We start from the raw sequence: 56665 nt of genomic DNA, 5'->3' as shown, positions 1-56665 counted from the left end.
CGTACGGCTCCCGGGCAGCGGACTGGTGGCCTTCGCCTCCTTCGCCTTCGACCCGCTGGACCCCGCGACCTCGGTCGTGGTCGTCCCCCAGGTGGTCGTCGGCCACAGCGGCGGGCGCACCTGGGTCACCGCCGTCGGCGACGGCAGCCTCCCCGCGCTCCCGGCGACCCTCGAGCCGGCAGCGCCCGCGGCGCGTCCGGTGGGCGTGACCTTCGCGGACGGGACCCGCTCCGGAGCGGAGTGGGCGGCCACGGTGGCGGAGGCAGTACGTCGCATCGGCGCGGGCGAGGTCGACAAGGTGGTCCTCGCCCGCGACCTCGTGGCGAGCGCCGACGAACCGTTCGACCCGCGCTGGCCCCTCCAGCGCCTCGCCGCACGCCACGACGCGGCGTGGACCTTCGCGGTCGACGGCCTCATCGGGGCGACGCCGGAGCTGCTCGTGCGGCTGCGCCGGGGGCTGGTCACCTCTCGGGTGCTCGCCGGCACGATCCGACGTACGGGCGACGACGCGCGTGACCTGGCCCTGGCGGCATCGCTCGCCCGGTCGAGCAAGGACCTGGAGGAGCACGAGTACGCCGTCCGCTCGGTCGCGGACGCGCTGACGCCCCACTGCACCTCAACGAACGTGCCCGAGGCCCCCTTCGTCCTGCACCTGCCGAACGTGATGCACCTCGCGACCGACGTGACCGGCGTCGTGACCGAGAACACCTCCGTCCTCGACCTCGTCGAGGCGCTGCACCCCACGGCCGCGGTCTGCGGGACGCCCACCGCGGCAGCCATGGCGGTGATCCGGGCCATCGAGGGGATGCCACGGGGTCGCTACGCCGGGCCGGTCGGCTGGTTCGGCGCCGACGGTGACGGTGAGCTGGGCATCGCGCTGCGGTGCGGGCTCGTGGAGGGCTCCTCGATGCGGCTGTACGCCGGGTGCGGCATCGTCGCCGGGTCCGACCCGGAGGCCGAGCTGGCCGAGGCGCAGGCCAAGTTCGTCGCGATGCGCGACGCGCTCGGCTGAGCCGCCGCCCACCGTTTCCCGCTTCACCCCTCCCCTCCTTCCCCCCACTTGTGGCGGGCTCTACGTCACTCCGGAGCCGGTGAATGACGTGTATCCCGCCACAAGTGACGGCGGGCAGAGCGAGGTGGGGGCTGCGGTCAGCGCGTGACGCGGGTCTCCACCACGTGCACGCCCGCTCGCGGGTCGCGCACGACCGCTCTCAGCGCATCGAGGTCGGCCACGCGCGTGTACGCCGTCCCGGACGCGGCACACAGCGCGGCGAGGTCGGCCCCGGTCGGCGTGGCGAAGACGCGCTCGAAGGCGCCGGAATGCTCGGGACGTCCGGGCTCCAGTCCGGCGAAGATGCCGCCCCCGTCGTTGTTGACCACCACGATCGTGAGGCTCGGCAAGGGTTCTTCGGGCCCGACCATGAGCCCGTTGCTGTCGTGCAGGAAGGCCAGGTCGCCCACCACGGCGTACGCCGGCCCGCCGCCCCCGCGCTGCCAGGCGAGTGCGGCGCCCACCGCGGTCGACACGGTCCCGTCGATGCCGGCCGCGCCCCGGTTGGCGAGGACGGTCACGCCGTCGCGCGGAGGGGCGTACTGCAGGTCCCGGATCGCCAGGGAGGACCCGGCCACGAGCAGGGCGTCGGGCGGCAGGGCCTCGTAGAGGGCCGAGACGACGGCCCGGCCGGACCACGAGCTCAGGTCGGTGCTCGCCACCAGCTCGGCGTCGGCCGCCCGCCACCGCTCGAGGAACGTGGTGTCCGGGGGCTCGTGGCCGAGCTTGTAGGGAAGGGCGCCGAGGACGCTCACCGCGCGGCCGGTCGCGTCCGCCCACATCGGCTCGCGCCCGACGACCGCGACCATGACGCCAGGGTCGCGAAGCAGCGCCAGCACCCCGCGCGTGAGCGTCGGACGCCCGAGGACGTACACGGCTCGCGGTCGAAGGTCCGGACGGCCGAGCAGGAGGTGCCCCAGCCGGATCGCGTTGGGCCCGCGGCGGGCGTTGCCGCTCGGCTCCGACAGGATCGGCCAGCCGAAGGTCTCCGCCGTCACGACAGCGGCGTCGGCCACCCAGTGCGCGACGTCACCGACGACCAGCAACGTGGCGGCTCCCGAGGAGTGCTGGCCGCCCGCCGGGACCGGGGGCGCGAACTCGACGCCCGTCCACGGGCCGGGCCATTCCCTGCCCGCCAGCGCCTCGGGCCACGGCTCACCGCCCTCCTCGGGGACGAGGGGTTCGCGGAAGGCGAGGTTGAGGTGCACCGGGCCGGGATGACCGCGATGGCCCATGGCGGTCACGAGCGCCCGGCAGACCAGGCTTCGCCAGTACGCGTTCTGCCCCGCCCGCCGCTCGGGGGCTCCGACCTCGTGGAAGAGCCGGACCGCGTCACCGAAAAGCTTGATCTGGTCGACCGTCTGGTTGGCGCCGACTCCGCGCAGCTCAGGCGGGCGGTCGGCGGTGAGCGCGAGGACCGGGACCCCCGCGTGGGAAGCCTCCAGGATCGCCGGGTGGAGGTTGGCCGCGGCCGTGCCCGAGGTGGTGACGACCGGGACGCAGATCCCGCGGGACGCCTTGGCCAGCCCCAGGGCGAGGAAGCCGGCCGACCGCTCGTCGACGCGTACGTGGAGGCGCAGCCGCCCGTCCGCGTCGGCCGCGTGCAGCGCGAGCGCGAGCGGCGCGGAGCGCGAGCCCGGCGAGAGAACGGCTTCGCGCACCCCGCCTCGGACGAGCTCGTCGACGAGGACCGTCGCGAGGGCGGTCGAGGGGTTCACAACAGCTCCCGCACGGCCGCGATCCTGCCCGACCAGCGGCGCCGCGTCTCGGGATCCGCCGCGGAGGCGTCGACCAGCTCCGTGGAAGGCATGGGACGGCGTACCGCCAGCTCCCCAGCGACGGGGAGTAGCGGGTCGTCGACCACGTCGTGGTCGAGCAGCTGCACGGTGGCGAGCCCGCACGCGTACGGCAGCTCGGGCAGCGAAGCGGCCAGCGCCACACCCGCGGCGATACCCACCGACGTCTCCAGGGCGGACGAGACGACCACCGGGAGTCCGATCCGTTCCGCGATCTCGAGACAGGCCCGCACGCCGCCGAGCGGCTGCACCTTGAGCACGGCGACGTCGGCCGCGTCCCTCTCGACCACGCGGTACGGGTCCTCTGCTCGCCGGATGGATTCGTCCGCGGCGACGGGGACGTGGACCCGGCGGCGCACCTCGGCGAGCTCGTCGACAGTGGCGCAGGGCTGCTCGACGTACTCCAGCCCGTTCGCGGCGCGGTCGTAGCGCGGCAGCCGAGCGACAGCGGTGTCGACGTCCCACCGGCCGTTGACGTCGATCCGGATTCGGCCCGTCGGTCCCAGTGCCGCGCGCACGGCCTCGAGCCTGGCGAGATCGTCCGACTCGCTCTGTCCATGCTCGGCGACCTTGACCTTCGCGGTGGCGCAGCCACCGGAAGCCAGGACGACCTCCGTAGCCATCTCCGGACCCACGGCCGGGACGGTCACGTTGACCGCGACCCTGGTGCGTACCGGATCGGGCCAGCCCTGCTCTGCCGCCTCCAGCGTCGCCCGCAGCCAGGGCACGCACGCGGGTACGTCGTAGTCGAGGAAGGGCGAGAACTCTCCCCAGCCCGCCGCACCGAGGATGAGCATCCCCTCGCGACGCGTGACGCCGCGAAAGCGCGTACGCATGGGGATCGACCAGACGCGCGGCACGGCGCCTATCCTCGCGGACGTGCCCGAGCCCCGCGTCAGCGAGACCTTCGACCCCTCCGTTTGGCGTCCCGTCGAGGGCTTCGACGACCTCACCGACGTGACCTACCACCGCCACCACGTCGACGGCGCCGACCGGGGCACCGTCCGGGTCGCGTTCGACCGGCCCGAGGTGCGCAACGCGTTCCGTCCGCACACCGTCGACGAGCTCTACCGCGTCCTCGACCACGCCCGGACGACCTCCACCGTCGGGTGCGTGCTCCTCACCGGCAACGGGCCCTCGCCCAAGGACGGCGGCTGGGCCTTCTGCTCGGGCGGCGACCAGCGCATCCGCGGGCGCGACGGCTACCGGTACGCGGCGGGCGAGGACGCCGGGAGCGTCGACCCCGCTCGCGCCGGGCGCCTGCACATCCTCGAGGTGCAGCGCCTCATCCGCACCATGCCGAAGGTCGTCGTCGCCGTCGTCCCCGGCTGGGCGGCCGGCGGAGGCCACAGCCTGCACGTCGTGTGCGACCTCACGATCGCCTCCCGCCAGCACGCGCGCTTCCGGCAGACCGACGCTGACGTCGGCTCCTTCGACGGAGGGTATGGATCGGCGTACCTCGCGCGCATGGTCGGCCAGAAGCGCGCCCGAGAGATCTTCTTCCTCGGGCGCACCTATGACGCCGAGCAGATGCACGCCATGGGCGCGGTGAACATCGTGGCCGACCACGCCGACCTCGAGACCGTCGCCCTGCAGGTCGCCGACGAGGTCAACGGCAAGTCGCCGACGGCCCAGCGGATGCTGAAGTTCGCCTTCAACCTCGTCGACGACGGCCTCATGGGTCAGCAGGTCTTCGCCGGCGAGGCCACTCGGCTGGCCTACGCCACGGACGAGGCCGTCGAGGGCCGCGACGCGTTCCTGGAGCGGCGCGCGCCTGACTGGTCGCCGTACCCCTGGGCCTACTGAGCATCCAGCGCCGCGCGTGCGGCGGCGCGTGCGCCCGTGGTCGGCGCCGCGGCGAGGACCCGCTGCCGCACCAGGCCCGGCGATGGTGCGACGACTCGGCCGAAGGCGGCGGAGCCGTCATTCTCAGCGACGGCGTAGAAGGCATCGTGGGCCGCGAGATAGGAGATGTACGTCGCCCTCGCTGACGCGATCCCGTGGTGCCAGCGCCGCGCGGGGACGGCGCGACAGGAGGCGAGCGCCTCGCTGACGGCGGGCCGCACCGATCGCGCGCTCGAGGACACCAGGTCGAGCATGCCCTGGCGGACCCGGTCGGAGTTCACGGAGAACAATGCCGGCGCGACGTAGTCGCGTATCGCCGACAGCCGGGTCTCGGCGTCGGAGACGGCCGCCTGGCCCTGCCGGACGCACGCGACGAGCGAGGCGTACTCCTGCCGCTCGAGGTGGGCGTTGACGACGGGTACCGCCAGCCCGAGGAGGCCCACCACGACCAGGGCCCCCGCCAGCACGCGCTCGCGGCGCCGCGGGGGTCGCCCGTGGGGGGCCTCGACCACGTCGAGGGTCTGCAGCTCGTCCGCCATCTCCCTGCCACCGCTCACAGGTCTCGCGGACGTCCCCGGGCGCGCTGGTCCGGGGGGATGTCGTAGAGCGTCTTGAGACCTAGTGCGGTGCACACGGCGGCGCCGCCCAGGCCGACGACCAGCATCGTGAACGACAGCACCGTGTAGAAGCCCTGCACGGCGGAGATGAGCAGCGCGAGAAGGCCCAGGACCAGGAACGCGACGAGCCTGATGCCCCACCGCCGCACCTGCTTGGGGGTGGCCCTGGGCCGCCCCGTCACATCGGGTCTGTCCGGCACCTCATCCCTTCACCGAGCCCGCGGTCAGGCCGCGGATGAAGAAGCGCTGCATCGACATGAACACGATGATCGGGATGATCATCGAGAGCATGCCGCCGGCCGTCACGAGCTGCCAGCCTGCTCCCTGCTGTCCCAGCAGGTTGGCCACGGCGATGGTCACCGGCTGGTTGTCGCCGGGGCCGATGAAGACCAGCGCGACCAGCAGGTCGTTCCACGTCCAGAGGAACTGGAAGATGGCGAAGGCCGCCAGCGCGGGGACCGACATCGGGAGGATGAGCCGCCAGAACGTCGTGAAGTGCGAGGCACCGTCGACCTTGGCCGACTCGATGACCTCCTTGGGCAGCGTGGCCATGTAGTTGCGCAGGATGAAGATGGCCAGGGACATGCCGAACCCGATGTGGGCCAGCCACGCGGCCGGGAAGTGCCCGGCGAGGTGCAGCGTGCTGTAGAGCTTCAGGATCGGGACGAACGCCACGTAGTTCGGGACCACGAGCATGCTGACGATGATGATGAAGAGCACGTCGCGGCCCGGGAACCTCATGAAGGTGAACGCGTAGGCCGCGAACGCCGCGATGAGGATCGGGATGAACGTCGCCGGCAGCGCGATGGCCGCGCTGTTCAACAGACCCTGGCCGATGTTGGCCTGGTGGATCGCGTCGGAGTAGTTCTGCGTCGTCAGGTCGGTGAGGTACTTGGCCGGGTGGATGAACACCTGCCACCAGCCGGAGTCGTTGATGTCCTCGGTCGGCCGGAAGGAGGTGACGATGATGCCGATGGCGGGCACGATCCACAGGAAGCAGATGAGGATGATCGAGCCCTTGACGAACCACCCGGCCCTCCCGGCGCCGCCCTCGGCGGCGCCGGACTTCTTGCGCCTGACCTTGGGTGCGGCCTCTACCGGCGGGGCGACCGTCGCGGTCATCGTGCAGCCTCCTGAGCCCTGAACTGACGCACCTGGTAGATCATGAGCGGGATGACGGCGACCATCAGCATGACGACGATCGCTGCCGCGTAGCCGTTGTTCAGATCGGTGAACAGCTCGTTGAAGAATTCGAGCCCGATCACGTTGGTGTTGTAGTTGCCGTTGGTCATGACGTAGACGACGTCGAAGACCTTCATGACCGTGATGACCACGGTCACCAGCACCGTGATGATCGTCGGCATGATCTGCGGGATCACGACCCGCCCGAAGATCTGGCGCTCGTTGGCCCCGTCGATGCGGGCGGCCTCGAGCGTGTCGACCGGGACCGCCTTGATCGCCGCCGAGAGCAGGACCATCGAGAAGCCGACCTGCAGCCACAGCATCATGACCATGAGCAGCAGGCTGTTGAAGTGCAGCGTCTGCACTGACAGCCAGGCGACAGGCTTGTTGCCGAGCGCGGTCCAGAGCGCGTTCTGGATGCCGATCTGCACCTGCCCCGGAGCTTCGTAGGCGTAGACGAAGGCCCAGACGGTCGAGGCACCCACGGCACTGATCGCCATGGGCAGGAAGATGATGGTCTTGGAGAGCTTCTCCGAGTTGGGGCTCAGCCGGTCAGCGAGGACCGCCACGATCAGCCCGAGGATGATGCTCATCGCCGGGACGATGATGATCCACAGCAGCGTGTTGAGCAGCGCCTGCTGGAAGTCGTGGGACGTGAGCAGCTGCGAGTAGTTCTTGAACCCGATGAACTTCGTGCTGTCGGCGTTCTTGAAGCTCAGGAAGATGGTGCGGATCGCGGGGTAGATGAGGTAGACGGTGATCGCCAGGAACGCCGGGAGGATGTAGGCGTACGGCTTGGTCCGGTCCTCCCACACGCCCGGTAGCAGCTCGACGACCTTGTTGAGCACCCAGTAGAGGGCCAGCGCGGCCGCGAGGCCGAGCATGACGGTGACGACCGCCTGCCCGGCCTTGGCACCCGTGCCGGCTGCGAGGAGCGTGAAGAGCACTGGCCTCGGCCTTCCTTCATGGGTTCGGGTACTGACGGCAACGATGTGTGGGCCGGGTGCGTGGCCCGCAGGTCGCGGGCCACGCACCCGTTGTGCTCACGTCAGCTGGATGCCGGCCAGCTGGCGTCGATGGCTTTCAGAGCGCTCGTCAGGCTGGTCTGCCCGGCCGTCCAGGACGTCATCTGCTTCCAGAACGTCCCGGCGCCGACGGCACCTGGCATCGAGTCGGAGGCGTCGAAGCCGAAGCCGTTGGCGGCGTAGGCGATCTTGGCCACGACCTGCGTGAACGCGGACTTGTAGGCGGACAGCGGGAAGTCCTTGTGCGGGGAGAGGAAGCTCGACCCGTTGCCGGCGGCGACGGTGCCGAGGTCGGTCTCCGCAAGGAGCTTCATGACTGCCTCAGCGGCAGGGCTGTCCTTGTAGATGGAGGCGGTGTCGCCGCCACCCTCGATCGGGTTGTTGCCACCGGCCGTGACGGGCGGGAAGCCGAACACGCCCACGTACTTCAGCGGGTTGTTCTGCTGGTCCTTGGTCGGGAAGAAGGCCGTGATGAAGCTCCCCTGCATGAACAGGTAGCAGCCAGGGCTCTGGTTGAACATCGGGTTGTCGGCGGTCTGGAAGTTGGTGCTCGCGATGGCCTTCTGGCCGCCGTTGACGTTGCCCTGGGTGAACAGGAGCTTCGACACCTCGTTGGCAGCATTGGTGATCTGCGGCGAGTTGAACTTGACCTTGTGCGTGATCCAGTCGTTGTAGGTCTGGATGCCGTCCTGCTTGAGGACGAGCTCCTCGATCCAGTCCGTCATCGGCCAGCCAGTGGCCGCCCCGGACCCGATACCGGCGCACCAGGGGGTGTGTCCATCGGACTTGATCTTGTTAGTCAGGGTCTCGAGTTCGGCGAGCGTCGTCGGGACCGTGTAGCCCTTGGCGGTGAACGCCGCCTTCGGATAGAAGACCAGGCCCTTGACGTTGGCGCTGATGAGGACGCCGTAGAGCTTGCCGTTGAACGTGGCGGTGTCGAGCACTCCGGGGATCATGCTCTGCTGGAGGGCGTTGACGTCGACGATGTTGTTCAGCGGCGTCGCGTACTTGAGCAGCGACTCCAGGACACCCGGCTGTGGGACGGTGGCGATGTCGGGCAGGGCGCCGGCGGCCGCCTTCGTCGGCAGGATCTGGTTGATGTTGCTGACCTGCGTCCACTTGACGTTGATCCCGAGCGCCTTGGCCTTCGGGGCGAGCTCGGCAGCAAGACCCTCGTAGACCGGCTTGTCCATCGAGGTCCAGATGTTGATGGTCTTGCCACCGAAGTTCTGCGTCGAGGAGCCCGTGGAGCTCGCCGGGGTGCTGCCACCGCCGGTACTCGCGGCAGCGCTGCTGCCGCCACCTCCCGAGCTTGAGCTGGAGCAGGCGGCTGCCAGCAGCGCCACGGCGCCTGCGGCTACGACCGCCTTGTAGAGGGTGGGACCTCGCATGTGCGACTCCTGTTCCACTGTGTCCGTGGCCCGAGCCTTGGGGTCGTACCTGCCCTGACGGGCGCCCGGGGGGTCACGGTACTAACACGAATAAGTTGACCGTCGTCCCTGGGCGGACCGGTGTCAAGGACCTGTTACCAGCCTGTTACCCCCTCTGTCCGTCGGGGATCCCTCGGTTACCAACGTGCAACCTAAGTCCTCCCGGGCCGACTCGCATCCGTTTCGAGAAGTTGCACCGATCAGGCGGAGCGCAGCCGCGACGAGGGGGCGGCGACGGACTCTCTCAGGACCAGGGGACAAGGCACGTACGTCCTCGCGGGCAGCTCCTCCAGGGCGCCCGCGAAGATCTGCTCGGCGGCCCATCGGCCCATGGCGTGATAGGGCAGGCGCACCGTCGACAGACCCGGGTGGATGTCCGACGACAGGCCGTGCTGGTCGTCGTAGCCCATGAGGGAGATGTCCTCGGGCACCCGCAGACCGGCTTCGAGGATCGCGACGAGCGCACCGACGGCCATCCGGTCGTTGCCGCACATCACCGCCGTCGGCCGGGGTTTCCTCGCCAGGAGCTGGCGGGTGAGCTCGTAGCCGGAGTCGACCTTGTAGTTGCCAGCGAGGGTCGTCTGGCGCGCCGGGTCGAGTCCCGCCGCCACGATTGCCTGGCGGAAGCCGCGCAGCCTCGCCCTCGTGGCCCACGCGGCGTTCACGCCGGTCAGGTAGGCGATGTCACGGTGGCCGTGGTCGAGCAGGACCTGGGTCACGTCACGCCCGCCGCGCACCTCGTCGGGCAGGACGGCGGGCTTCGACGAGCGGCTCGCGAAGCAGTTGACGAGGACCGTAGGCACAGAGCGCACGCTGTCAGGCAGCTCGACCCGCTTGGTCCCCGCGACGGCGAGGATGAGCGCATCGACCTGTCTGTCGAGCAGGTCGTTGATGGACGCCCAGACGAACCTCGCGTCACGTGAGGTGTTCATGATGAGCAGCAGGCTGCCGTGGCGGATCGCCGCCTCGTGCGCCCCGACGATCGTCGAGCCGGCGAAGGCGCCGAAGTCGACGTCCTGGGTGATGAACCCGATGGTGGCGGTCCGCCCTGTGCGCAGGCCTTGCGCCGTCCGGTTCGGGCGGTAGTCGAGCTGGGCAACGGCGTTGAGGACGCGCTGGCGAGTCTCCGCGCTGATCGACTGGCCGCTCGTCTCGTTCAGCACGAAGGACACCGTCGCGGACGAGACTCCAGCGAGGCGTGCGACGTCTGCCTGGGTCGCACGCCGTGCGCCCGCCCGCCGTTGGGCCCTGGGCATGCACGAAGATTAGCCCGCCCACACCATGGGGTGGCGGCCCGGCGATGCACGAATCCGGGCCTTGGGCGCGAGATTCCCGGGCGGCACTCGGCTCGGGTGGGTGAGGGGGGAGCGTGCACCCGCTGGTCGTCGACGTCCCGGCCGGACCTGAGGTGCTCGATGCCCTCGCCCCGGCCCTGCGCGCCGCGCTCGACGCGAGCGCACCCCCGGTCCTTCCGGTGCCGCCCCCGCCCGACCCGAGACGCGATCAGGTGCTCGAGGCGCTGCGCCCCGACCGGCCCGTCGAGGTGGACGGGGTGGCGGTCGTGCTGGCGACCGGCGGCTCGACGGGCCCGCCGAAGGGCGTGCTGCTCAGCGCCGTCGCGATGGGGGCCGCCGCGCTTCGCCAGGACGAGCGCATCGGCGGTCCGGGGCTCTGGGTGCTGGCACTGCCGGCCTGGCACGCGGGAGGCCTGCAGGTCGTGGTACGTGCGCTCCGGGGGGGCGTACCCGTCCACCCGATGGACCTCACGAGACCCTTCGGCGCCCAGGACTTCACCGAGACGACGACTCTCGCCCGCCGACGCGCGGACGCCCTTGGGCTGCCGCTCCTGGTGTCCCTCGTCCCCACCCAGGTCACCCGCCTCGTCGATGCCGGCCGCGGCGAGGTCCTGGCGGCCTACGACGGGGTGCTCGTCGGCGCGGCGGCCGCGCCGGCGGGACTCCTGGACGGGCTGCGCTCGAGCGGGGTGCAGGTCCTCGAGTCCTACGGCATGTCGGAGACGTGCGGCGGGTACGCCTACGACGGCGTCCCCATCCGCGACGTCGACGTCACGCTGGCCGGCGGGCGGGTGTCCATCGCCGGCCCGACCCTGTTCAGCGGGTACCGGCTCCGACCCGACCTCACCGAGCAGGTGCTCGTCGGGGGCCGGCTGCTCACCCCGGACCTGGGGCGATGGGAGGACGGGCGGCTCCGGCTGCTGGGACGCGCGGACGACGTCATCCTCACTGGCGGGGAGAAGGTGGCCGCGCCGCTCGTGGCCGCGACCTTGCTCGACGCACCGGGGGTCACCGCGGCTGCCGTCGTCGGCGTGCCCGACCGTGAGTGGGGGGAGTCGGTCGTGGCCTTCGTCGTCCCGGCCGACCCTGATGCGCCGCCCGCGGTGGAGGACCTGCGGGGGTTCGTCCGCGACCGGCTCGGCCCGGTCGCCACGCCGCGGCGGGTGCACCCGGTCGCCGAGCTCCCGGTGCTGGCGTCCGGGAAGCTCGACCGCGCCGGGCTGGCCGCCCTCGACGCGTCTTACCCCGGACCTGTCTAAGACGCCACTAGCGTCGAGGTCCGTCATGGATGAGCTGCTCAACCCGTTCCGGCCCGGGGCCGGCGCCCCCCCGCCCGAGCTGGTCGGACGGGACCGGCTCATCGACGCCTTCGGCGTGACGCTGCGCCGGGCGATGGCCGGGCGGCCCGGGAAGAGCCTGCTGCTGGTCGGTCTTCGCGGCGTCGGCAAGACGGTCCTGCTCAACCGGTTCGCGGAGATCGCCGAGGACGAGGGCGCCTCGGTCGGCCACATCGAGGCCGGCGACTCCGCCGACTTCTCCGCCCAGCTGGCCCAGCGGCTGCGCCGCATCCTGCTGCGCTTCGACCGGCACAAGCCGAGCGCCGCCGTGCTGCGCGGGCTTCGCGCGCTCAAGGGGTTCTCCGTGCACCTGCCGGATGGCTCGGCGATCTCGCTGGACGTCGACGCGCTGCGCGGGGTCGCTGACTCGGGAGTGCTGGCCGACGACGTGGTGGACCTCTTCGAGGCGGTCGGAGACGCCGCGCGCGAGGTGGACCTGTCGGTGCTGATCGTCATCGACGAGATGCAGGCGCTGAGCCAGGAGCAGGTGGCCGCGCTGGTGAGCGCGGTGCACCGGAGCGTGCAGCGCTCGCTGCCGCTCGTGCTGGTGGGGGCGGGGCTTCCCCAGCTCCCCGCGCTGCTGGCCGCGAGCCGCTCCTACGCGGAGCGCGCGTTCGACGTCACCGAGATCGGGCGGCTGTCGGACGCCGACGCGGCCGCGGCCATCGCGGTCCCGGCGCTTCGTCAGGGCCTGGCGTTCACCGACGACGCGATCGCCCGCGTGGTGGAGCGGACCTCCGGCTACCCGTACTTCCTGCAGGAGTGGGGCTACCACCTGTGGAACGCGGCCCGCCGTTCCCCGGTCACGCTCGCGGATGTGACCGCTGTCGAGACGGAGGTGGTGGCGGACCTGGACCGCAGCTTCTTCCGGGTGCGCTACGAGCGGCTCACCGAACGCGAACGCGCGTACGCGCTCGCCATGGCGGGCCTCGGTCCGGGGGCGCACCGCTCCGGGGAGGTCGCAGCGGCGCTCGGGATCTCCGTGGAGACCGCGGCTCCGCGCCGCGCGGCGCTCATCGCCAAGGGGCTCGTCCACAGCCCGGCGCGGGGGCTGACCGCCTTCACCGTGCCCATGTTCGACTCCTACCTGCGGCGGCGCATCACGGCCGGTGACGAGGGGCAGGACGGCTGATGGCGACCGCCGCGCAATGGATCGAGGGCGCCCGCCCGCGCACGCTGCCCGCCGCGGTGTCCCCGGTCCTCGCGGGGACGGGCGCCGCGGCGCTTCTCGACTCGGTCCGCCCCGGACGGGCCGTGCTGGCCCTGGTGGTGGCCCTCGCCCTGCAGGTCGGCGTGAACTTCGCCAACGACTACAGCGACGGGGTCCGCGGGACCGACGACGTCCGGGTGGGCCCGCTGCGCCTCGTCGGGTCCGGCGCGGCCGCTCCCGGGGCGGTGCGCCGGGCCGCGCTGGGCAGCTTCGCGGTCGCGGGCCTGGCCGGGCTGGTCCTCGCTGCCATGACCAGCTGGTGGCTGGTCGGCGTCGGCCTGGCCGCGATCCTCGCCGCCTGGGGTTACACGGGCGGGCCCCGCCCCTACGGCTACGCCGGGCTCGGCGAGGCCTTCGTCTTCGTGTTCTTCGGGCTGGTCGCGGTCTGCGGCACCACCTACGTCCAGGTCCTGCGGGTGACCGGCGCCTCCGTGCTCTGTGGCATCGGCGTCGGGCTGCTCGCCTGCGCGATCCTGCTCGCCAACAACCTGCGCGACGTCCCGACCGACGAGGCGGCGGGCAAGCGCACGCTCGCCGTGCGCCTGGGGGACCCGCGCACCCGGGTGGTGTACGCCGCCGCGGTCGGGCTGCCGTTCCTGGGCCCCGTGGTCCTCGCGCTGGCCGGCGCCCCCTGGGCGCTGCTGGCCCTGGGCGCGCTCCCCCTGGCCGTGGGTGCGGTACGACCCGTGCTGCGCGGCGCAGCCGGACGCGACCTCATCCCCGTGCTCCAGGCGACCGGGCGGACCGAGCTGGCCTATGCGCTGGGCCTGCTGGTGGGGCTCGCCCTCAGCGGCTGACCCCCGGCTGCGGACCACCCTCGGCGGGCGGGCGCTGGGTTCGCATCGCCTCGTCAGCCGCATCCTCCGCGGCCTCCGCCTCGGCCATCCGCTCGCGGATGCGCCGGGCACGCGCATCGACGGTCTCGGCGAGCGCGCCCCGCTGCCGGCGCAGGATCACGTAGGACACCAGACCCGAGACGACGAAGGCGAGCACGAGGAGGACGGGGCCGCGCAGCCCGACCAGCCAGAGCAGCCCGGCCACGACGGCGACCAGGCCGAGGCGCGCGAGGGTGTAGGTCCAGAACTGGCGCATCAGACCCCTGCGTAGGAGTGCAGACCGGTGATGAACAGGTTCACCCCGAACAGGTTGAAGGTCATCGCCGCGAAGCCGGCGAGGGAGATGAAGGCCGCGCCCCGGCCCCTCCAGCCGGCCGTCGCGCGGGCGTGCAGGTAAGCGGCGTAGATCACCCACGTGATGAAGGCCCAGGTCTCCTTGGGGTCCCAGCCCCAGTAGCGGCCCCAGGCGTTCTCCGCCCAGATGGCTCCGGCGATGATCGCGAAGGTCCACAGCGGGAAGGTGAACGCGATGACGCGGTAGCTGAGGGTGTCCAGGGCTCGCGACGGCGGGAGCAGGCGGGCCAGTCGGCCGCCGGGTGCGACCCGCTCCGCCCGCTCCTGGACCAGGTAGACCGCAGAGATCACGCCGGCGAAGCAGAAGGCGCCACTCGACACGATCGCCGCCGTCACGTGGATGACCAGCCACGAGGAGTGCAGCGCGGGGAGCAGCGCCTCGGCATCGACGTACAGCACCGTGACCCCGAGGCCGAGCGCGAGCAGGACGAGCGGGATGACGAAGATGCCCAGCAGCTGGCGGCGCCGGTCGGTGAGCGCGAAGCCCAGGAACGCGGTCCCGATGACGAAGCAGCCGACGAGAGAGAACTCGTACATGTTGCCCCACGGGGGGCGGCCGGCTGCGAGACCGCGCGTGATGATGGCGGCGAGCAGCAGGGCGTCGGCGAGGACGCTGAGCGAGGTCCCGATGCCCGCCGCCTTGCGCCAGGAAGCACCCTCGGTCGGGGCGCTGATGGCGCGGGCCTCGCCGCCCCGTGCCACCTGGCCGACGATCAGCGGCTCGTCGCCGGCCACGGCGACCGGCGTGGCCACCAGCGCCGGCCGGTGGGCGACCTCGGCCACGTCCTCCTGCTCGGCCGGGGCCGGCGCGCGGACGGCCTGCGCGGCGGCGACCGCGTAGGCACCCATGGCCAGCGTGTACATGCCGATGGACCCGTAGACCAGCTCGAGGCTGACCCGGGCGAGGCCCTCGTCGATCGCCACGCTCATCCCTCCGGGGGGTCCGGCGGCGCGCCCAGCAGGCGGGCCAGCTCGTCCACGTCGCGTTCCACGCCGCCGTTCTCGGTTCGCGACAACCCGGCGACGGCCACCACGGTACGCCCGTCGGTTCCGCTCGACGCGCGGACCCAGACCCGGCGACGGCGTACCAGCAGGGACAGCAGCAGCCCGACGATGGCCGCGATCGCCGCCACGAGCGCGAGGCCCTTCCCCGGGTCGTGGGACACCTGCAGGTTGACCCACTGGTCGACTCCGTCGAAGGTGATCGTCCCCGCGCCGTCCGGGAGCGTCCAGCTCGAGCCGACGCGAAGCGACGACCGCCCGACCAAGGTCATCCTCGAGGTGTCCAGCCGGTACACCGACTGGGGCACGTCGAGCCCGAGGTCGCCGGTCCAGCCGCCGAGGTTCACCGCGGGAGACACCGCGGCGGGGAAGGCGGACACCAGCCGGCCGTCCGAGGCGGTCGCGGCTGTCGGGAAGAAGTCGACGACGAAGCCGAGCTGGGTCGGCCTGGCCCCGGACACCTTGAGCACCCCGGTCGACGCCAGGTTCACCGGGTCCTGGGGCAAGGTGACGATCGGGCCGGACCAGACGACGTCGCCGCGCCCGTCGCGCACCGTGAACCGGGGTGCGTACCCGTGGCCGACGAGGAAGATCTTCGTCCCGGCGACGTGCAAGGGGCTGTTGACCCGGATGGTCGCGGTGCGCGGCTGCGCACCCGGATGGTCGATGACCTGCACGGTCGCCGCGAAGCTGCGCGCCGCCCCTCGCTGGTCGCCAGCGGTCTGGTAGGTGGCGTCGAAGCGCTTCAGGGTGAGCGAGAACGGCGGCAGGTCGTCAGCATTGGTGAAGCGCCCGGCGGTGAAGCCGTCGTACTGGGTCAGTGTGTCGGAGAAGCCGTCGCCCTCCACCAGGATGCGCGTGCCCTTGAAGCCCCACGACGAGCCGACCCCCACGCCGATGAGGATCGCGACGACCGCGAGGTGGAAGACGAGGTTGCCGGTCTCGCGCAGGAAACCCTTCTCCGCGGCGACGTAGCCGTCGCCGCGCTCGACCCGGAACCGGTGCGAGCGAAGGTCGTCGTACGCCGCTTCCAGCACCTCCTCCGCCGGCCGGTGCGCGGTGAAGGAACGGGACACGGGCAGGCGGGTGAGGTTTCGGGGGGCGGCGGGAGGACGTGCACGTGAGGCGCGCAGGTGCTGGCGGGTCCGGGGCAGGACGCACCCGACGAGGGAGACGAGCAGCAGCACGTAGATCGCGGCGAACCAGGGCGCCGCGAACACGTCGAAGCCGGACAGGCGGTCGAGGATCGGGCCGAGGGTCGGGTGCCGGCGCAGGTAGTCGGCGACCGCGACCGGGTCGGTCCCTCGTTGCGGCAGCAACGAGCCGGGGACCGCGGCGAGGGCGAGGAGGAACAGCAGGAACAGCGCGGTCCGCATCGAGGTGAGCTGCCGCCACACCCAGCGCGCCCAGCCCAACGGACCCAGGCCGGCCGGGGGCGCGGTCGGCTCGGTGCCGGTCAGCGTGTCGGTCACTCAGACCCCCACCCGGTAGGCGGCGACCCAGGAGCGCAGCTCGATCGACCACTGGTTCCAGACGCCGGTGAGCAGCAGCACGCCGAGCGTGACCAGCAGGATCCCCCCCGCGGTCATGACCACCGGGTAGTGCCGCTTGACCCACCCGACGCCGTCGGCGGCCCGCCGCAGGCCGAGCGCGACAGCGACGAACGGCAGGCCCAGGCCGAGGCAGTACGCGGTCGTGAGCAGGGCTCCCCTGGCCGCAGACGCCTCGGTGAGCGCCAGGGTCTGGACCGCGGCGAGCGTCGGCCCGATGCACGGGGTCCACCCCAGCCCGAAGAGGACGCCGAGCAGGGGGGCGCCGGCCAGTCCGAGGACCGGAGCGCGGTGGATGCGCCACTCGCGGGTGTTCCCGGGGAGCAGGCCCATGAATGCCAGCCCCATGACGATCGTCAGCGCCCCGAGCACCCGCTGGATCGTCAGGGAGTGCCCGAGCAGCCACGACCCGAGGCCCCCGAAGAGCGCGCCGAAGGAGACGAAGACCGCGGTGAAGCCCAGGACGAACAGGCCCGTCCCGACGAGGACGCGGCCTCGCCGCGCCTCCCCGAGGTCAGCGCCGACCAGCCCCGTGGTGTACGACACGTAGCCGGGCACGAGGGGCAGCACGCACGGGCTGAGGAAGGACACCAGTCCGGCCATCGCCGCGATCGGCAGCGCCAGCAGCAGCGACCCGTCGGTCACCGTGGCCGCCCAGGTCCCGAGCAGGGCCATCAGCCGGCCCCGGGCGAGGTGGCGGCCGACGACGCCGGATGTGTCGACGACTCCTGGAGCACCGTGTCCACGAGCGCGGTGAGGGTGTCCGTGCGTACCGCTCCGAGGGCGCGTGCGGCGACCCGGCCCCGCGGGTCGATCACGAGGGTGGTCGGGATGGCGCTCGGGTTCACCGTGCCGCGGAAGGCGAGCAGCAGCGATCCGTCGTCGTCGGCCAGGCTCGGCCACCTCTGGTCGTGGTTGGTCACGAAGCTTCGGGCGGCCGCCCCGCTGTCCCGCTCGTCGATGCCGACGAAGCGCACGCCCTTGGGGTGCAGCTGCTGGTACGCCGCCGCGAGGGCCGGGGCCTCCTCCACACAGGGGCCGCACCAGGATCCCCACACATTGACGACGACGACCGAACCCCGAAGCGAGGCGAGGTCGACCCGGGCCCCGTCCAGGTCCTCCCCGGTGAGCGTGACCGGCTTCGACCGCTGGTCCGGGGCCCACTCGGTCACGCCGGTGCGCAGCGAGTCCTTGGTGTCGCCGCCCCCCGCGACACCGCCCAGCCCGGTGGTCGTGCACCCGGCGGCCAGCACGGCCGACGCCAGCACCACCGCCGCGCGCGCCAGCGCCCTCATGCGCCCGCTGGAGGCATCGCGCGCGTGCGCTGCGGCAGCAGGGCGCGCGCGGGCTCGTCGTAGGAGACCGCGACCACCAGGTCGCCGTCGAAGTGCACCGTGGTCACCGAGGCGAGCGTGCACTCCCGGCGGCGGGGGTCGTGCCAGAGCCGGCGCCCCTCCAGATGACAGCGCAGGATCCAGATCGGCAGCTGGTGGCTGACGCAGACCGCCTCGTGGCCGCGGGCGGCGTCGCGGGCACCCTCGACGGCGAGCGTCATGCGCGCCACCAGCTCGCGGTACGGCTCGCCCCAGGACGGGCGGAACGGGTTGGTCAGGTAGCGCCAGTGTCTCGGGTGGCGCAGCGAGCCGTCGCCCACCCCGAAGGCCAGCCCCTGGAAGTGGTTGCTGGCCTCCACGAGGCGACCGTCCGTGGCCACCTCGAGGGAGTGGGCCGCGGCGATCGGCGCCGCGGTCTCCTGGGCGCGCTCCAGCGGGGAGGACACGACGTGCGTCACGTCCCGGTCGGCGAGGTGCTTGGCCACCACCTCGGCCATCTGGCGGCCCAGCTCGGACAGGTGGTAGCCGGGCAGCCGCCCGTACAGGACGCCCGTCGGGTTCTCGACCTCGCCGTGACGGACGAGGTGGACGAGGGTCTCGGTGCTCATGCGCCCGCCTCCGCGGCGCGGCGGGCGGCACCCGGCAGCGCGTCGGCGACGCGGGCCAGGGCCTGCTCGTCGTGGGCGGCCGAGACGAACCAGGCCTCGAAGGCGCTCGGGGGGAGCGAGACGCCGGCGTCGAGCATCGCGTGGAAGAACGCGGCGTACGTCGGCGCGTGCTGCGAGCGCGCGGCGTCGTAGTCACGCACCGCGGGGGTCACGGTCGGGTCGACGAAGAAGACGCTGAAGAGGTTCCCCGCCCGTGCGAGGACGTGCGGCACGCCCTCCTTGGCCAGCGCCTCCGAGGCGAGCCGTCCGACCTCCTCGGCCGCGGCGTCGAGCCGGGCGTAGACCTCGGGCGTGCACAGCCGCAGCGTCGTCACCCCCGCGAGGGTGGCCAGCGGGTTCCCGGACAGCGTCCCCGCCTGGTAGACCGGCCCGGCCGGGGCGAGCAGCCCCATGATCTCCGCGCGCCCCCCGAAGGCCGCCGCCGGGAGGCCGCCGCCGATGACCTTGCCGAAGGTCATGAGGTCCGGACGCACCCCGTCGAGGCCGTACCACCCGGACCGGTGCACGCGGAAGCCGGTCATCACCTCGTCGCTCACGAAGAGGGCGCCGTAGCGCCGGCACACGTCGGCCAGCCCGGCGTTGAAGCCCTCCTCGGGCGCCACCACGCCCATGTTCGCCGCGGCCGCCTCGGTGACCAGGCAGGCGATCCGCTCGCCGTGCTCGGCGAAGACGGCCTCGACCGCCGGCAGGTCGTTGTACGGCACCACGAGGGTGTCCGCCGCCGTCGCGGCCGTCACCCCGGGGGTGTCCGGCAGCCCGAAGGTGGCGACACCCGACCCGGCCGCGGCCAGGAGTGCGTCGACGTGGCCGTGGTAGCAGCCGGCGAACTTCACGACGAGCGGGCGCCCGGTGAAGGCCCGGGCCAGCCGGATCGCGGACATGGTGGCCTCGGTGCCGCTGCTGACCAGCCGGACCTGCTCCACCGGCGCGCGGGCGACGATCTCCTCGGCCAGCTCCACCTCGTGGGGCCCGGGGGCACCGAAGGACGTCCCGGCCGCCAGCTGCTCGCGCAGCGCCGACAGCACCTGAGGGTGGGCGTGGCCGAGGATCATCGGGCCCCACGAGCCCACCAGGTCCACGTACTCGCGACCATCGGCGTCGACGACGTACGGCCCGTGGCCGGCGACCATGAACCTCGGCGTGCCCCCGACCGCCCGGTACGCCCGGACCGGCGAGTTCACCCCGCCGGGGGTGACGGCGAGGGCGCGCACGAACAGCTGCTCGGAGCGGGACGTCACACGGAGCAGTCTCTCAGGCCCGCCGCGGACGCCCCACCGGCCGTACCCGAACCGGTACGTGACTGCACGCATTCGGCTCTGTACGCACAGGCGCGGGAGCGCAAGGCTGCGGACGGAGGTGCGTCATGGCCCTCGACGACGGGGTGAGCGGAACCACCGAGCTGCGCGTCCACGGAGTGTCCGGGACCCCGCCGGACGCCATCCTGCAGATGCCGCCGCCGTGGGTGGCCATCGTCGCCGGGGACGCCGCCTCCGGGTTCTTCCGCCGCTGGCTACCCGGCGACGCGCCCGCGCCGACCGAGCAGGGTGTCGCGCGCGTGGAGGCGTACTCGTGGGGCGGGCTCACCTCCGGGCCGGGCCTGCGGGCGCTGTGGCTGCTCTCGCTGCCGTTCACCCTCGTCGACCTCGCGTACTGGATGCTGCCCGTGGCGGCCACGACCGACTCCCGCGGCCGGCGGGCGGCCGCCTGGGCCGGCCGGGCCACGCTGCGCCTGTTCGCGCTGTCCCTGACCGTGACCGCACTCGCCGCCGCGGCGCTGGCGGTCATGGACCTGACCGCCTGGCAGTGCGGCTCGCAGCCGGTGTGCGGCGCCCAGCACGACCTCGTCGGCTGGCTCGGCCGACTCGCCCGCCCGCAGCAGCGGGCCGCCGTCGGGGCCCTGGTGCCGGCTGCGCTGGTCCTGCTGCTGTGGACGATCGGCCGCAGCTCCCTCGTGGAGGCGACCGCGCCGGAGCCCCGGCGCGACCCCGGCTCGCTGATGATCGCCCGCGACGGCTTCTTCGTCACCGAGTCCTCGGTCCAGCGGCTGCGCCGGCTGCACGTGACCGTCGCGACCTCGGTGCTCGCCGCGCTCGTGCTCATGCCCGTCGTCCGCTACGACTCCTCGCCCGGTCTCGAGGACGCGGTCCTCACCCTCGCTGCGGCGCTGGCGGTCCTCGCCACTGCGCTCGCGGTCCCAGAGCGCTTCGTGGGGCGCGGCGGCCCCGACGCGTCCTCGGCCAACCGGCCGACCGCGCTCCTGCAGGGGCTGGGGGTGGCTGTGCTCGCCGCCGCCTGGGTCCTGGCCATGACCGTCCACACCCGGGCAGCGCCGATGCCGTCGCACCTGCCCGGGCTGCGGGTGCTCGTCGTCGCGGTGTTCGCCGGCCAGCTCGTCCTCGTGCCGCTGCTGTTCGCGGCGGTGGGTGCGCAGCATGCCGACGCCGCCGTACGTCGCGCCGCGGTGGTACTCGCCCTGGCCACCGCGCTCGCAGGCGCCGCGGCGGGGCTCTGGTACGCGGGGCGCTTCGCCGCAGGCGACGGCTCGCACCCGGGCTCGCCGCCCTGGCCGGTCGTGGCGCTGTTGGTCGCGCTCATGCTCGCGCTGACCGTGGTGCCGGTGCTCGCGGCACGGCGTACCGACCCCGGCATCGCTGCCGGCGGGCTCGCGGCGAGCCTGGTCGCCACGGTGGCGTGGCTGCTCGCCCTCGCCTTCAGCGCCGGCATCGGGCTGCAGACCGCGCAGTGGCTCGGTCACGCCGTGACCACCACCCAGGCCGCCCGCACCAGCACGACGCCGGACGCGGCGCTGATCGTGCCCCCCGGCTACGTCTGGGCCGGGGCCGCCGCCGTCGTGGTGGCGCTGTGCCTGGTTCCGTTCGTGGCCTGGCTGGCGGCCGCCCGGGTACGGCGCCCCGCGAAGGCTGATGCCACCGCGGTGGCGGGCGACTATCCGGCGGCGTCGGCGCGGGAGAAGGAGCGGGTCGCGACGGCCAGAGCTGTTGCCTCCCTCACCGACAGCGCGGGCGCGGCAGCCACGGTCCTCGTCCTCACCAGCGTGGTCGTCGCCCTCGCCGGCACCCTCGCCTACCTCAGCCGTCCGGACGCCACGAACGACGGGCTGCCGCGTTTCGCCGCCGCGGCCGGGTCGTGGGTCATCGTCAGCGTCCTGGCCGCCCTCGTCGCCATCGGCTACGCCTCGGTGCGCAGCCGCTCCCGGCGGCGGGTGGTCGGGATCCTCTGGGACGTCGCGACGTTCTGGCCGCGGGCGGTCCACCCGCTGACCCCTCCCTGCTACGCGGAGCGGGCGGTCCTCGACCTCGAGGAGCGGGTGGGCCGGCTCTGCTCGCGCGAGGGTGACGTGGTGGTGCTGTCCTGCCACAGCCAGGGCAGCGTCCTCGCCGTCCCCACGGTGCTGCGCCTCCACCCTGACCTGTGCCCGCGGCTGCGCCTGCTCCTGCACGGGTCGCCGGTACGGCGGCTGTACTGCCGCTGGTTCCCGGAGTACTTCGACGAGGCCGTCCTCGCCGAGGTGCGCCGGCGCCTGCCCGGGCGATGGCGCACGCTGTACCGGCTCACGGACCCGATCGGCTCGTGGAACCTCGAGCCGGACGCCGGCCGGGCGGGCTCGTACGTCCCCGGACCGCCGCGCGTCGCGGATGCCGACCAGGTCGACCAGGAGGTGGCGGACCCGCAGCCGCCGGGTGACGGCCCGCTGCGCCGGCACAGCGACTACTGGCTGGACCCGGCCTACCCGGCCACCGTCGCCGCGCTCGCCGCCACGCCCTGAGCACCGAGACCACGCAGGTGGTGGTTGACCACGCAGGGTCCGGGTGGTGAGCCACCACCTGCGTGGTCTCGGGTGTTGCCGCTTCCCGGACCGGCTCCCGGGGCGGGCCCTGCCGTGCCAGAGTGAGGCGGAGCCGACCCGGAGGTGTTCCAGCCCATGACGATCGTGCGAGCGGCCCTGGTCCAGACGACGTGGACCGGCGACAAGGAGTCGATGATCAAGGTCCACGAGGACTACGCGCGGGACGCGGCGGCCCAGGGGGCGAAGGTCGTCTGCTTCCAGGAGCTGTTCTACGGGCCGTACTTCTGCCAGGTGCAGGACGCCTCGTACTACTCCTACGCCGAATCCGTGCCCGGCGAGACCACCGAGCGCTTCCGGGCGCTGGCCGCCGAGCTCGGCATCGTCATGGTCCTGCCCGTGTACGAGCAGGAGCAGCCCGGCGTGCTCTACAACACCGCCGCCGTCGTCGACGCCGACGGGCGCTACCTGGGCAAGTACCGCAAGCACCACATCCCGCACGTCAAGGGCTTCTGGGAGAAGTTCTACTTCCGTCCCGGCAACCTCGGCTTCCCCGTGTTCGACACGGCGGTCGGGCGGGTGGGCGTCTACATCTGCTACGACCGGCACTTCCCCGAGGGATGGCGTGCCCTCGGCCTGAACGGCGCGGAGATCGTGTTCAACCCCTCCGCCACCTCCCGCGGCCTGTCGAGCTACCTCTGGCAGCTCGAGCAGCCCGCCGCGGCGGTCGCCAACGAGTACTTCGTCGGCGCGATCAACCGGGTCGGCGTCGAGGACCTCGGCGACGACGACTTCTACGGCACGTCGTACTTCGTGGACCCCGAGGGGAAGATCGTCGGGGGCGCGGCGGACGGCCATGCCCCCGAGCTCGTCGTGCGCGACCTCGAGATGGACCTGCTGACCGAGGTGCGCAACCGATGGGCCTTCTACCGCGACCGGCGCCCCGACGCCTACGGCGACCTGGTGCGTCCCTGATGACGATCCTGGTCAGCGGCGGGACCCTCGTCTCCCCGACCGGCTCGGCGCTCGCGGACGTGCTCGTCGACGGCGAGAAGGTGGCGGCGATCGTCGAGCCGGGCTCGACCGCCCTCGGCGACCTGGCCGCCTCGGCCGAGCGGGTCGTCGACGCGACCGGCAAGTACGTCGTGCCCGGTGGGGTGGACTGCCACACCCACATGGAGCTGCCCTTCGGAGGGACCTTCGCCTCGGACACCTTCGAGACCGGCACCACGGCCGCCGCCTGGGGCGGGACGACGACCATCGTCGACTTCGCGGTCCAGCGCCATGGGGAGCGGGTTCAGGACGGCCTGGCCGCCTGGCACGCCAAGGCCGACGGGAACTGCGCCATCGACTACGCCTTCCACCAGATCATCGGCGGGGTCGACGACGAGTCGCTGAAGGCGATGGACGAGCTCGTCGCCGAGGGCATCACGAGCTTCAAGCTCTTCATGGCCTACCCCGGCGTCTTCTACAGCGACGACGGGCAGATCCTGCGCGCGATGCAGACGGCCGCGGCGAACGGAGCCATGGTCATGATGCACGCCGAGAACGGGACGGCCATCGACGTCCTGGTCAGGCAGGCGCTCGCGCGCGGCGAGACGGCGCCCCTCCACCACGGGCTCACCCGGCCGTGGGAGACCGAGGAGGAGGCGACCCATCGCGCGATCATGCTGGCCCGCCTCACGGGCGCGCCGCTCTACGTCGTGCACATGTCGGCCAAGCAGGCGGTCGCCACGCTACAGGCGAACCGCGACCTCGGCCTCAACGTGTTCGGCGAGACCTGCCCGCAGTACCTGTACCTGTCGCTCGAGGAGCAGCTCGGGGCGCCGGACTTCGAGGGCGCGAAGTGGGTGTGCTCGACGCCCCTGCGCGCCCGGGCCGAAGGACACCAGGACGCCTTGTGGACGTACTTGCGGACCAACGACCTTTCCGTGGTGAGCACCGACCACTGCCCCTTCTGCTTCAAGGAGCAGAAGGAGCTCGGCCTCGGTGACTTCTCGAAGATCCCCAACGGGATCGGGTCGGTGGAGCACCGGATGGACCTGATCTACCAGGGTGTCGTCGACGGTCGGATCAGCAAGGAGCGCTGGGTGGAGCTGTGCGCGACGACACCGGCGCGCATGTTCGGCCTCTACCCGCGCAAGGGCGTGCTGGCGCCGGGGTCCGACGCCGACCTCGTCGTGTACGACCCCGGCGGGCACACCTCCATCGGGTACGGGAAGACCCACCACATGAACATGGACCACTCCGCGTGGGAGGGCTTCGAGGTCTCGGGCCACGTCGACACGGTGCTTTCGCGTGGCACGGTCGTCGTCGACGGGGGGACCTTCCTCGGCCGGGCCGGCCACGGTCGCTTCCTCCGCCGCGGCCTGTCCTCCTATCTCGGCTGAGGAGCCTCGATGGACGTCGGAGTCGTTCTGCAGTGCAACCCCCCGGCCTCGCGGGTGGTCGACCTGGCCCGCCAGGCGGAGACGCACGGCTTCTCCCACGTGTGGACCTTCGACTCCCACCTGCTCTGGGAGGAGCCGTTCGTCATCTACAGCGCGATCCTCGCCGCCACCCGCAAGGTCGTCGTCGGGCCGATGGTGACCAATCCCGCCACCCGCGACGTCACAGTCACGGCATCGCTGTTCGCGACGTTGAACGAGATGTACGGCAACCGCACGGTGTGCGGCATCGGGCGGGGCGACTCCGCGGTGCGCGTGCTCAACGGTCGCCCGACGACCTTGGCCGAGCTCCGCGAGGCGGTCCACGTCATCCGCGAGCTCGGCAACGGCCGCGCCGTAGAGGTCAACGGCGCGACGCTGCGCTTCCCCTGGGGCACCAGCAGCGAGCTGGAGGTGTGGGTCGCGGCCTACGGCCCGAAGGCGTTGCAGCTCGCCGGCGAGGTCGGCGACGGCTTCATCCTCCAGCTCGCCGACCCGGACCTGGTCGCGTGGACCGTCGGAGCCGTACGCCGCGCTGCGCGCGACGCGGGACGCGACCCCGACGACGTGACGATCTGCGTCGCGGCACCGGCATATGTCGGCGACGACCTGGCGCACATGCGCGAGCAGTGCCGCTGGTTCGGGGGAATGGTGGGCAACCACGTGGCGGACCTCGTCGGTCGCTACGGCGACTCCGGCACGGTGCCCAAGGCGCTCACCGACTACATCAAGGGCCGCGACGGCTACGACTACAACGAGCACGGACAGGCGGGGAACACCCACACCGCGTTCGTGCCCGACGAGATCGTGGACCGCTTCTGCGTGCTGGGGCCGCCAGCGGAGCACATCCGCCGCCTCACCGAGCTGCGCGAGCTCGGGGTCGACCAGTTCGCCGTGTACCTGCAGCACGACGGGAAGGCGGCGACCTTGGAGGCGTACGGCGAGAAGGTCATCCCGGCCCTGCGGGAGCACCTGCGCGCCAAGGTCTGACCTGTCGGGCGCCGACCCTTGATCCCGACGAGGCCACAGACCCGGGCGGTTCGGCCACCCGGGTGCGGTCAACCGCCGACGTGGTGGCGGGCGCAGGTGATGGTGGCATCCAGGTCGAGCCCGTACGTCGGCCCGGCGTAGCTCGTCAGCCGGGCGGCCCCGCGCTCGACGAGCCGGCCGGCGCCGACCTCGTTGCCGCGCCCGGCGTGGGTGAGGCCGACGCACAGCTGGGCCAGGCCCTGCCAGAGGTCGCGTTCCTCCTCCGGTGCCGCCTTCCACCGCGCCTCCAGGACCTCGTGGGCGGCGAAGGCCCGGCCCGACTCGACCAGCCGTCGCGCCTCGGCGATCGCCTCCTCCGGCGCGAGGGGGGCGTCCGGGACGGGGTCGACCCCCTGGGAGCCGTACGGCAAGGGGCGTCCCAGCTCGTCGCGCGGCCGCGCCTGCCGTGGCCGGTGCGCGGCATCGCGGTCGCGGTCACCCGCTCCGCTGGTCACCTCACCGCCGACCGGGCCACCCGTCACGTCGCCGTCCGCCGCCCCGCCCGTCACGGCCCGACCCTAGCCTCGGCCGACCCACCCCCTTACCCCCACTTGTGGCGGGCTGACCGTCACTCAGGCCTCGTGGAATGACGGAAAGGCCGCCACATGTGGAGGAGGAGGGCGCGGCGACCGGCGTCAGGACCGGAGCGCGCGCGCCACCTCGGTGGCCCAGTAGGTCAGCACCACGTCGGCGCCGGCGCGACGGATGGCGGTGAGGGTCTCCAGGATGGCGCGATCGCGGTCCAACCACCCGTTCGCGGCCGCCGCCTCGAGCATCGCGTACTCCCCCGAGACCTGGTAGGCGAAGACGGGTACGTCGACGGTGTCGGCGACCTGCCGCACCACGTCGAGGTAGGGCAGCGCCGGCTTGACCATCACCGCGTCCGCGCCCTCCGCCAGGTCCAGCCGGACCTCGCGCAGCGCCTCACGGGCGTTCGCGGAGTCCATCTGGTAGGCCCGGCGGTCCCCGAAGGCCGGCGTCGACTCCGCGGCCTCGCGGAAGGGACCGTAGAACGCGGAGGCGTACTTGGCCGCGTAGGCGAGCACGGGGACCTCGGCGAACCCGGCACCGTCGAGCGCGGCGCGGATCGCCGCGACCTGGCCGTCCTGCATGCCCGACGGGGCGATCACGTGCGCCCCGGCGTCCGCCTGCGCCAGGGCGACGGAGGCGTAGCGCTGCAGCGTCGCGTCGTTGTCGACCTCGCCGGCAGCGCTCAGGGGTCCGCAGTGGCCGTGGTCGGTGTACTCGCACAGGCAGAGGTCGGCCATGACCACGGTGGCATCGCCGAGGTCGGCGGCCAGGTCGCGCAGTGCGACCTGGACGACGCCCTGGGGATCGTCGGCCTGGGACCCGCGTGCGTCCTTGGCGGCCGGGATCCCGAAGAGGATGAGCCCACCGACGCCCGCCTCCACCGCGTCGTGGGCCGTCTTGCGCAGCGAGTCACGGGTGTGCTGCAGCACGCCGGGCATCGACGCGACCGGCACCGGCTCGGCGATCCCCTCCTTCACGAACAGGGGCAGCACGAGGTCGCCGGGGTCCAGCGCCGTCTGCGCGACGAGCCGCCGCAAGGCGGCCGTACGCCGCAACCGCCGGCCGCGCAACGCCGGGAAGCTGTCCGGCGTTGCGTGCGCTCCGGCGCCCGCGACGTCTGACAACTCAGGTCGCCTTGCGCCGTGCGTTGCCGCGCCGCTGGGAGGGACGCCAGGTCACCTCGCCGGCTTCGAGCGCCGAGAGGCGCTGCGCGGCCCCGTACGCCGCCAGCGCATCCGCCAGGCCGACCACCGAGGGCTTGTCGGCCAGGACGTCGACGCGAAGGCCGTGCTCCTCGGCCGTCTTCGCGGTCTGCGGGCCGATGCAGGCGATGACCGTCGTGGCGTGCGGCTTGCCGGCGATGCCGACCAGGTTGCGCACCGTGGAGGAGGAGGTGAAGACGACGGCGTCGAAGCCACCCGTCTTGATGGCGTCCCTGGTCGCGGCCGGTGGGGGCGCGGCACGGACCGTCCGGTACGCCGTCACGTCGTCGACCTCCCAGCCCAGCTCGACCAGACCGGCGGCGAGAGTCTCGGTGGCGATGTCGGCACGCGGCAGGAACACCCGGTCCAGCGGATCCAGCTGGCGGTCGTACTCCGGCCAGTCCTCCAGCAGCCCCGCCGAGGACTGCTCCCCGGCCGGGACCAGGTCCGGTCGCACGCCGAACGCGAGCAGCGCCGCGGCGGTCTGCTCGCCCACCGCGGCCACCTTGATGCCGGCGAAGGCGCGGGCGTCGAGCCCGTACTCCTCGAACTTCTCGCGGATGGCGCGCACGGCGTTGACCGAGGTGAACGCGACCCACAGGTAGCGCCCGGAGACCAGGCCCTGGATGGCGCGGTCCATCTGCTGCGGGGCACGCGGCGGCTCCACCGAGATGGTCGGGACCTCGTCGGGGACCGCGCCGTGGCGGCGCAGCCGGGCGGAGAGCTCTCCGGCCTGCTCCCTGGTCCGCGGTACGAGCACGCGCCACCCGAAGAGCGGCTTCGTCTCGAACCAGGACAGGGTCTCTCGGTGGGCCACCGTCGGCCCGACGACCGTGACCACCGGCTGCGCCAGCTTCGCGGCCCGCGCCGCCGACGGCAGGTCCTCCAGGGCGGCGGTCACCGTGCGCTGCTCGGTGGTGGTGCCCATCCGGATGACCGCCGAGGGGGTGTTCGGGTCGCGTCCGGCCCGCAGGAGCTCCTTGACCACGGTGTCCACGTCGGCCACTGACGAGACGACCACGACGGTGGTCGACGGGTCTGCGTGCGCCGAGAAGTCGTGGACCCCCTCGGCCGAGACGACGTGCACCGCGTGCGTGCGCGCGTCCGTCAGGGGGATCCCGGCATACGCCGGCGCGGCGATCGCCGGGCTCACGCCGGGCACGACCTCGAAGGGCACGTTCGCCTTGACGCAGGCCGCGGCCTCCTCGGCCAGCCCGCCGAAGAGTCCCGGGTCGCCGTCGACCAGGCGCACGACAGCGTGTCCCGCCTTCGCCGCGTCCACCACGAGCTTGGTCCGTCGGCCCAGGGGGAGCCCGTCGGGTCCCTGTGCCGCGTCGAGCACCAGCACGTCGGGGCGCGCGTGGACGAGGAACTGCTCGCGGGCCTGGGTGTCGAGCACCACGGCGTCGGCCTGGGCGAGGGCCTCGACGGCGCGCAGCGTCAGCAGCGCGGGATCGCCCGGGCCGGCCCCGACGAAGGTCACCGAGCCGACCGGGGGCTTCTTGCGCCGGTTCGAGGATGGCATGGTCGTGGTCACGGGATGCGTTCTCCCATCAGGCCGTCGGCGCCCTCGGCGAGGAGGGCGGCGGCGAGACGGCGTCCCACCACCTCCGCCTCACTGGGTGCTCCGGTGGCGGACAGACGTACGGCCCGAGAGCCGTCGACGGCGACGACCACGGCTCGCAGGGACAGGGCGTCGTGTGTGACGTGGGCGAGGGCGCCCACGGGGGCCGAGCAGCCCGCCTCCAGGGCGGCCAGCACGGCACGCTCGGCCGTCACGGCGGCCCGGGTGGCGGGGTCGTCGAGGATCGCCGCCGCGGCGAGGACGTCGGCGCGGTCCGCGCGGCACTCCAGGGCCAGCGCCCCCTGGGCCGGCGCGGGGAGCATCCGGTCGGCGTCCAGGACCTCGCTCACCTCCTCGAGGCGCCCGAGGCGGGCTAGGCCGGCGCGGGCGAGCACGACCGCGTCGACCTCACCGTCGGCCACCTTGCGCAGCCGGGTGTCGACGTTGCCGCGTAGGTCGACCACGTCGAGCCCGTACCCGAGGGCGCGCAGCTGCGCGGCGCGCCGCGGGGAGCCGGTGCCGACCCGCGACCCCCGCGGCAGGCCGGCGAGCGGGGCGTCGGAGCGCGACACCACGACGTCACGAGGGTCCTCGCGCGAGGGCACCGCGGCGACGCACAGGTCGGGCGCAGCCGCGGTCGGCAGATCCTTGTAGGAGTGGACGGCCAGGTCGACCTCGCCGGAGCGGAGCGCGTCTCGCAGAGCGTGCGTGAAGACGCCGGCCCCCCCGATGGACGCGAGCGGCGCCGAGGAGCGGTCGCCCTCGGTGATGACCTCCACGAGCCGCACCGGCCGTCCGGTGGCCGCCGTGATGGCGGTCGCGACAGCCTCGCTCTGGGCGCGCGCGAGCGAGCTGCGGCGCGTACCGAGGCGCAGTGCGCTCATCGCGGGGTCTCGCTCGGCAGGACGGCGTCGACTCGTTCGACAGCCTCGAGCGCCTCTGGCGTCAGGTCGAACAACGCATGCAGCGCCTGGGCATAGGCGCCCGCGTCGCCGAACGCCGCGAGCTCCTTGATGCGCACCGTCGGCTCGTGCAGCAGCTTGTCGACGGTGCGGTTGACGGTGCGCTCGACCTCGGCGCGCGCCGCGGGGTCGAGCCCGGGCAGCTTGGCGTCCAGCCGGGCCAGCTCGGAGGCGACGACGTCCGCGGCGCGGCGCCGCAGCGCCACCACGGTCGGCTCGACCCGGTCGATGGCGCGCGACGCCGCGTGGAGCGCCACCTCCTCGGTGACGATCGCGCGAACAGCCTCGACGTCGATGACCGTCTCGCCGTCGGCGAGGACGCTGCCCAGTCGGTCCAGGTCGATGACCCGTACCCCGTCGAGGCTCTCGACGGCGGGATCGACGTCGCGCGGCAGTGCCAGGTCGAGCAGCACCTGCGGCCGCCCGGGCGAGGTAGCACGGCGGGCACCGGCCGCAGCGACGTCAGCGGCGCCGACGACGTACCCGACCGCCCCGGTCGAGGACACGACCAGGTCCGCCTCCGCGAGGGCCTCGGCGAGGTGGTCCAGCCCGACGGCGTCCGCGGCCAGCCGCTCGGCCAGGCGCCGGGCGTTCGTGAGGGTCCGGTTGGCGACGGTGAACCGCCGTGCGCCGGCCCGCTGGAGGGTCGCCCCGGCGAGCGCGCTCATCGACCCGGCGCCGACGAGCAGCACGCGGGTGGACTCGACTGGGCCGAGGGTCTGCTCCGCCAGGCCGAGCGCCGCCGCCACCAGACGCGACCCGGCGTGGTCGATCCCGGTCTCGGCGTGGGCCCGCTTCCCGACCCGCAGGGCGTCCTGGAACAGCCCTCCCAGCACCTTGCCCACGCTGCCGTGCTCCTGGGCCTGGCGCAGCGATTGCCGGACCTGGCCGAGGATCTGGGTCTCGCCGACCACCATGGAGTCGAGGCCGCAGACGACGGAGAACAGGTGCTGGACGGCTCGTTCGTCGAAGTGGACGTACAGATGGGGAGCGAGCTCGTCCAGCGACACCCCGGCGCGGCGGGCCAGCTGCTCCGACAGCGCCGCGACGCCGCCGTGGAAGCGGTCGACCGCGGCATAGGTCTCGACCCGGTTGCAGGTGGAGACGACGACGGCCTCGGCGACGTGATCGGCGGCCGCGGCATCGGCCGCGAAGGCTCCCGTCGCCTCGCCGGGAATCGCGACGCGCTCCAGCAGCGGGACGGGGGCGCTGCGGTGGGACAGCCCCACGACGAGGACGGTCACGGCGCCACCGCCACCAGCTCGCTGCGCCGCTGCTCGTGGAAGGCGAGGATCTGCAGCTCGGTGGCCAGGTCGACCTTGCGCACACCGACGTCGCGCGGGACGGAGAGCACCAACGGCGCGAAGTTGAGGATGCTGCGGACCCCGGCCGCCACCAACCGGTCGCAGACGTGCTGCGCGGCGCTGGCGGGAGTGGCGATCACCCCGATGCTCACGCCGAGCCGCGCCACGAGGTCCTCGAGCTCGGCGAGGGGCCGCACGGCGAGGTCCCCGACCCGCTCGCCCTCGCGGGAGGGGTCGGCGTCGACGAGGGCGACCACGCGAAAGCCCCGGGAGCCGAAACCGCCGTAGTTGGCCAGGGCGTGGCCGAGGTTGCCGACCCCGACGATGACCACGGCCCAGTCCTGGGTGAGGCCGAGGACGCGACCGATGTGGTCGAGGAGGTCGACGACGTCGTAGCCCACGCCACGGGTGCCGTACGACCCCAGGTAGCTCAGGTCCTTGCGCAGCTTCGCCGAGTTGACGCCGGCCGACGCGGCCAGCTCCTCCGAGGACACGGTGGCCACGCCGCGGTCCGCCAGCGCGGAGAGGGCCCGGTGGTAGACGGGCAGCCGCGCGACCGTCGCCTCGGGGATGCCACGGCCGGGGCGGACCTCGGTCACGCGCGCCTCCCTGCGGCCGTACCTGTCGACCAGGCGAGCCTAGGCGCTTGTGAACGCCCGCACAAAGTCACGCCCAGCCCGTCCCGTCCGCTGAGACATCCCTTCGCACCACGGCCCAGCCCCACCCGACCCCGCCCCACCCGACCCCGCCCCGCTCCACCGATCTCTTCCGAATGAACGCGACGTTCCTGCGGACCTATTGGAGGAACGCCGCGTTCATTCCAAGGAAGGTCGGGCTGGCTTACAGGGTCGGGGAGGCGCGGGGAGGCGCGGGGAGGCGCGGGGAGGCGCGGGAGGCGCGGGAGGCGCGGGGACGGGGTGGTCTCAGGCGAAGAGGGCCTCGCCCCAGGCCTGGCCGGGGGCGACGCCCGGCGGGCAGGCGAACAGCGCGCTCCCCGTGTGCTCGATGTACTCGCCGAGGGCGTCGTGGACCCCGAGCCGGCGCTGCAGCGCGACGAACTGGGTCCGGGGGTCCTTCTGGTAGGCGAGGAAGAACAGCCCCGCGTCGAGCTGGCCGGTGACCGGGTCCATCCCGTCGGTGTAGGAGTAGCCGCGGCGCAGGATGCGGATCCCGTCGTTCTCCTCCGGACTGGCCAGGCGGATGTGCGCATTGGCCGGGATGACCGGGCTGCCGTGGGTGGCCGCCACGAAGTCCGGGACGTCGTGCTCCGCACGACCGGTGAGCGGCGCGCCGGACGTCTTCAGCCGACCGATCGTGTCCTGCTGGTCGCGCAGGGAGGAGCGGTCCCACGCCTCGATGAGCATCCGGATCCGCCGGGCCACCAGATAGGAGCCACCCCGCATCCACGACTGGTCGGTCTCGTCACCCACCCACACGTGGGCATCCATGGCCGCCGCGTCCTCGCCCACGACGTTGCGGGTGCCGTCCTTGAACCCCATGAGGTTGCGCGGCGTGGCCTGCGAGCGGCTCGTCGACGACGTACGTCCGAAGCCCAGCTGCGACCACCGCACGACCACCGTTCCGCGGCCCAGCCGGGCGAGGTTGCGCACGGCGTGGAACGCGACGACCGGATCGTTCGCGCAGGCCTGGACTCCGAGGTCGCCCCCACTGCGGGCCCGCTCGAGCTGGTCGCCGGGCAGGGCCGGCAGCTCGGCCAGCGCGGCGGGGCGGTACGCCGCCAGGCCGAAGCGGCCGTCGAAGAGCGTCGGACCGAAGCCCAGCGTCACCGTCAGGTGGGCGGCGGGCAGCCCTAGCGCCTCGCCCGTGTCGGCGGGGGGTGCCAGCGGGTTGGTGCTCCCGCCGGGCACGGCTCGCCCTGCCGCCATCGCGGCAGCGGCTGCGGTCCACTCGCGCAGCATCTCGCGCAGCTCGCCCCGGTCGGACGTGACGACGTCGAAGGCCGCGAACACCAGGCGGTCCTGCGCCGGCGTCGCGATGCCGGCCTGGTGCTCACCGTGGAAGGGCTCCTCGGCCCCGGCGTCGGCATCCGCCCGCGGCAGGTGCGTGGCGAGCACCGCACCCGTCACCGCGGCGCCGGTGACACCCGCGCCGATCCCCAGCAGCCGGCGCCGGGAGATCCGCGTGCTCACGAGGGCGTCACCACGAAGCTCGAACGCGGCGCCTTGGCGCCGGGGCAGTAGACCGTGTACGTCCCCTGGCCGAGCCGCAACGAGAAGCTCCCCCCGAGCCCGGGCACGAGGTTCTCCTTCTCGCCGAGCATGCGCCCGCCCTGCTGCAGCTCGACCTCGGAGACGGCGGGCGCCCCGTCGTTGCGGACGGTGAAGGTCATCGGCCCGGCCGGCAGCGTCGCCGGGGACGGCGCACAGCCGACCGAGGTGGCCACGATGCTCACCTGCGCCGGACCCCCTGCGGCGGACGCCGTCGGCGTGCTGGGGGCCTTCGAACAGCCGGCCAGCGCCGTGGCCGCGAGCAGCCCGACGAGGAGCGGCCGGATCATGCGCCCACCGGGGCCGGGGCGGGAGTAGGGGCCTCGGCGGGCCGAGGGGGGCGCCGGGTGGGCCAGAAGACGAGCACCAGCATCGGCACGGCGTACAGCAGCCAGACCGCGACCTCGAGGACGGTCGGGTACGCCGTGATGCCGAGGATCCCGGTGAGCATCGCCGACCAGGTGGTGCCGGGGTGGACGAGCCAGGTCAGGTCGAGGGCCTGGGCCTGCCCGACGCTGAGCCAGCCGGCCTCGTGGGCGGTCCGGAACGCGGTCATGAGCAGGCCCGCGGCGACGATGACGAGGACCGCGCCGGTGACCCGGAAGAAGCGCGCGAGGTCGAGCCGTACGCCGCCGCGGTAGATGCCGTACCCGAGGGCCGCGGCCAGCCCAAGGCCGAGCAGCCCGCCGACGATCGCCGCCGCCGGCTGGATCGTCGACTCCTGCAGGAGGCCGAGCAGGAAGACCGCGGTCTCGAAGCCCTCGCGCAGCACCGCGAGAAAGGCCATCACGACCAGGGCGCGGGCCGACCCGCTGGCCAGCGCGCCCGCGGCACTGCCCTCCAGGTGTCTCTTGAGGCCGCGGGCGTGCCGACGCATCCAGACGATCATGTAGGTGACCAGGCTCACCGCCAGCAGCCCGATGACGGTCTCCAGCCCCTCCTGCTGGCGCTGCGGCAGGTCGCGCGACAGCGCGTGCAGGCCGAGCCCGACCGCGAGGCAGAGCGCGACCGCCGCCCCGACGCCGAGCCATACCCACCGCAGCGCGTCGGACCTGCCGCGGCTGCCGAGGAAGGCGGCGATGATCCCGACGATGAGGGAGGCCTCGAGGCCCTCGCGAAGGCAGATCACGAACGACGGCAGCACGGCGGCCTCCTCACCGAAGTTAGGCAAGCCTAACCTACGTCACGAGGAGGGCCGCCCGCAGCCGGTCGGGTGAGACCCGCCAGTAGCCCAGCACCTCGCCGTCGACCAGGACGACCGGCACCTCCTCGGCGTAGCGGTCGAGCAGCGCGGGGTCCCCGCTCACGTCCAGCTCGTCCCAGCCGACGCCGAGGTCGGCGCAGACCTGGGACACGACGGCCACCGCGTCCTCGCACAGGTGGCAGCCGGGACGGCCGAGCACGCGGACCCGTACGTCCTCCCGGCGGCCACCGGCCGCCCAGCCGAGGGCGCTCACGCGGCGGAGTGTGGCATACGCTCCGAGCCGTGAACCGACCCGAGGCCCTGGCTCCAGCGGTCCTGGCCGGCAAGGCCGCAGCCGCGGCTGCCGAGGTCGCCGCGGTGCTCGCCGCCCCGCCGGATCCGACGGCCGCGGCCTTCTTCGACATCGACAACACGATCGTGCGCGGGGCGTCGATCTTCCATCTCGCGATGGGCCTGGCGAAGCGGCGCTTCTTCTCCACGCGCGACGCGACCGGCTTCGTCGTCGATCAGGTGAAGTTCCGCCTCTCGGGCGCGGAGGACGCCGGCGACATGGCCGACGCCACCGAGATCGCCCTGTCCTTCGTCAAGGGCCACCAGGTCAGCGAGATCGTGCAGCTGGGCAGGGACATCTTCGACGATCGGATCGTCGGCAAGGTCTACCCGCAGACGCTGGCCGTCGCCCGAAGCCACCTCGACGCGGGGCAGCGGGTGTGGCTGGTCTCCGCGGCGCCGGTGGAGCTGGCGACGATCATCGCCAAACGGCTGGGGCTGACCGGGGCGTTGGGGACGGTCTCGGAGACCGTCGACGGGGTCTACACCGGGCGGCTGGTCGGCCGGCCGTTGCACGGCCCGGCGAAGGCCGAGGCCGTCCGGGCCCTGGCCGAACGCGAGGGGCTGGACCTGTCCCGCTGCGCGGCGTACTCGGACTCCAGCAACGACATCCCGATGCTCTCCCTCGTCGGCCACCCGTGCGCGGTTAACCCCGACAAGAGGCTGCGCCAGCACGCGCGCGACCTGGGCTGGCCGGTCGAGGACTACCGCACCGGACGCAAGGCGGCCAGGGTCGGCCTGCCCGCCGCGGCGGCGGCGGGGGCCGTGGCGGGGCTGGTGGTCGCCGCGGTGGCCGTGGACCGCCGCCGCCGCCGCGACTGAGGCGGACGAAGCCTGGGCCGGAGAAGCCTGGGCTGGGAGAAGCCTTGGCTGGACCGAACCTGGGCTAGAAGAACACCGACCGGCGGCGCATGAGGAGCTGATAGAGCGAGTGCTGGATGGTCTCGCGGACCTGGTCGGTGAGGTTGAACACCAGCATCGGGTCCTCGGCCGAGCCGTCGGGGAAGGCGTCCGTGGGGATCGGGGCGCCGAACTCGATGATCCACTTGCTCGGGAGCGGGACCAGCCCGAGCGGCCCCAGCCAGGGGAAGGTCGGGGTGACCGGCACGTATGGCAGCCCCAGCAGCCGGGCCAGCGGCTTGATGTTGCCGATCATCGGGAAGGTCTCCTCGGCACCCACGATCGACACCGGGATGATCGGCACTTTGCAGTGCAGCGCCGCGGACACGAAGCCGCCGCGGCCGAAGCGCTGCAGCTTGTAGCGCTCGCTGAAGGGCTTGCCGATCCCCTTGAAGCCCTCCGGCCACACACCGACGACCTCACCGCCGCGCAGCAGCCGCTCGGCGTCCTCGGTGCACGCGAGGGTCGCCCCGGACTTGCGCGCGAACTCGCTCACGATCGGCAGGCTGAACACCAGGTCGGCGCCGAGCAGGCGAAGGGAGCGGTGGGCAGGGTGCTCGTCCAGCACCGCGATCTGCGTCATGAGCGAGTCGACAGCGATCGTGCCGGAGTGGTTGGCGACGAGGAGGGCGCCACCCTCGGACGGGATGTTCTCGATCCCGCGCACCTCGACCCGGAACCAGTTGCGGTACAGAGGCCGCAGCATCGCGAGCAGCACCGCGTCAGTGAGCTCGGGGTCGTAGCCGAAGTCGTCGACCTCGTACTCGCCGGTCACCCGGCGCCGCAGGAACGCCACCGCGCCCGCCAGCCGCTGCTCGAGAACTGACGGCTCGCCGGAGTCGTCGGCCTCCAGCACCTCGTCGTCGACGGCCTCGGGAGGCGGTTCGGGCGTCGGGTCGGGTCCGTCGTCCGAACGCAGCGGGATCACACGGGCGCTCATCGCCGGCCCCCTGCCAGGACGTCGAGCACGCGGTCCTCGATCGCCTCGAGGCGCTCGGACTCCAGCGGACCGCGCATGTCACGGGATCGTACGAACTCCGCGAAGGTGGCGGCAGTGGTCCAGTGCGGTGCGAACCCGACTCGGTCGCGCATCCGGCGGGTGTCGATGCCGCGGCCGTAGGTGAGGAAGGACATCTGCTCCGGCGAGAAGTCCACCAGCCGCGTCCGGCGGCCGAAGCCGCCGAGCGCCGAGAGCAGTGTCCCTGGCATGGAGACCGTCGGCTTGCCGGTCCGTCGAGCGGCCTGGGACAGGGTCAGGACCCCGTCGCCGGCGACGTTGTACGTCCCCGGGTGGTCCTCGAGCGTGCACCGGCGAAGGCACTCGATCATGTCGTCCTCGTGCACGAACTGCAGCCGCGGGTCGAAGCCGAGGATGCGCGGGATGACCGGCAGCTCGAAGTACGCCGACATCGGCGTTCGGACGCCCGGACCCAGGCAGTTGGCGAAGCGGAGCGTGGCGACGACCACGTCGGGGCGGCGCCTGGAGAAGCCACGCACGTACCCCTCGACCTCGACGGAGTCCTTGGCGAACCCGGACCGCGGGAGGGCTCGCGGCTCCATCTCCTCGGTGAACAGCGCCGGGTCCTTGGGCGAGGCGCCGTAGACGGTGGAGGAGGACTTGACGACGAGCTTGCGCACGCTGGAGGCCTTCTGGCACGCCGCGAGCAGCTGCATCGTCCCGATGACGTTGACCTCCTTCATGAGCGTGCGTCCACCCATCGACTGGGGGGTGGCGATGACGTTCATGTGCACGACGGTGTCCACGTCGGCGGAGGCGATCACCTTGGCGATCACCGGGTTGCGGATGTCCGCTCGCACGAACTCGGCCGCGCCGAGGCTGTCCACGGGCGGTACGACGTCAACGCCGACGACGCGCTCCACCGCTGGGTCGCTCGCCAGCTCTCGGGCGAAGCGACCGCCGAGGTAGCGGGACACGCCGGTGACGAGGACGACGCGCATGGGGGCTACTTCTTGTTGCGCCGCTGGACGCGAGTCCTCTTGAGCAGCTTGCGGTGCTTCTTCTTCGCCATTCGCTTCCGGCGCTTCTTGATGACGGAGCCCACGGCTCTCCTTCGATCGTCGGTGGGGTCAGGGTACCCGCGGCGGACGGGAGCCGGATCAGCCCGGCTCGGAGCGGGAGCGGGACGCGGCAGCGGGCCCGCAGGCGTCAGCCGGCCTCGACGAAGGAGTCGCGCAGGTAGTCGGCCACAGCCTGCTCGGGGACACGGAACGAACGACCCACCCGCACCGCGGGCAGCTCGCCGGAGTGCACCAGCCGGTAGACCGTCATCTTGGAGACCCGCATCTTCGCGGCCACCTCGGCGACGGTGAGGAAGCGCATCTCGGCAAGCTCGGTGTCACCCGCCATGGCCCCGACCCGTCCCCTGACTGTTCAGCGACGCTTCTCGAGGCGCCGTCGTTGCGCGCCATGGTAGTGACGCCCGGTGCGGGCCCGGGGCGGAACCTCAAAACCGGTGGTCGGTCATCGTGATCGGGGCGTCACGCCCCAACCGGGCGCGGACCTCGGCCCGCCAGGCCTCGGGGACCCGGGCCGACGGCGCCACCGGGCGTCCGGTGACCACGCCGACGAGGTGCGCCCACGCTCGCGGCACGACGTCGACGACCGCGTACCCGCCGCCGCCGGTGGCCACCCAGCGACCGCCGGCGTGCTCGTGCGCGAGCTCGTGCAGCGCCAGGTAGCTCTCGCGCTGGCCGTCGACGGTCAGCTCCAGATGGGCCAGCGGGTCCAGGCGGTGGGTGTCGCAGCCCGCCTGGGTGACGAGCAGCTGCGGCCGGAAGGCAGCCACCCGCTCGGGGACCACCGCACGGAAGGCCTCGAGCCAGCCGGCGTCGCCCGTCCCCGCCGGCAGCGGCACGTTCACCACGGAGCCGCGGGCATGCGGGCCGCCGACGTCACTCACGTCCCCGGTCCCGGGGAACAGGGTGCGACCCGACTCGTGCAGCGAGATGGTCAGGACCCGAGGGTCGTCCCAGAAGGCAGCCTCCACGCCGTCGCCATGGTGCACGTCGACGTCGACGTAGGCGATGCGCTCGACCCCGCGCGAGAGCGCCACCGCGATCCCGACGGCGACGTCGTTGTAGACGCAGAACCCCGACGCCCGGCCGGCCATCGCGTGGTGCAGCCCGCCGGCCAGGTTCACGGCATGGTCGGCACGCCCGTCGAGGACCGCACGGACCGCGGCGGCGGTCGCCCCGACCACCAGCGCCGACGCGTCGTGCATCCCCGGGAAGACCGGGTTGTCCGGCGTGCCGAGACCGCGCGCGAGGTCCGTCCGCCCGCTACGGCCGGCCTCCCGGACGGCGGCGACGTAGTCACGGTCGTGCACCAGCCCGAGCAGCGCCTCCCCGTCGCCGTCGGGCTCCACGACGTCGACCCCGTCGAGCAGGCCCAGGGCACGGCACAGGTGGGCGGCGAGCTCGACGCGGACGGGCGCCAGCGGGTGCCCCGGACCGAGGTCGTACGCCGCGAGCGCGTCGCTCCACACGAACGCGGCCCGGCCGCTCATCTCAGTCGCCCGCCGCGAGCTCCCGGGACCGGTCCCGGGCCGCCTCCATCGCCGAGAGGAAGGCGGCCCGCACCTTGTGGTCGTCCAGGGCGCGCAGCGCGGCCACCGTCGTGCCCGCCGGGGACGTCACGTTCTCGCGCAGCACCGTCGGGTGCTCGCCGGTCTCCTTGAGCATCTTCGCGGCGCCGACGAGGGTCTGCACGACCAGGTCGTTCGCCGTGGCGCGGGGCAGGCCCAGGAGGACGCCGGCCTCGATCATCGCCTCGACGACATAGAAGATGTAGGCCGGCCCGGATCCGCTGATCGCGGTCACCGCATCCTGGTGCTTCTCCGCGACCCGCACGACCTTGCCGACGGCGCTCAGCAGCTGTTCGGCCTCCTCGAGGTGGGACTCGTCGCAGTGCAGGCCGGGCGAGATGGCGGCCATCCCCTCGTCGACCAGCGCGGGGGTGTTCGGCATCACGCGCACGACCGGTGTGCCGGCGGGCAGCCGCTCCTCGAGGAACGCCGTGGTGATGCCTGCCGCGAGGCAGACCACGAGGGCGCCGGGACGGATGGCCGGGGCCAGCTCGTCGAGCAGCGCCGTCATGTCCTGCGGCTTGACCACCAGGACCAGGGTGTCGGCGGAGGCGGCGGCCTCGGCGTTGTCGACGACCGTGACGCCGTAGCGCTCGTGCAGCTCGGCCGCCCGGTCGCCTCGGCGCTCGGTGACCACGAGACGGTCCGGGCCGATTCCCGAGCGGACCAGCCCCGAGAGCAGCGCCTCACCCATGACACCGCCGCCGAAGACCGCGATCTGTTGACCCATGGCTCCCCTTCAGCCGTGCGAGACGAGGGACCGGACGAACAGCCCGAGGTTGGCCGGCTTCTCGGCCATCCGGCGGACCAGGTAGCCGTACCACTCCTGGCCGTACGGCAGGTAGACCCGCACCTTCTCGCCCTTGGCCACCAGCCGCCGCTGCTCGTCCGGGCGCACCCCGTTGAGCATCTGGAACTCGTAGCTGTCCGGGCGCCGGCCCTCCCGGACCGCGAGCGCACCGGCGATCTCGATGAGGGTCGGGTCGTGCGTGGCCACCATCGGGTAGCCCGGGCCGGCCATGAGCACCCGCAGGCAGCGCACGTACGCGGTGTCGATGTCGTGCGGGTCGCGGTAGGCGACCGCCTCCGGCTCGTCGTAGGCCCCCTTGCACAGCCGGACGCGCGAGCCCTCGCTCGCGAGGTCGCGGCAGTCCGCGACGCTTCGCCGCAGGTAGGCCTGGATGACGGCGCCGGTGCTCGGGTACTCGCGACGCAGCTCGCCCAGCACGGACAGGGTCGAGTCCGTCGTGGTGTGGTCCTCCATGTCCAGCGTGACGGTCGTGCCCGTCGCCGCGGCGGCAGCGCAGATCGCCCGGGCGTTGTCCAGGGCCACCCGCTCGCCGTCGCCGGGCAGCGCCTGGCCGATCGCGCTGAGCTTGACCGAGACCTCGGCACGCCCGGTCAGACCCTCCTCGTCCAGGGCCCGGAGGAGGACCACGTACGCCTCGCGCGCGGCGTCCGCCTGCTGCGCGTCGAGGGTGTCCTCCCCGAGGTGGTCGAGGGTGACCAGCAGGCCGGAGTCGGTGAGGACACGGGTCGCTCGTACGGCGTCGTCGGCGGTGGCGCCGGCCACGTAGCGCGACACGACCGAACGGGAGAGCGGAGCACCCTCGACCAGCCGGCGCACCCCGGCGCTGCGCGAGAGCCCTAGCAGCGGGGCGCGAAGCAGCACGAAACCTCCAGGGGAGCGGATGCGCGCCCAGGCTACGCGGCAGCCGCGAGGTTGAGCCGGGCGTAGGCCAGCGCCTCCATGAGATCGGCCTCGCGCACCGCGCGGGTCGGCGCGCGCCGGGTGGACACCTCGAGGACCACCGTCCCGTCGAACCCGGTCTCGGCGAGGTGGCCGAGCACCTCTGCACAGCGCTGGGTGCCGCGGCCGGGGACCAGGTGCTCGTCCTTCGCCGACCCGGAGCCGTCCGCGAGGTGGACGTGCGCCAGCCGGTCGCCGAGCCCCCGGGCCATGACCAGCGCGTCGGAGCCCGACACCGCGGTGTGCGACAGGTCCAGCGTCACGTCGCTGAAGTCGGAGTCGGTGGGGTCCCAGGCCGGGGCATAGGCCTGGATCTCGCGGCTGCGGGCACGCCACGGGTACATGTTCTCCACGGCGAAGCGGACATCGGTCTCCGACGCCATCCGCTCGATCCCCTCGACGAAGGCACGGACGTAGTCGCGTTGCCAGCGAAACGGGGGGTGGACCACGACGGTCGGCGCCCCGAACGCCTCGGCGGCTGCGCGTGCGCGCTCGAGCTTCAGCCACGGGTCGGTGCCCCACACCCGCTGCGTCACGAGCAGGCACGGCGCGTGGACGGCGAGGACGGGCACGGCGTACTCGTCGGAGAGGCGGCGGACCGCGTCGAGGCTCTGCGACACGGCGTCGGTGAACACCATCAGCTCGACGCCGTCGTAGCCGAGCCGGGCAGCGAGCTCGAAGGCCACCGGTACCGGCTCGGGGTAGACCGAGGCGGTGGACAGGGCGACCCGCGCGGCGGGGACGCGGACGGCGGGCTGCTGGGGAGGTGGGGCCGGCGTCACGAGTCCAGGCGGTCCAGGTAGCGCAGGATGACGCCCTCGCGAAGCGCCCACGGGCAGATGTGCACCTCGCCGATACCCAGCAGGTCCATGGCCGCGTCGGCGACGAGGGCGCCGGCGAGCAGCTGGCGAGCCCGCCCGGCGGACACCCCCGGCAGGTTGGCGCGTTCAGCGGCGGTCATCCTGGCCAGGCTGGGCAGCATCTCGCCGAGGTCGGCGTGGCGCAGCCGCCGGTGGACGTACGGGCCTTCACCGGACGCAGCAGCCCCGGTGATCCGCGCGAGGGAGCGGAAGGTCTTGGACGTCCCGACCACCCGGTCGGGCTCGCCGCCACGGGTCACCAGCCGCAGGTCGCGGGCGAAGGTGGTGCGGATGTGCTTGCGCGCGGCGCGTACGTCCTCCGGGCTGGGCGGGTCCCCCGGGAGGAGGTCCCGTGTGAGGCGCCCGGCGCCGAGGGGCACGGAGATCGCGGCGTCCGGGTCCTCCTCGGTACCCGTGGCGACCTCGAGCGAGCCCCCTCCGATGTCGAGGACGAGCAGCCGCCCGGCCGACCAGCCGTACCAGCGGCGCACGGCGAGGAAGGTCAGCCGCGCCTCGTCCTCACCGCTGAGCACCTCGAGGGGCACCCCCGTGTCCTTCTGCAGCCGCTTGATGACGTCGTCGCCGTTGGGTGCCTCGCGGATCGCCGAGGTGGCGAAGGCGAGCACCTCCTCGACACCCTTGTCCTCGGCGGCGGACAGGGCCGCCGTGACGAAGCCGATCAGCCGCTTCGTACCGTCCGAGGAGATGCGGCCGTCGTCGTCGAGGAGCTCGGAGAGGCGGAGCTCGGTCTTGGACGAGTGCGCCGGGGTGGGCGGGGCGCCCGCGTGGGCGTCGACCACCAGCAGGTGAACGGTGTTCGAGCCGACGTCCAGCACGCCCAGCCTCATGCCCTGACGCTACCGCCCGCCGACCGCGCCCCGCGCTGGACCTAGGGTGGCCCGGTGCCTGAGGTGCCCCTGGACTTCCCGCGTGCCTATGTCGAGTTCCTCGACCCCGCCGATGAGTCGCGCTGGTTTCGCTGCGACCTGACCTGGTTGACCTCGCGGTGGACCTGTGTCTTCGGGTCCGGCTGCCGGGGGATCCTGGCCGAGCGTCCCGACGACGGCTGCTGCTCGCTCGGTGCGCATTTCTCGGACAAGGCCGACGAGAAGCGGGTGATGCGCTTCGCCCGCAAGCTCACCGCCGCCGAGTGGCAGAAGCACACGACCCGCAAGCTGGTGGAGAAGGACGAGGACGGCGCCCGCAAGACGCGCGTCGTCGACGGTGGGTGCGTGTTCCTCAACGACCGGGACTTCCCGGGCGGCTACGGCTGCGCGCTGCACGCCCTGGCGCTGCGGACCGGGCGGCACCCGCTGGAGACCAAGCCGGACGTGTGCTGGCAGCTGCCGATCCGGCGGACCTACGACACCATCGAGCGACCCGACGGAACGACGGTCCAGCAGGTGAGCATCGGGGAGTACGACCGCAGGGGCTGGGGCCCCGGTGGGCACGACCTCGACTGGTACTGCTCGGGCAACACCGACGCCCACGTGGGGAGCGAGCCGGTGTACGTCTCCAACGGCCCCGAGCTGGTCGCGCTCATGGGCCGGCCCGCCTACGACGCCCTGGTCACGCACTGTGAGGCTCACCTGGCCAGCCGGCCGACGGTGGCCCCGCATCCGGCCGACCCCGGTCGGCGGCGGCGCAAGTCCTGAGCGGCTCGGTCTGTCGCAGCCGGGCTGTCGGTGGCGCGCCCTAGCCTGCGAGCCATGGCGAAGGGGTCGGCGGCATACCGCTGCGCGGAGTGCGGGTGGCAGACCACCCAGTGGGTCGGCCGCTGCGGTGAGTGCCAGGCATGGGGCAGCGTCGATGCCACCGCGAGGCCGGCCGGGCGCGGACCGGGCCGGGTGAGCGCGCCGGCCAGGCGCATCCACGACGTCGCCGTCGAGGAGTCGCTGGCCCGGCCCACCGGCGTCGCCGAGCTCGACCGCGTGCTGGGCGGCGGGCTGGTGCCGGGCGGGGTCGTCCTGCTGGCCGGCGAGCCGGGGGTGGGCAAGTCGACCCTGCTGCTGGAGGCCGCGGCCCGCTTCGCCTCGCCGACCACCCCGGTGCTCTACGTCTCCGGCGAGGAGTCGGCCGGTCAGGTCCGGCTGCGCGCCGGACGCACGGGGGCCCTCGACCCGCACCTGTACCTGGCGGCGGAGACCGACCTCGGCGCGGTCGTCGCCCACGTGGAGGCGCTGCGTCCCACCCTCCTGGTGGTCGACTCCGTGCAGACCGTCGGGAGCGACGCGGTCGACGGCACGCCGGGCGGGGTCACCCAGGTCCGCGAGGTCGCCGCGGCGCTGACCCGGCTGGGCAAGACGCGCGCCATGGCCGTGGTCCTCGTGGGCCACGTGACCAAGGACGGTTCCATCGCCGGCCCACGGCTGCTCGAGCACCTCGTCGACGTCGTGCTCAGCTTCGAGGGCGACCGCCACTCCACGCTGCGCATGGTCCGTGCGGTCAAGAACCGCTTCGGCCCCGCCGACGAGGTCGGCTGCTTCGAGCTCGGCGACGACGGCATCCACGGCCTCGCCGACCCCAGCGGCCTGTTCGTGTCGGGGTCGCGGCTCTCCCCCGACCCGGGGACCTGCGTCACGGTGACGCTGGAGGGCCGCCGGCCGCTGGTCGCCGAGGTGCAGGCGCTCGTCGTCCCGGCCCTCGGCCCGAGCCCCCGGCGGGCGACCTCCGGCCTGGACGGCAACCGGGTCGCGCTCCTGCTGGCCGTCCTCGAACGGGTCGTCGGCGTAGCCCTCCCGCGGCCCACCAACCCCGGTGCGGGGGGCACCGACGTCTACGCGGCGACCGTGGGCGGGATGCGCATCGTCGAGCCGGCCGCCGACCTGGCACTGTGCCTGGCCGTCGCCTCCGCGGTCTCCGGAGTGCCGGTCCCACCGGGCACCGTCGTCGTCGGTGAGGTGGGGCTGGCCGGCGACGTCCGCCGCGTCCCCGGGACCTCCCGGCGCCTCGCCGAGGCGGCCCGGCTCGGATTCACCCATGCGATCCTGCCGCCAGAGGACGTCAGCACTCCCGACGGCATGCGGCTACACCCGGTTGCGACGGTGGGGGCCGCCGTCTGTCTCGCTGCGGAAGCCACCTCCCCCGGCCGTCGATAGACTCGCGCCGCAGATGTGGCAAGACCGCCGGCGCGGCGTCCCGGCGCGGCGGACACGGGAGGGCGGCCTCATGCCAGGTCAGCTGGATCGCGACCCGCCACCCAAGCTGCGCCACACCCTGGCCGCGGTCGCGCCCGGGACGCCGCTGCGCGACGGTCTCGAACGGATCCTGCGCGGTCGGACCGGAGCCCTCATCGTGCTCGGCTACGACCGCGGCGTCGAGGCGCTGTGCTCCGGTGGCTTCCACCTGGACGTGCCGTTCTCCTCGACCGGGGTGCGCGAGCTGGCGAAGATGGACGGCGCGGTGATCCTCGACGAGGACGCGACCCGCATCGTGCGAGCCAACGTCCAGCTGGTGCCCGACCCGACCATCCCCACCGACGAGTCCGGTACCCGCCACCGGACCGCGGCGCGCGTGGCGCGCCAGACCGGCTTCCCGGTCATCTCGGTGAGCCAGTCGATGCAGCTCATCGCGCTCTACGTCGACGGGCGCCGCCACGTCCTCGAGGACTCCGCGGCGATCCTCTCGCGGGCCAACCAGGCACTGGCCACCCTCGAGCGGTACAAGCTGCGCCTCGACGAGGTCGCCGGGACCCTGTCCGCGCTGGAGATCGAGGACCTGGTCACCGTCCGCGACGTCGCCTCGGTCGCGCAGCGGCTGGAGATGGTCCGCCGGATCGCCGGAGAGATCGAGGGCTACGTCGTGGAGCTGGGGACTGACGGGCGGCTGCTCTCGCTCCAGCTCGACGAGCTCGTCGCGGGCGTCGAGACCGACCGGGAGCTCGTCGCCCGTGACTACCTGCCGCCGCAGTCGGGTCGACGCCAGCGCGACGTCGACGACGTGCTGCGGGACCTCGACGGGCTGGACAGCACCGAGCTCATCGACCTCGGCGCGGTGGCTCGCGCCCTCGGCTACGGCGCCGGCCCCGACGCGCTTGACTCCACGGTCAGCCCCCGTGGCTTCCGGCTGCTCGCGAAGGTGCCTCGCCTGCCCGGTCTCGTCATCGAGCGTCTGGTCGACCACTTCGGCGGGCTGCAGCGGCTACTGGCCGCCGGCATCGACGACCTCCAGGCGGTCGAGGGCGTCGGCGAGAGCCGGGCCAGGACGGTTCGCGAGGGGCTCTCACGGCTCGCCGAGTCGAGCATCCTCGAGCGCTACGTGTAGCGCTCAGGCCCGCGCCGGGCGCTGCGGTGGGCCGGCAGGTGCCGCCACGCCGGCGAGCACGCGGAGATCCACGAGGAAGACCGGGCGGTCGCTGTCGGCTCCGCGCAGCACCTCGAGGACGTAGGCCGGCAGGCCGAGCGGCAGGCCGGCCTCGTCGGCATCGAGACTGTCCCCCGGCACCACCGAGACCACCTTGTCGACGGCGAGGCCGATCGGCCCCTCATCGGCCCCGGTGACGACGATGACGTCCCCGAGGTCGTCGTCGTCGTGCATCGTGCGCAGGTCCACGACGGGCAGGGGTTGCCCGCGCAGCTCGAGCAGCCCGGTCACCGGCGCGCGCACCCCGGCGAGCGCCTCGACCCCGGCCGCCCGGACGACCTCGCGGACCTGGTCCAGCGGGGCGGCGAGCACCCGGGTGCCCATCCGGAAGGTCAGGTAGCTGCTCACGCACCCCTCCGCAGCGGCTTGTCCTCGGCCCCGGCGTGCTCGACCGGTCCTTCCAGGTCGTCGGCAAGGCGGCGGCACAACTGAACCAGCTGCTCGACCGGGGCGCCGTCCAGCAGCCGGCGTACCGCGTCGGCCGGCGCCTGCCGCAGCCCGTCGGCCGCGGCCCGGTACGCCCGCGCCGCACCGCCCCGGTCGCCGGTCCGGGCCAGCGAGCCTGCGAGCAGGAACCACGCGTGCCCGGCGTGCTGGTCGAGGTAGACCGCTCGTCCCAGCGGCTGGAGCGCCTCGGCGTCGCGTCCGAGCGCCGCGCGCGCCTCGCCGCAGACGACGTATGCCTCGGTGAGCAGCGGGTCCACGCCCACGGCCTGGTCGGCCAGGTCGGCGGCCCGCTCGTAGTCGGCCGCCTCGAGCGCGGCCCGCGCCTTGGCGAGGAGGTCGGGCGCGTCGACCTGATCCTGCCGCCGAAGGCTCGGCCGGCTCGCCACGTTGCGGCCGAAGGTGCGCAGCAGGGCCGCCGCGGCAGGGCGGGCCGGCGCCGGCGGCCTCGTCGGGGCCGCCCGAGGCGTCGGTCGCGGCGCCGGCACCGGGGCGGGGAGCGGCCGGTAGGCGAAGGCCTCGCCGGTCGGTACCAGCGTGAAGGCGTCGGTGAGCTGCCACAGCGTCTCGGCGGGTCCCATGAGCAGCCAGCCCTCGGGGATGAGGGCGTCGCGAAAGCGCTCGACGAGGGACTTGGTCGTCTCGCGGGAGAAATAGATGGTCACGTTGCGGCAGACCACGAGGTCGACGGTGCCCGGGGGGAACGGGACCGGGTCGGTGACCAGGTTGTGATGGGCGAACTCCACGAGGGCGCGGACCTCGTCGCGGACGACGTACGCGCGGTTGCCGGCCGGGCGCAGCCAGCGCGCGACCGCGCCGGGCTCGGCCAGCTCGATGCTGCGGCCCCCGTAGCGGGCCGCGCGCGCGACATCGAGGGCGGCGCTGGACACGTCGGTGCCGACCACGCGGACCGGCGGGGCGTCCGGGACGGCGTCGGCTGCCTCGAGGGCCAGCATGGCGAGGGTGTAGGCCTCCTCGCCGGTGCTGCAGCCGGCGCTCCAGATGGTGGCTCGCCGACCCTCCCGAACGGCTCGTCGCAGCACGTCCGGCAGCAGGTGGTGGCGCAGGGCGGCGATCTGCGGGCGAGCGCGGTGGAAGAAGGTCTCCTGGACGGTCACCCCGTCGAGCAGGAGCTGGCGCTCGGCGGCGCCGGCCGGCCGGTCGAGGCGCGCGAGGTAGTTCGCGACGTCGGAGGCCCCTGAGGCGCGCAGCCGCTCCCCGACGACGTGGTTGAGCGAGACGCGCCGGGTGTCGTCGAACTCCAGCCCCGCGGTGCGCCGCAGGTACGCACGCAGTGCGTGGAACTCCTCGTCGGTCACGGGGCTCTCACGCTTCCTCCGCGACCGGGGCGACCCGCGAGACCGCGCGGACCACGTTGGCCGCGATGGCGGGAAGGGGCAGCTCGAGGTCGACCGCGTCCAGCGCCTGGGCGGCGGCCGGCATGCCCCAGACCACCGACGTGGCCTCGTCCTGGCCGATGGTGAACGCCCCGGCCGTACGCATGCGGCTGAGCCCCATCGCGCCGTCGCGACCCATCCCGGTCAGCAGCACGCCCACGGCGCTCGGCCCCACGACGTCGGCGACGCTCGCGAACGTCGCGTCCACCCCCGGGACGTTGTACTGCGTCGGGGGCGGCTCCGCGAGGGCCAGCCGCAGGCCGGGGCGGACGAGCAGGTTGAATCCTGCCGGGGCGAGGTAGACCGTGCCCGCACGGAGGCGCTCGCCGTCGACGGCGACGACGACCGGCAGCGGGCAGACCCCGTCCAGCCATCGCGCGAGACCCTCGACGAAGCCCTCGGCCATGTGCTGGACGACGACGACCGCGGCGGGGAGGTCGGCAGGGAGGTCGCCGAGCAGCGTCGCCAGGGCGGGCGGCCCGCCGGTCGACGCACCGACGGCGACGACGCACGTGCGTTGCCGGCGCGGCGCCAGCGGGGTGAGCGCGGACGACCTGGAGCGAAGTCGTGCGCGGGGATGGGTGATCACGCGCACCCGGCTGGCCAGGCTGAGATGGCGTCGCAACACCTCCGCGTACGCCGGCGACGCGGGCGGCACGTCCAGCCCGCCGACGACATCGACCGCGCCCGCGGCGAGCGCCGCCTCGGGGTGCTCCGCGGCGGCGCCGGACACGACGATGGGGGTGGGGTAGCGGGCCATGATGCCCTCGATCACCTCGAGGCCGCCTGCGAACAGGTCCAGGTCGACGAGGACGGCGGCGGGCCGTACGTCACGTACCAGCTGCTCGGCGGAGGCGGCGTCCTTCGCGCCGCCGCCGACGAGGAACCCCGGCCCGCTGAGGAGGCGCTCGAGCTGGCGCTGCCTGACCTGGGTGCCCGCGACGACGACGACCGAGAGAGCCTCCGGTGATCGTTCCCCGCCGCCCTGGACGGGCGCGGGACCAAGCGCCGGCACCCGACCTCCTCGTCCGCGGGATCTCCCCCTCGAAGGTGTCGGGTCGACGCGGGCGTTGCTTGAGGTCGCTCAGAGCAGCTGGAAGTCCACTGCCGGGCTGGTGAGCGTGAGGTTGCGTCCGGTCAGGACGTAGCTGCCGGTCGGCGCCTTCGGCTGCCCGCCCGGGCAGCCGGGCTTGGAGGTCGTCCGGCTCCACACCACCCCGGTTCTGAACACCTGGTCGGGCTTGAGGGTGACCACGTCGTGCGGGCCGCCCGGCGCGCAGTCGTCGGAGGACCACACGTGCGCACCAGCGGCGGTGGCGATGCGCAGCTCGAGAGCGATCTGGCCGACGTCACGGGTGCACGTCGTCTTGCCGGTGTTTCGCACGCTCAGGGACAGCTTCGGGTCGATGCCGGCCGGATAGGACTTCGCGTCGGTGGACGCCGTGACCGTGATCGCGCTGTCGGCGCAGGGCTTCACCGAGGCGTTCGGGGACGTCGTCGGCTTGCTCGAGGAGGTCGGCTTCGCCGAGCCGGTGTGCGTCGGCTTGGCGCTCGGCGAGCCGGAGGGGGAGTGCGAGTGGCTCGGGGTCGGGCTGGCCGGCGGGCTGGAGAACGGCGGTGAGCTGCCGAGGCCCGTCGCCGAGGTCGAGACTGACGTGGATGGTCCCGCGCTCGGCGACCCGCCGCCTCCAGTGAGCGCACCCCAGAGCCAGAAGAGGATCAGCAGCACGGCCACGACCAGCACCAGCGCGACCAGCCGACGCACCCAGTACACCCCGGGCGGGTGCGGGCCGACCGGCCTGAGCAGCGAGCTCATGCCTGCAGGCTAGGGGGGCGCGGGGGCGCGCGGGGCGAGGATCGCCGTCGAGCATGCACCCGGCCCCTCTGCGAGGATCGTCTCGAGATGGGTGGGGACACGCTGCTGGAGCCGGTGCTGGCCTTCTACGCCTCGCAGCGGCGGGACCTGCCCTGGCGACGGCCCGACACGACCCCCTGGGGCGTCCTCGTGTCCGAGGTGATGCTCCAGCAGACCCCCGTCGCGCGGGTGGAGCCAGTGTGGGGAGCGTGGGTACGCCGATGGCCCACTCCGGCCGCGCTGGCCGTCGAACCCGCCGGCGAGGCGATCCGGGCCTGGGGCCGCCTCGGGTACCCGAGGCGGGCGATCCGGCTGCACGCGGCCGCTCGGGAGTGCGTCGCAGAGCACCGCGGCGACCTGCCCACCACGACCGCCGAGCTGCGCCGCCTCCCCGGGGTCGGTGACTACACCGCGGCGGCCGTCGCCGCGTTCGCGTTCCGACGGCGGGAGGTGGTCCTGGACACCAACGTCCGCCGGGTCCTGGAGCGAGTGCTCGGGGGCCGCGAGTCCCCGCCGGGGTCCGGGCCCAGCGCTGTGGAACGGAAGCGGGCCGAGGCGCTGCTGCCCGAGGACCCGGAGGTCGCGGCGACCTGGTCGGTGGCCGTCATGGAGCTGGGCGCACTGGTCTGCCGCGCCCGAAACCCCCTGTGCGGATGCTGCCCCCTCCTCGACGCCTGCGCGTGGCGGGCGGCCGGATCCCCCGCGGGGCCGGCCCGTCGCGCGCAGACCTACGACGGGACCGACCGGCAGGTTCGAGGGCGGCTGCTCGCGCTGCTGCGCGACGCGTCGGGGCCGGTGTCCGCCCGGACGCTGCGTGCCGCAGCCTCGGACGCCCTCCAGCTCAAGCGCTCGCTCGACGGGCTGGTGGCCGACGGGCTTGTCGTCGCCCTCGACGACGGGCGGTACGCCCTGCCGGCGTGACGCCGCCTCAGCCGCGGCGGACCGGCCCCGTCCCCTCAGGAATGCCGTTCGGTATCGCGTCAGTGAGTGAGAAGCCGACATTCTGACTCGCGGTCGAGGGGGGTGACCCGGCGCCGGTTCGGCGGTTCTCGCCCTGGGGTGCTTCGTAGGCAGCACAATCGCGCCATGGGGGTACATGGGCGCAGACCTGGCGCGCTCCTGGTTACGTCGTTGCTCGTTCTCCCGGTGGTCAGCGCCTGCTCCTCCACCTCGACAAGCGGGACTCCGAGTCCGATCGTCTCGTCGGCGGTCGCATCCCCGGACGTCAGTGGTCGTCTGGGCGAGATCTCCTACTGCGTGGGTGTCAGTTCCGAGTTCAAGACGGGTCAAGAGGTGCACGTCGAGTTCAGGCGAGGGACGGAGGTTCTCGGCGCCCCGGACATCATGGTGCCGATGCGGGTGGCCGTGGACGTCGCCCCAGGTCCCTTCTCCATCGTCGTCAACGGCAAGCGGATGCTGTCTGGCAGCGTCGCTGCAGGACAAGTCGCCTCGGGCTCTGACGGGGACAACTGCCCCGCGGACCGCTGACCCGAGGGCCCCGCGCCTATGTGATGCTCCCACGGTCGAGTCAGCAGTTCCCGCGGTAGCGCGTTGAAGACTTCTCCGGCGGCGGGGAACAGCTTCCTCGCCGGCCGCGGACTCCCCGCCAGTGGTTCGAGCTGGTCGCGGACGATGATCCTGACGCTGAGGTCCACCGCTTCGTCTCGGTCGGTGCCAGGCGGACGAGCTGGAGCGACGTCGGGGTCGTGGTCCTGACCGATCCCGACGGCGACGAGATCCGGCTGCGGACTGCACCGCCGCATGTCTGAGGTCGGACAGACACGTTCCGACGGCACACGCACCCTCTCACCCGTCAGACGCGGACACCCCCCTCCCGGATCGGAAGGGGGGTGTCCGCGTCTGGTTCAGTCGGCCGTGCCGGCGGTCTCCACCGGTGGCACGTCGGGGACCGAGGACTTCGAGGTCCCGGTGAAGGTGAACGTCTTGGCGTCCCCCTCGCCCTCGACGTCGACCACCACGACCTGCCCAGAAGTGATCTCGCCGAAGAGGATCTTCTCCGACAGCGCGTCCTCGATCTCGCGCTGGATCGTGCGGCGCAGTGGCCGGGCACCCAGGACGGGGTCGTAGCCCCGCTCCGCGAGCAGCGCCTTCGCGGGGCCGGTGAGCTCGATGCCCATGTCCTTGTCGCGGAGCCGCTCGTCGAGCTTGGCGACCATGAGGTCGACGATGCGCTCGATCTCCTCCTGGGAGAGCGCCGGGAACACGATGATGTCGTCCACCCGGTTGAGGAACTCGGGCCGGAAGTGCTGCTTCAGTTCGTCGCTGACCTTGGCCTTCATCCGCTCGTAGCCGGTCTGGGTGTCCCCAGCCGCGGCGAACCCCAGGTTGAACCCCTTGGAGATGTCACGGGTGCCGAGGTTGGTCGTCATGATGATGACGGTGTTCTTGAAATCGACCACACGGCCCTGAGAATCGGTCAGCCGACCGTCCTCGAGGATCTGCAGCAGGCTGTTGAAGATGTCCGGGTGGGCCTTCTCCACCTCATCGAAGAGAACCACCGAGAACGGCTTGCGACGCACCTTCTCGGTGAGCTGTCCGCCCTCCTCGTAGCCCACGTATCCGGGCGGAGAACCGAAGAGCCGGGAAACCGTGTGCTTCTCGGAGAATTCGCTCATGTCGAGCTGGATCAGGGAGTCCTCGTCCCCGAACAGGAACTCGGCGAGCGTGCGGGACAGCTCGGTCTTCCCGACGCCGGATGGGCCGGCGAAGATGAACGACCCGCCGGGGCGCTTCGGGTCCTTCAGCCCGGCTCGGGTGCGACGGATCGCCTGGGACAGCGCCCGGATGGCCTGCTCCTGGCCGATGACCCGCTTGTGCAGCTCATCCTCCATGCGCAGCAGCCGGGCCGACTCCTCCTCGGTGAGCTTGAAGACCGGGATGCCGGTGGCCGTGGCCAGGACCTCGGCGATCAGCTCCTCGTCGACCTCGGCGACGATGTCCATGTCGCCGGACTTCCACTCGCGCTCCCGCTGCGCCTTCTCACCGAGCAGCTGCTTCTCCTTGTCGCGCAGGCTGGCGGCCTTCTCGAAGTCCTGCGCGTCGATGGCCGACTCCTTCTCCCGGCGCACGGCCGAGATCCGCTCGTCGAACTCGCGCAGGTCCGGCGGGGCGGTCATGCGGCGGATGCGCAGCCGGGAGCCGGCCTCGTCGATCAGGTCGATGGCCTTGTCCGGCAGGAAGCGGTCGCTGATGTAGCGGTCGGCCAGGTTGGCGGCCGCGACCAGCGCCGAGTCGGTGATCGAGACCCGGTGGTGGGCCTCATAGCGGTCGCGCAGGCCCTTGAGGATCTCGATGGTGTGCGCGAGCGACGGCTCGGCCACCTGGATCGGCTGGAAGCGCCGCTCCAGGGCGGCGTCCTTCTCCAGGTGCTTGCGGTACTCGTCGAGAGTCGTGGCCCCGATGGTCTGCAGCTCACCGCGGGCCAGCATGGGCTTGAGGATGCTGGCCGCGTCGATCGCGCCCTCCGCCGCGCCCGCTCCGACGAGGGTGTGCAGCTCGTCGATGAACAGCACGATGTCTCCGCGGGTGCGGATCTCCTTGAGGACCTTCTTCAGCCGCTCCTCGAAGTCGCCGCGGTAGCGGCTGCCGGCCACCAGCGCGCCCAGGTCGAGGGTGTAGAGCTGCTTGTCCTTCAGCGTCTCGGGGACCTCGCCCTTGACGATCGCCTGGGCCAGGCCCTCGACCACGGCGGTCTTGCCCACGCCCGGCTCGCCGATGAGGACCGGGTTGTTCTTGGTGCGTCGGGACAGCACCTGCATGACCCGCTCGATCTCCTTCTCGCGCCCGATCACCGGGTCGAGCTTGCCCTCGCGCGCGGCCTGGGTGAGGTTGCGGCCGAACTGGTCGAGGACGAGGGAGGTCGACGGCGCCTCGGCGGCCGGGCCGCCGGCGGCCGCCGGCTCCTTGCCCTGGTAGCCGGAGAGTAGCTGGATGACCTGCTGGCGGACCCGGTTGAGGTCCGCCCCGAGCTTGACCAGGACCTGCGCGGCGACGCCCTCACCCTCGCGGATCAGGCCCAGCAGGATGTGCTCGGTGCCGATGTAGTTGTGGCCGAGCTGCAGCGCCTCGCGCAGGGACAGCTCCAGGACCTTCTTGGCCCGCGGGGTGAAGGGGATGTGCCCGCTCGGGGCCTGCTGGCCCTGGCCGATGATCTCCTCGACCTGCTGGCGGACCGCTTCGAGGGAGATGCCGAGGGACTCCAGGGCCTTGGCGGCGACACCCTCACCCTCGTGGATGAGCCCGAGGAGGATGTGCTCGGTGCCGATGTAGTTGTGGTTGAGCATCCGGGCCTCCTCCTGGGCCAGGACGACAACCCGCCGCGCGCGGTCGGTGAACCTCTCGAACATTCGTCTCGCTCCTCACGCGACGTGGCCGCGGGGCTCCCCAGGGATCGGTCGACCCCCGGCCGGCTGCGCGGCCCTGTCACCTCATGCTAGTCCCGAGGCCGACGCCCGGCTCTGAGCCGAGCCGCCGGTCACTCGTTCGCAACATCGGCGAGGGGGACGAGGTTTCCCCCAGGCACTACGCCTGTGGCGAACGCGAGCCGCCCCCAGCGGCTCGGCAGGCGAACGCGAGCCGCCCCCAGCGGCTCGGCAGGCGAAACGCGAGCCGCCCCCAGCGGCTCGGCAGGCGAAACGCGAGCCGCCCCCCAGCGGCTCGGCAGGCGAAACGCGAGCCGCCGTGAAGCGGCTCGCGTTCGCCAACCTCGGGTCTCGGACCTCAGGTCGTTGAACCTCAGTGCGCCGCGGCGTACGCAGCCTGGATCTCGGCCGAGATGCGGCCTCGCTCGCTCACCTGGTAGCCGTTCTCACGCGCCCAGGTCCGGACGTCGCCCGCCTGGGAACCGCGCGACGCTCGGCCACGGGCCCGACGCGCGCCGCCGCGCCCGGCACCCGTCCGCCGTCCGGCGCCCACCCACGGGGCCAGTGCGTCGCGCAGCTTCGAGGCGTTCTTCTTGTTGAGATCGATCTCATACGTCGTGCCGTCCAGGCCGAAGACCACGGTCTCGTCGGCGGGTCCGCCGTCGAGATCGTCCTCGAGAACCACCTGGATCTTCTGCGCCATTACTTCCTCCTGACCGGGTTTCGCGTGGCCCCCGGGATAGCAGCAGAATAGACGACTATTTTGGTATTCGCCCACCCGGCTGTGGATTGCGGCTCGATTTACCCGATTCGCCCTGTGGAAAACATCCCGGATATTCACAGGATCCGCAGCATGCGGACGTTCCCGAGGGTATTCGGTTTCACTCTCTCCAGGTCGAGGAATTCAGCCACGCCCTCGTCGTAGGACTGCAGGAGCTGCGCGAAGACCTCCGGGCTGACCGGCGCACCCGAGATCTCCACGAACCCGTGCCGGGCAAAGAAGTCGGTCTCGAACGTCAGGCAGAACAGCCGACGGATGCCGAGCTGCCGGGCGCGTCCGATCAGCGCCTCGAGGACCGCCGAGCCGACGCCGCGCCCCTGAAAGTCGGCCGCCACCGCGAGCGTACGGACCTCGGCCAGGTCCTCCCATAGCACGTGGAGGGCGCCGCAGCCGACCACCCGGTCGTCCGCGACGGCGACCACGAACTCCTGGACGTCCTCGTAGAGCGTCACCGTCGCCTTGGCGAGCAGGCGACGGTCGGCCACGTAAGCGTCGACGAGGCCGCGGATGGCCACGACGTCGGCCGTCCGCGCCGGACGTACCTCGACCACCGGGGTCAGCCCTCCGGCTTGACCAGCGGGAACAGGATCGTGTCTCGGATGCCGAGGCCGGTGAGCACCATGAGCAACCGGTCGATCCCCATCCCCATGCCCCCCATGGGCGGCATGCCGTGCTCCATGGCTCGAAGGAAGTCCTCGTCCAGCGGCATGGCCTCGACGTCGCCGCCGGAGCGGAGCCGGGACTGCTCGACCAGACGCTCCCGCTGCACGACGGGGTCGATGAGCTCCGAGTAGCCGGTGGCCAGCTCGATCCCGTCGACGTAGAGGTCCCACTTCTCCACCAGCCCCGGCTCGCTGCGGTGGGCACGGACGAGCGGTGAGGTGTCGACGGGGAAGTCGCGCACGAATGTCGGTCCCTCGAAGGTGTGGACGACGTGGTGCTCGAACAACTCCTCGACGAGCTTCCCCGCAACCGCCTCCGGGGCGACGTCGAGGCCGGCCGCCTCTACGAGCTTGCGCAGGTGGCGGCGTGGGGTGTCCGGCGTCACCGGCTCACCTAGAGCGGCCGAGAGCGAGCCGTACAGGGTGACCTGGTTCCACGTGCCCGACAGATCGCGCACCGCACCATCGGCCAGCGTGACCTGCAGGCTCCCGAAGCAACGAAGCGCCGCCTCCTGCACGAGGTCTCTGGTGAGGACGCCGATGGTGTCGT

The 56665-nt window shown here is 72.9% G+C and carries 57 protein-coding genes (2 of these 57 only partly in view); 15 read left to right on the top strand and 42 right to left on the bottom strand.

The annotated features are described in order from the left end of the window. Nucleotides 1–1012, top strand: the 3' portion of a protein-coding gene (locus tag VMI11_04920) for an isochorismate synthase (protein ID HTY71754.1). Its footprint begins 251 nt before the window's first position; 1012 of the gene's 1263 nt are visible here — the last part of the coding sequence; its start codon lies beyond the left edge, outside the window; it ends in the stop codon at nt 1010–1012. 137 nt (nt 1013–1149) lie between these two features. On the opposite strand, the gene menD is transcribed toward VMI11_04920, so the two are convergent. Both menD and VMI11_04910 read right to left on the bottom strand, forming a co-directional pair. Continuing rightward, complete coding sequence (gene menD / locus VMI11_04915) at nt 1150–2769, bottom strand: 2-succinyl-5-enolpyruvyl-6-hydroxy-3-cyclohexene-1-carboxylic-acid synthase (GenBank protein ID HTY71753.1); 1620 nt, start codon at nt 2767–2769, stop codon at nt 1150–1152. After that, nucleotides 2766–3716: an o-succinylbenzoate synthase gene (locus tag VMI11_04910; protein HTY71752.1), complete on the bottom strand. Its 951-nt coding sequence runs from the start codon at nt 3714–3716 to the stop codon at nt 2766–2768. The genes menD and VMI11_04910 overlap by 4 nt, the downstream gene beginning before the upstream one ends. Here VMI11_04910 and VMI11_04905 point away from each other — a divergent pair. Beyond that, nucleotides 3682–4653, top strand: a complete 972-nt coding sequence (locus tag VMI11_04905; protein HTY71751.1) for a 1,4-dihydroxy-2-naphthoyl-CoA synthase — start codon at nt 3682–3684, stop codon at nt 4651–4653. The two genes, VMI11_04910 and VMI11_04905, sit on opposite strands and share 35 nt — an antisense overlap. Here VMI11_04905 and VMI11_04900 read toward each other — a convergent pair. From VMI11_04900 to VMI11_04875, 6 genes are all read right to left on the bottom strand, one after another. Beyond that, on the bottom strand, nt 4647–5231 hold the full coding sequence (locus VMI11_04900; GenBank protein HTY71750.1) for a hypothetical protein: 585 nt from the start codon (nt 5229–5231) through the stop codon (nt 4647–4649). The two genes, VMI11_04905 and VMI11_04900, sit on opposite strands and share 7 nt — an antisense overlap. Before the next feature lie 14 nt (nt 5232–5245). Further along, a complete protein-coding gene (locus VMI11_04895; protein ID HTY71749.1) occupies nt 5246–5509 on the bottom strand; it encodes a hypothetical protein in 264 nt (87 codons plus the stop codon). Between the two features lies 1 nt (nt 5510). Further along, a complete protein-coding gene (locus VMI11_04890; protein HTY71748.1) occupies nt 5511–6431 on the bottom strand; it encodes a carbohydrate ABC transporter permease in 921 nt (306 codons plus the stop codon). Beyond that, nucleotides 6428–7438 carry a sugar ABC transporter permease gene (locus VMI11_04885; protein HTY71747.1) on the bottom strand — a complete coding sequence of 337 codons (1011 nt, stop codon included), beginning with the start codon at nt 7436–7438 and terminating at the stop codon, nt 6428–6430. The genes VMI11_04890 and VMI11_04885 overlap by 4 nt, the downstream gene beginning before the upstream one ends. 101 nt (nt 7439–7539) lie before the next feature. Beyond that, entirely contained in the window at nt 7540–8907 is a 1368-nt protein-coding gene (locus VMI11_04880; protein ID HTY71746.1) for an extracellular solute-binding protein, read from the bottom strand. 239 nt (nt 8908–9146) lie between these two features. Beyond that, entirely contained in the window at nt 9147–10202 is a 1056-nt protein-coding gene (locus VMI11_04875) for a LacI family DNA-binding transcriptional regulator (GenBank protein ID HTY71745.1), read from the bottom strand. A 113-nt stretch (nt 10203–10315) separates the two neighbouring features. Between VMI11_04875 and VMI11_04870 the strand changes: the two genes are divergently transcribed. The 3 genes from VMI11_04870 to VMI11_04860 are packed head-to-tail and all read left to right on the top strand — an operon-like array spanning nt 10316 to nt 13585. After that, a complete protein-coding gene (locus VMI11_04870) occupies nt 10316–11500 on the top strand; it encodes an AMP-binding protein (GenBank protein ID HTY71744.1) in 1185 nt (394 codons plus the stop codon). A 25-nt stretch (nt 11501–11525) separates the two neighbouring features. After that, nucleotides 11526–12710 (top strand): ATP-binding protein, encoded by a 1185-nt coding sequence (locus VMI11_04865; GenBank protein HTY71743.1) that lies wholly within the window; start codon nt 11526–11528, stop codon nt 12708–12710. Continuing rightward, nucleotides 12710–13585 carry a 1,4-dihydroxy-2-naphthoate polyprenyltransferase gene (locus VMI11_04860; protein HTY71742.1) on the top strand — a complete coding sequence of 292 codons (876 nt, stop codon included), beginning with the start codon at nt 12710–12712 and terminating at the stop codon, nt 13583–13585. The genes VMI11_04865 and VMI11_04860 overlap by 1 nt, the downstream gene beginning before the upstream one ends. On the opposite strand, the gene VMI11_04855 is transcribed toward VMI11_04860, so the two are convergent. From VMI11_04855 to hemL, 7 genes are read right to left on the bottom strand one after another with little or no spacing between them, the layout of a single operon-like run. Then, entirely contained in the window at nt 13575–13880 is a 306-nt protein-coding gene (locus VMI11_04855; GenBank protein ID HTY71741.1) for a DUF4229 domain-containing protein, read from the bottom strand. The genes VMI11_04860 and VMI11_04855 overlap by 11 nt on opposite strands. After that, nucleotides 13880–14908 (bottom strand): c-type cytochrome biogenesis protein CcsB, encoded by a 1029-nt coding sequence (ccsB, locus tag VMI11_04850; protein HTY71740.1) that lies wholly within the window; start codon nt 14906–14908, stop codon nt 13880–13882. Before ccsB ends, VMI11_04855 begins: the two co-directional genes overlap by 1 nt. Then, entirely contained in the window at nt 14905–16452 is a 1548-nt protein-coding gene (locus VMI11_04845) for a cytochrome c biogenesis protein ResB (GenBank protein ID HTY71739.1), read from the bottom strand. The genes ccsB and VMI11_04845 overlap by 4 nt, the downstream gene beginning before the upstream one ends. Continuing rightward, nucleotides 16453–17205 (bottom strand): cytochrome c biogenesis protein CcdA, encoded by a 753-nt coding sequence (locus VMI11_04840; protein HTY71738.1) that lies wholly within the window; start codon nt 17203–17205, stop codon nt 16453–16455. Further along, entirely contained in the window at nt 17205–17825 is a 621-nt protein-coding gene (locus VMI11_04835; GenBank protein HTY71737.1) for a TlpA disulfide reductase family protein, read from the bottom strand. The genes VMI11_04840 and VMI11_04835 overlap by 1 nt, the downstream gene beginning before the upstream one ends. Continuing rightward, the gene (locus VMI11_04830; GenBank protein HTY71736.1) at nt 17822–18472 is read right to left on the bottom strand and encodes a histidine phosphatase family protein; all 651 of its coding nucleotides are present in this window, start codon (nt 18470–18472) and stop codon (nt 17822–17824) included. The genes VMI11_04835 and VMI11_04830 overlap by 4 nt, the downstream gene beginning before the upstream one ends. Beyond that, nucleotides 18469–19779, bottom strand: coding sequence for a glutamate-1-semialdehyde 2,1-aminomutase (gene hemL, locus VMI11_04825; protein HTY71735.1), 1311 nt, complete (start codon nt 19777–19779; stop codon nt 18469–18471). Before hemL ends, VMI11_04830 begins: the two co-directional genes overlap by 4 nt. 116 nt (nt 19780–19895) lie before the next feature. Between hemL and VMI11_04820 the strand changes: the two genes are divergently transcribed. The 4 genes from VMI11_04820 (at nt 19896) to VMI11_04805 (ending at nt 25753) form a co-directional block, all read left to right on the top strand. Next, complete coding sequence (locus VMI11_04820) at nt 19896–22319, top strand: hypothetical protein (GenBank protein ID HTY71734.1); 2424 nt, start codon at nt 19896–19898, stop codon at nt 22317–22319. A gap of 156 nt (nt 22320–22475) precedes the next feature. Then, complete coding sequence (locus VMI11_04815; protein ID HTY71733.1) at nt 22476–23312, top strand: nitrilase-related carbon-nitrogen hydrolase; 837 nt, start codon at nt 22476–22478, stop codon at nt 23310–23312. After that, a complete protein-coding gene (gene hydA, locus VMI11_04810; GenBank protein ID HTY71732.1) occupies nt 23312–24727 on the top strand; it encodes a dihydropyrimidinase in 1416 nt (471 codons plus the stop codon). Before VMI11_04815 ends, hydA begins: the two co-directional genes overlap by 1 nt. Before the next feature lie 9 nt (nt 24728–24736). Then, on the top strand, nt 24737–25753 hold the full coding sequence (locus VMI11_04805; GenBank protein ID HTY71731.1) for a TIGR03842 family LLM class F420-dependent oxidoreductase: 1017 nt from the start codon (nt 24737–24739) through the stop codon (nt 25751–25753). A 68-nt stretch (nt 25754–25821) separates the two neighbouring features. Here the strand turns inward: VMI11_04805 and VMI11_04800 are convergent, their stop codons facing one another. From VMI11_04800 to VMI11_04755, 10 genes are all read right to left on the bottom strand, one after another. After that, entirely contained in the window at nt 25822–26247 is a 426-nt protein-coding gene (locus tag VMI11_04800; GenBank protein ID HTY71730.1) for a DUF309 domain-containing protein, read from the bottom strand. A 180-nt stretch (nt 26248–26427) separates the two neighbouring features. Then, complete coding sequence (hemB, locus tag VMI11_04795) at nt 26428–27447, bottom strand: porphobilinogen synthase (GenBank protein HTY71729.1); 1020 nt, start codon at nt 27445–27447, stop codon at nt 26428–26430. 1 nt (nt 27448) lies between these two features. Further along, a complete protein-coding gene (locus VMI11_04790) occupies nt 27449–29050 on the bottom strand; it encodes a bifunctional uroporphyrinogen-III C-methyltransferase/uroporphyrinogen-III synthase (GenBank protein HTY71728.1) in 1602 nt (533 codons plus the stop codon). An 8-nt stretch (nt 29051–29058) separates the two neighbouring features. Further along, nucleotides 29059–29973, bottom strand: a complete 915-nt coding sequence (hemC, locus tag VMI11_04785) for a hydroxymethylbilane synthase (protein HTY71727.1) — start codon at nt 29971–29973, stop codon at nt 29059–29061. Next, nucleotides 29970–31295, bottom strand: coding sequence for a glutamyl-tRNA reductase (locus tag VMI11_04780; protein HTY71726.1), 1326 nt, complete (start codon nt 31293–31295; stop codon nt 29970–29972). The genes hemC and VMI11_04780 overlap by 4 nt, the downstream gene beginning before the upstream one ends. Continuing rightward, nucleotides 31292–31954, bottom strand: a complete 663-nt coding sequence (locus VMI11_04775) for a redox-sensing transcriptional repressor Rex (protein HTY71725.1) — start codon at nt 31952–31954, stop codon at nt 31292–31294. Before VMI11_04775 ends, VMI11_04780 begins: the two co-directional genes overlap by 4 nt. 324 nt (nt 31955–32278) lie before the next feature. Beyond that, nucleotides 32279–33505, bottom strand: coding sequence for an iron uptake transporter deferrochelatase/peroxidase subunit (efeB, locus tag VMI11_04770; protein HTY71724.1), 1227 nt, complete (start codon nt 33503–33505; stop codon nt 32279–32281). Next, nucleotides 33502–33873 carry a cupredoxin domain-containing protein gene (locus VMI11_04765; GenBank protein HTY71723.1) on the bottom strand — a complete coding sequence of 124 codons (372 nt, stop codon included), beginning with the start codon at nt 33871–33873 and terminating at the stop codon, nt 33502–33504. Before VMI11_04765 ends, efeB begins: the two co-directional genes overlap by 4 nt. After that, nucleotides 33870–34727, bottom strand: a complete 858-nt coding sequence (gene efeU, locus VMI11_04760; protein ID HTY71722.1) for an iron uptake transporter permease EfeU — start codon at nt 34725–34727, stop codon at nt 33870–33872. The genes VMI11_04765 and efeU overlap by 4 nt, the downstream gene beginning before the upstream one ends. A gap of 34 nt (nt 34728–34761) precedes the next feature. Further along, nucleotides 34762–35040, bottom strand: coding sequence for a glutaredoxin family protein (locus VMI11_04755; GenBank protein HTY71721.1), 279 nt, complete (start codon nt 35038–35040; stop codon nt 34762–34764). A 29-nt stretch (nt 35041–35069) separates the two neighbouring features. Here VMI11_04755 and VMI11_04750 point away from each other — a divergent pair, with 29 nt between their 5' ends. Continuing rightward, a complete protein-coding gene (locus VMI11_04750; protein HTY71720.1) occupies nt 35070–35939 on the top strand; it encodes an HAD-IB family hydrolase in 870 nt (289 codons plus the stop codon). A gap of 64 nt (nt 35940–36003) precedes the next feature. Here the strand turns inward: VMI11_04750 and VMI11_04745 are convergent, their stop codons facing one another. From VMI11_04745 to VMI11_04705, 9 genes are all read right to left on the bottom strand, one after another. Then, nucleotides 36004–36957 (bottom strand): lysophospholipid acyltransferase family protein, encoded by a 954-nt coding sequence (locus tag VMI11_04745; GenBank protein HTY71719.1) that lies wholly within the window; start codon nt 36955–36957, stop codon nt 36004–36006. Further along, a complete protein-coding gene (locus VMI11_04740) occupies nt 36954–37976 on the bottom strand; it encodes an NAD-dependent epimerase/dehydratase family protein (GenBank protein ID HTY71718.1) in 1023 nt (340 codons plus the stop codon). Before VMI11_04740 ends, VMI11_04745 begins: the two co-directional genes overlap by 4 nt. A 5-nt stretch (nt 37977–37981) precedes the next feature. Then, nucleotides 37982–38080 (bottom strand): AURKAIP1/COX24 domain-containing protein, encoded by a 99-nt coding sequence (locus VMI11_04735; protein HTY71717.1) that lies wholly within the window; start codon nt 38078–38080, stop codon nt 37982–37984. 104 nt (nt 38081–38184) lie between these two features. Then, entirely contained in the window at nt 38185–38385 is a 201-nt protein-coding gene (locus VMI11_04730) for a helix-turn-helix domain-containing protein (GenBank protein HTY71716.1), read from the bottom strand. A 97-nt stretch (nt 38386–38482) separates the two neighbouring features. Next, on the bottom strand, nt 38483–39544 hold the full coding sequence (locus VMI11_04725; GenBank protein HTY71715.1) for an acetoin utilization protein AcuC: 1062 nt from the start codon (nt 39542–39544) through the stop codon (nt 38483–38485). 1 nt (nt 39545) lies between these two features. After that, entirely contained in the window at nt 39546–40352 is an 807-nt protein-coding gene (gene proC / locus VMI11_04720; GenBank protein HTY71714.1) for a pyrroline-5-carboxylate reductase, read from the bottom strand. Between the two features lie 9 nt (nt 40353–40361). Further along, nucleotides 40362–41291, bottom strand: coding sequence for a proline dehydrogenase family protein (locus VMI11_04715; GenBank protein ID HTY71713.1), 930 nt, complete (start codon nt 41289–41291; stop codon nt 40362–40364). 35 nt (nt 41292–41326) lie between these two features. After that, on the bottom strand, nt 41327–42154 hold the full coding sequence (locus tag VMI11_04710) for a sugar phosphate isomerase/epimerase (GenBank protein HTY71712.1): 828 nt from the start codon (nt 42152–42154) through the stop codon (nt 41327–41329). Further along, nucleotides 42151–43080 (bottom strand): Ppx/GppA phosphatase family protein, encoded by a 930-nt coding sequence (locus tag VMI11_04705; GenBank protein HTY71711.1) that lies wholly within the window; start codon nt 43078–43080, stop codon nt 42151–42153. Before VMI11_04705 ends, VMI11_04710 begins: the two co-directional genes overlap by 4 nt. Before the next feature lie 54 nt (nt 43081–43134). On the opposite strand from VMI11_04705, the gene VMI11_04700 reads away from it, so the two are divergent. The 3 genes from VMI11_04700 (at nt 43135) to disA (ending at nt 46495) form a co-directional block, all read left to right on the top strand. Continuing rightward, a complete protein-coding gene (locus tag VMI11_04700) occupies nt 43135–43887 on the top strand; it encodes a hypothetical protein (protein HTY71710.1) in 753 nt (250 codons plus the stop codon). Nucleotides 43888–43941: 54 nt separating this feature from the next. Continuing rightward, on the top strand, nt 43942–45330 hold the full coding sequence (gene radA / locus VMI11_04695) for a DNA repair protein RadA (GenBank protein ID HTY71709.1): 1389 nt from the start codon (nt 43942–43944) through the stop codon (nt 45328–45330). A gap of 106 nt (nt 45331–45436) precedes the next feature. After that, nucleotides 45437–46495, top strand: a complete 1059-nt coding sequence (gene disA / locus VMI11_04690) for a DNA integrity scanning diadenylate cyclase DisA (GenBank protein ID HTY71708.1) — start codon at nt 45437–45439, stop codon at nt 46493–46495. Nucleotides 46496–46498: 3 nt separating this feature from the next. On the opposite strand, the gene VMI11_04685 is transcribed toward disA, so the two are convergent. From VMI11_04685 to VMI11_04670, 4 genes are all read right to left on the bottom strand, one after another. Beyond that, nucleotides 46499–46942, bottom strand: coding sequence for a chemotaxis protein CheW (locus tag VMI11_04685; protein HTY71707.1), 444 nt, complete (start codon nt 46940–46942; stop codon nt 46499–46501). Continuing rightward, nucleotides 46939–48357: a CheR family methyltransferase gene (locus tag VMI11_04680; protein ID HTY71706.1), complete on the bottom strand. Its 1419-nt coding sequence runs from the start codon at nt 48355–48357 to the stop codon at nt 46939–46941. Before VMI11_04680 ends, VMI11_04685 begins: the two co-directional genes overlap by 4 nt. 7 nt (nt 48358–48364) lie before the next feature. Further along, a complete protein-coding gene (locus tag VMI11_04675; GenBank protein ID HTY71705.1) occupies nt 48365–49450 on the bottom strand; it encodes a chemotaxis protein CheB in 1086 nt (361 codons plus the stop codon). A 69-nt stretch (nt 49451–49519) separates the two neighbouring features. After that, nucleotides 49520–50251 (bottom strand): hypothetical protein, encoded by a 732-nt coding sequence (locus VMI11_04670; GenBank protein HTY71704.1) that lies wholly within the window; start codon nt 50249–50251, stop codon nt 49520–49522. 87 nt (nt 50252–50338) lie between these two features. On the opposite strand from VMI11_04670, the gene VMI11_04665 reads away from it, so the two are divergent. Together VMI11_04665 and VMI11_04660 are read left to right on the top strand one after the other, a co-directional pair. Beyond that, nucleotides 50339–51211: an A/G-specific adenine glycosylase gene (locus VMI11_04665; protein ID HTY71703.1), complete on the top strand. Its 873-nt coding sequence runs from the start codon at nt 50339–50341 to the stop codon at nt 51209–51211. Nucleotides 51212–51583: 372 nt separating this feature from the next. Beyond that, nucleotides 51584–51778: a hypothetical protein gene (locus tag VMI11_04660; GenBank protein HTY71702.1), complete on the top strand. Its 195-nt coding sequence runs from the start codon at nt 51584–51586 to the stop codon at nt 51776–51778. A gap of 377 nt (nt 51779–52155) precedes the next feature. Here the strand turns inward: VMI11_04660 and VMI11_04655 are convergent, their stop codons facing one another. The 4 genes from VMI11_04655 to lysS form a co-directional block, all read right to left on the bottom strand. After that, entirely contained in the window at nt 52156–54657 is a 2502-nt protein-coding gene (locus tag VMI11_04655; GenBank protein ID HTY71701.1) for an ATP-dependent Clp protease ATP-binding subunit, read from the bottom strand. 388 nt (nt 54658–55045) lie between these two features. Next, nucleotides 55046–55375 carry an Lsr2 family protein gene (locus tag VMI11_04650; GenBank protein HTY71700.1) on the bottom strand — a complete coding sequence of 110 codons (330 nt, stop codon included), beginning with the start codon at nt 55373–55375 and terminating at the stop codon, nt 55046–55048. Between the two features lie 134 nt (nt 55376–55509). Then, a complete protein-coding gene (locus tag VMI11_04645) occupies nt 55510–56013 on the bottom strand; it encodes an amino-acid N-acetyltransferase (protein HTY71699.1) in 504 nt (167 codons plus the stop codon). After that, nucleotides 56010–56665, bottom strand: partial view of a lysine--tRNA ligase gene (gene lysS / locus VMI11_04640; GenBank protein ID HTY71698.1) — the final stretch only. Its footprint extends 868 nt past the window's final position; only the last 656 of its 1524 coding nucleotides appear in the window; its start codon lies beyond the right edge, outside the window — the gene reads right to left on this strand; it ends in the stop codon at nt 56010–56012. Before lysS ends, VMI11_04645 begins: the two co-directional genes overlap by 4 nt.

It is taken from the genome of Actinomycetes bacterium, assembly GCA_035506535.1.
GTDB lineage: Bacteria > Actinomycetota > Actinomycetes > DATJPE01 > DATJPE01 > DATJPE01.
Note: the sequence above shows the minus strand (reverse complement) of the source record. Positions and strands in the feature narration are given on the sequence as shown.

Excerpts from the sequence above, each read along its gene's own strand:
- VMI11_04905 (HTY71751.1), top strand. The coding sequence starts at position 3,682 with ATGGGGATCGACCAGACGCGCGGCACGGCGCCTATCCTCGCGGACGTG.
- VMI11_04900 (HTY71750.1), bottom strand. The coding sequence starts at position 5,231 with ATGGCGGACGAGCTGCAGACCCTCGACGTGGTCGAGGCCCCCCACGGG.
- VMI11_04890 (HTY71748.1), bottom strand. The coding sequence starts at position 6,431 with ATGACCGCGACGGTCGCCCCGCCGGTAGAGGCCGCACCCAAGGTCAGG.
- VMI11_04880 (HTY71746.1), bottom strand. The coding sequence starts at position 8,907 with ATGCGAGGTCCCACCCTCTACAAGGCGGTCGTAGCCGCAGGCGCCGTG.
- VMI11_04875 (HTY71745.1), bottom strand. The coding sequence starts at position 10,202 with ATGCCCAGGGCCCAACGGCGGGCGGGCGCACGGCGTGCGACCCAGGCA.
- VMI11_04865 (HTY71743.1), top strand. The coding sequence starts at position 11,526 with ATGGATGAGCTGCTCAACCCGTTCCGGCCCGGGGCCGGCGCCCCCCCG.
- VMI11_04860 (HTY71742.1), top strand. The coding sequence starts at position 12,710 with ATGGCGACCGCCGCGCAATGGATCGAGGGCGCCCGCCCGCGCACGCTG.
- VMI11_04855 (HTY71741.1), bottom strand. The coding sequence starts at position 13,880 with ATGCGCCAGTTCTGGACCTACACCCTCGCGCGCCTCGGCCTGGTCGCC.
- ccsB (HTY71740.1), bottom strand. The coding sequence starts at position 14,908 with ATGAGCGTGGCGATCGACGAGGGCCTCGCCCGGGTCAGCCTCGAGCTG.
- VMI11_04840 (HTY71738.1), bottom strand. The coding sequence starts at position 17,205 with ATGGCCCTGCTCGGGACCTGGGCGGCCACGGTGACCGACGGGTCGCTG.
- VMI11_04835 (HTY71737.1), bottom strand. The coding sequence starts at position 17,825 with ATGAGGGCGCTGGCGCGCGCGGCGGTGGTGCTGGCGTCGGCCGTGCTG.
- VMI11_04830 (HTY71736.1), bottom strand. The coding sequence starts at position 18,472 with ATGAGCACCGAGACCCTCGTCCACCTCGTCCGTCACGGCGAGGTCGAG.
- VMI11_04820 (HTY71734.1), top strand. The coding sequence starts at position 19,896 with ATGGCCCTCGACGACGGGGTGAGCGGAACCACCGAGCTGCGCGTCCAC.
- VMI11_04815 (HTY71733.1), top strand. The coding sequence starts at position 22,476 with ATGACGATCGTGCGAGCGGCCCTGGTCCAGACGACGTGGACCGGCGAC.
- hydA (HTY71732.1), top strand. The coding sequence starts at position 23,312 with ATGACGATCCTGGTCAGCGGCGGGACCCTCGTCTCCCCGACCGGCTCG.
- VMI11_04805 (HTY71731.1), top strand. The coding sequence starts at position 24,737 with ATGGACGTCGGAGTCGTTCTGCAGTGCAACCCCCCGGCCTCGCGGGTG.
- VMI11_04790 (HTY71728.1), bottom strand. The coding sequence starts at position 29,050 with ATGCCATCCTCGAACCGGCGCAAGAAGCCCCCGGTCGGCTCGGTGACC.
- hemC (HTY71727.1), bottom strand. The coding sequence starts at position 29,973 with ATGAGCGCACTGCGCCTCGGTACGCGCCGCAGCTCGCTCGCGCGCGCC.
- VMI11_04765 (HTY71723.1), bottom strand. The coding sequence starts at position 33,873 with ATGATCCGGCCGCTCCTCGTCGGGCTGCTCGCGGCCACGGCGCTGGCC.
- VMI11_04745 (HTY71719.1), bottom strand. The coding sequence starts at position 36,957 with ATGAGCGCCCGTGTGATCCCGCTGCGTTCGGACGACGGACCCGACCCG.
- VMI11_04740 (HTY71718.1), bottom strand. The coding sequence starts at position 37,976 with ATGCGCGTCGTCCTCGTCACCGGCGTGTCCCGCTACCTCGGCGGTCGC.
- VMI11_04730 (HTY71716.1), bottom strand. The coding sequence starts at position 38,385 with ATGGCGGGTGACACCGAGCTTGCCGAGATGCGCTTCCTCACCGTCGCC.
- VMI11_04725 (HTY71715.1), bottom strand. The coding sequence starts at position 39,544 with ATGAGCGGCCGGGCCGCGTTCGTGTGGAGCGACGCGCTCGCGGCGTAC.
- proC (HTY71714.1), bottom strand. The coding sequence starts at position 40,352 with ATGGGTCAACAGATCGCGGTCTTCGGCGGCGGTGTCATGGGTGAGGCG.
- VMI11_04705 (HTY71711.1), bottom strand. The coding sequence starts at position 43,080 with ATGAGGCTGGGCGTGCTGGACGTCGGCTCGAACACCGTTCACCTGCTG.
- radA (HTY71709.1), top strand. The coding sequence starts at position 43,942 with ATGGCGAAGGGGTCGGCGGCATACCGCTGCGCGGAGTGCGGGTGGCAG.
- VMI11_04670 (HTY71704.1), bottom strand. The coding sequence starts at position 50,251 with ATGAGCTCGCTGCTCAGGCCGGTCGGCCCGCACCCGCCCGGGGTGTAC.
- VMI11_04665 (HTY71703.1), top strand. The coding sequence starts at position 50,339 with ATGGGTGGGGACACGCTGCTGGAGCCGGTGCTGGCCTTCTACGCCTCG.
- VMI11_04655 (HTY71701.1), bottom strand. The coding sequence starts at position 54,657 with ATGTTCGAGAGGTTCACCGACCGCGCGCGGCGGGTTGTCGTCCTGGCC.
- VMI11_04650 (HTY71700.1), bottom strand. The coding sequence starts at position 55,375 with ATGGCGCAGAAGATCCAGGTGGTTCTCGAGGACGATCTCGACGGCGGA.